The sequence below is a fragment of the Streptomyces sp. f51 genome, from assembly GCF_037940415.1.
In the GTDB taxonomy this organism is placed as follows: Bacteria; Actinomycetota; Actinomycetes; order Streptomycetales; family Streptomycetaceae; genus Streptomyces.
The window spans coordinates 6640695-6698365 of record NZ_CP149798.1 but is presented as its reverse complement, the minus strand read 5'-3'; the positions used below and the strand labels follow the sequence as shown (position 1 = coordinate 6698365).

The 57671-nt window shown below is 72.4% G+C and carries 45 protein-coding genes (2 of these 45 cut by a window edge); 16 read left to right on the top strand and 29 right to left on the bottom strand.

All coding sequences use genetic code 11. The annotated features are described in order from the left end of the window. The 5 genes from WJM95_RS28970 to WJM95_RS28950 form a co-directional block, all read right to left on the bottom strand. Positions 1-269, bottom strand: the start of a protein-coding gene (locus WJM95_RS28970; RefSeq protein ID WP_339135910.1) for a lysophospholipid acyltransferase family protein. It extends 538 nt beyond the left edge of the window; the window shows 269 of its 807 coding nt (coding positions 1-269); its start codon is at positions 267-269; its stop codon lies off the left edge, out of view. Positions 270-595: 326 nt separating this feature from the next. Continuing rightward, positions 596-1366: a GNAT family N-acyltransferase gene (locus WJM95_RS28965; RefSeq protein WP_339133011.1), complete on the bottom strand. Its 771-nt coding sequence runs from the start codon at positions 1364-1366 to the stop codon at positions 596-598. A 262-nt stretch (positions 1367-1628) separates the two neighbouring features. Continuing rightward, positions 1629-2378, bottom strand: a complete 750-nt coding sequence (locus WJM95_RS28960; RefSeq protein ID WP_339133009.1) for a succinate dehydrogenase/fumarate reductase iron-sulfur subunit — start codon at positions 2376-2378, stop codon at positions 1629-1631. Further along, positions 2375-4327, bottom strand: a complete 1953-nt coding sequence (locus tag WJM95_RS28955) for a fumarate reductase/succinate dehydrogenase flavoprotein subunit (RefSeq protein WP_339133007.1) — start codon at positions 4325-4327, stop codon at positions 2375-2377. The genes WJM95_RS28960 and WJM95_RS28955 overlap by 4 nt, the downstream gene beginning before the upstream one ends. A 1-nt stretch (position 4328) precedes the next feature. After that, positions 4329-5000, bottom strand: a complete 672-nt coding sequence (locus WJM95_RS28950) for a succinate dehydrogenase (RefSeq protein WP_339135908.1) — start codon at positions 4998-5000, stop codon at positions 4329-4331. Positions 5001-5120: 120 nt separating this feature from the next. Here WJM95_RS28950 and WJM95_RS28945 point away from each other — a divergent pair, with 120 nt between their 5' ends. Continuing rightward, positions 5121-6005 carry a LysR substrate-binding domain-containing protein gene (locus tag WJM95_RS28945; protein ID WP_339133005.1) on the top strand — a complete coding sequence of 295 codons (885 nt, stop codon included), beginning with the start codon at positions 5121-5123 and terminating at the stop codon, positions 6003-6005. A 40-nt stretch (positions 6006-6045) separates the two neighbouring features. Here the strand turns inward: WJM95_RS28945 and WJM95_RS28940 are convergent, their stop codons facing one another. The 4 genes from WJM95_RS28940 to WJM95_RS28925 all read right to left on the bottom strand — a co-directional run bounded on the left by WJM95_RS28940 (position 6046) and on the right by WJM95_RS28925 (position 11298). Next, positions 6046-6825 (bottom strand): oxidoreductase, encoded by a 780-nt coding sequence (locus WJM95_RS28940; RefSeq protein WP_339133003.1) that lies wholly within the window; start codon positions 6823-6825, stop codon positions 6046-6048. 133 nt (positions 6826-6958) lie between these two features. Beyond that, positions 6959-9094, bottom strand: a complete 2136-nt coding sequence (locus WJM95_RS28935; protein ID WP_339133001.1) for an EAL domain-containing protein — start codon at positions 9092-9094, stop codon at positions 6959-6961. Next, positions 9091-9903, bottom strand: coding sequence for an SAM-dependent methyltransferase (locus WJM95_RS28930; protein ID WP_339132999.1), 813 nt, complete (start codon positions 9901-9903; stop codon positions 9091-9093). The genes WJM95_RS28935 and WJM95_RS28930 overlap by 4 nt, the downstream gene beginning before the upstream one ends. 453 nt (positions 9904-10356) lie before the next feature. Beyond that, on the bottom strand, positions 10357-11298 hold the full coding sequence (locus WJM95_RS28925) for an SCO0930 family lipoprotein (protein ID WP_339132997.1): 942 nt from the start codon (positions 11296-11298) through the stop codon (positions 10357-10359). 694 nt (positions 11299-11992) lie between these two features. Here WJM95_RS28925 and WJM95_RS28920 point away from each other — a divergent pair. The 3 genes from WJM95_RS28920 (at position 11993) to WJM95_RS28910 (ending at position 13742) form a co-directional block, all read left to right on the top strand. Then, a complete protein-coding gene (locus tag WJM95_RS28920) occupies positions 11993-12199 on the top strand; it encodes a hypothetical protein (RefSeq protein ID WP_339132995.1) in 207 nt (68 codons plus the stop codon). 15 nt (positions 12200-12214) lie between these two features. Beyond that, complete coding sequence (locus tag WJM95_RS28915) at positions 12215-12979, top strand: hypothetical protein (RefSeq protein WP_339132993.1); 765 nt, start codon at positions 12215-12217, stop codon at positions 12977-12979. 223 nt (positions 12980-13202) lie between these two features. Further along, on the top strand, positions 13203-13742 hold the full coding sequence (locus WJM95_RS28910; protein ID WP_339132991.1) for a hypothetical protein: 540 nt from the start codon (positions 13203-13205) through the stop codon (positions 13740-13742). Between the two features lie 161 nt (positions 13743-13903). Here WJM95_RS28910 and WJM95_RS28905 read toward each other — a convergent pair whose 3' ends face one another. After that, positions 13904-14395 (bottom strand): hypothetical protein, encoded by a 492-nt coding sequence (locus WJM95_RS28905; protein WP_339132989.1) that lies wholly within the window; start codon positions 14393-14395, stop codon positions 13904-13906. Positions 14396-14726: 331 nt separating this feature from the next. On the opposite strand from WJM95_RS28905, the gene WJM95_RS28900 reads away from it, so the two are divergent. Further along, complete coding sequence (locus WJM95_RS28900; RefSeq protein ID WP_339132987.1) at positions 14727-15389, top strand: class F sortase; 663 nt, start codon at positions 14727-14729, stop codon at positions 15387-15389. A 110-nt stretch (positions 15390-15499) separates the two neighbouring features. On the opposite strand, the gene WJM95_RS28895 is transcribed toward WJM95_RS28900, so the two are convergent. Then, complete coding sequence (locus WJM95_RS28895; RefSeq protein ID WP_339132985.1) at positions 15500-16345, bottom strand: polysaccharide deacetylase family protein; 846 nt, start codon at positions 16343-16345, stop codon at positions 15500-15502. An 80-nt stretch (positions 16346-16425) separates the two neighbouring features. Further along, positions 16426-19704 carry a bifunctional lysylphosphatidylglycerol synthetase/lysine--tRNA ligase LysX gene (gene lysX / locus WJM95_RS28890; RefSeq protein ID WP_339132983.1) on the bottom strand — a complete coding sequence of 1093 codons (3279 nt, stop codon included), beginning with the start codon at positions 19702-19704 and terminating at the stop codon, positions 16426-16428. A gap of 101 nt (positions 19705-19805) precedes the next feature. Between lysX and WJM95_RS28885 the strand changes: the two genes are divergently transcribed. Further along, positions 19806-20270, top strand: a complete 465-nt coding sequence (locus tag WJM95_RS28885; protein ID WP_339132981.1) for a universal stress protein — start codon at positions 19806-19808, stop codon at positions 20268-20270. Between the two features lie 30 nt (positions 20271-20300). On the opposite strand, the gene WJM95_RS28880 is transcribed toward WJM95_RS28885, so the two are convergent. Next, positions 20301-21455 carry a CapA family protein gene (locus WJM95_RS28880; protein WP_339132979.1) on the bottom strand — a complete coding sequence of 385 codons (1155 nt, stop codon included), beginning with the start codon at positions 21453-21455 and terminating at the stop codon, positions 20301-20303. A 361-nt stretch (positions 21456-21816) separates the two neighbouring features. Between WJM95_RS28880 and WJM95_RS28875 the strand changes: the two genes are divergently transcribed. The 3 genes from WJM95_RS28875 to WJM95_RS28865 all read left to right on the top strand — a co-directional run bounded on the left by WJM95_RS28875 (position 21817) and on the right by WJM95_RS28865 (position 23915). Continuing rightward, positions 21817-22365, top strand: coding sequence for a sigma-70 family RNA polymerase sigma factor (locus tag WJM95_RS28875; protein WP_339132977.1), 549 nt, complete (start codon positions 21817-21819; stop codon positions 22363-22365). A 135-nt stretch (positions 22366-22500) separates the two neighbouring features. Next, positions 22501-23016: a hypothetical protein gene (locus WJM95_RS28870; RefSeq protein WP_339132975.1), complete on the top strand. Its 516-nt coding sequence runs from the start codon at positions 22501-22503 to the stop codon at positions 23014-23016. A gap of 218 nt (positions 23017-23234) precedes the next feature. Beyond that, entirely contained in the window at positions 23235-23915 is a 681-nt protein-coding gene (locus tag WJM95_RS28865; protein WP_339132973.1) for a zf-HC2 domain-containing protein, read from the top strand. Between the two features lie 90 nt (positions 23916-24005). Here WJM95_RS28865 and WJM95_RS28860 read toward each other — a convergent pair whose 3' ends face one another. From WJM95_RS28860 to WJM95_RS28850, 3 genes are all read right to left on the bottom strand, one after another. Continuing rightward, positions 24006-24866 carry a DNA-formamidopyrimidine glycosylase family protein gene (locus tag WJM95_RS28860; RefSeq protein ID WP_339132971.1) on the bottom strand — a complete coding sequence of 287 codons (861 nt, stop codon included), beginning with the start codon at positions 24864-24866 and terminating at the stop codon, positions 24006-24008. 38 nt (positions 24867-24904) lie between these two features. After that, on the bottom strand, positions 24905-26980 hold the full coding sequence (locus WJM95_RS28855) for a SpoIIE family protein phosphatase (protein ID WP_339132969.1): 2076 nt from the start codon (positions 26978-26980) through the stop codon (positions 24905-24907). Between the two features lie 75 nt (positions 26981-27055). After that, on the bottom strand, positions 27056-28360 hold the full coding sequence (locus WJM95_RS28850) for a DUF6777 domain-containing protein (RefSeq protein WP_339132967.1): 1305 nt from the start codon (positions 28358-28360) through the stop codon (positions 27056-27058). A 114-nt stretch (positions 28361-28474) separates the two neighbouring features. On the opposite strand from WJM95_RS28850, the gene WJM95_RS28845 reads away from it, so the two are divergent. Further along, positions 28475-29908 carry a lipase maturation factor family protein gene (locus WJM95_RS28845; protein WP_339132965.1) on the top strand — a complete coding sequence of 478 codons (1434 nt, stop codon included), beginning with the start codon at positions 28475-28477 and terminating at the stop codon, positions 29906-29908. A gap of 51 nt (positions 29909-29959) precedes the next feature. On the opposite strand, the gene WJM95_RS28840 is transcribed toward WJM95_RS28845, so the two are convergent. Next, positions 29960-30940, bottom strand: coding sequence for an aldo/keto reductase (locus WJM95_RS28840; RefSeq protein WP_339135906.1), 981 nt, complete (start codon positions 30938-30940; stop codon positions 29960-29962). A 290-nt stretch (positions 30941-31230) separates the two neighbouring features. Between WJM95_RS28840 and WJM95_RS28835 the strand changes: the two genes are divergently transcribed. Next, on the top strand, positions 31231-32571 hold the full coding sequence (locus WJM95_RS28835; RefSeq protein WP_339132963.1) for an amidase family protein: 1341 nt from the start codon (positions 31231-31233) through the stop codon (positions 32569-32571). Between the two features lie 158 nt (positions 32572-32729). On the opposite strand, the gene WJM95_RS28830 is transcribed toward WJM95_RS28835, so the two are convergent. Continuing rightward, complete coding sequence (locus WJM95_RS28830) at positions 32730-32903, bottom strand: hypothetical protein (RefSeq protein ID WP_339132962.1); 174 nt, start codon at positions 32901-32903, stop codon at positions 32730-32732. A 528-nt stretch (positions 32904-33431) separates the two neighbouring features. Between WJM95_RS28830 and WJM95_RS28825 the strand changes: the two genes are divergently transcribed. Both WJM95_RS28825 and WJM95_RS28820 read left to right on the top strand, forming a co-directional pair. Continuing rightward, positions 33432-34019: a metal-dependent phosphohydrolase gene (locus tag WJM95_RS28825; RefSeq protein WP_339132960.1), complete on the top strand. Its 588-nt coding sequence runs from the start codon at positions 33432-33434 to the stop codon at positions 34017-34019. 107 nt (positions 34020-34126) lie between these two features. Further along, positions 34127-34945, top strand: a complete 819-nt coding sequence (locus tag WJM95_RS28820; RefSeq protein ID WP_339132958.1) for an SDR family oxidoreductase — start codon at positions 34127-34129, stop codon at positions 34943-34945. Between the two features lie 12 nt (positions 34946-34957). Here WJM95_RS28820 and WJM95_RS28815 read toward each other — a convergent pair whose 3' ends face one another. The 6 genes from WJM95_RS28815 to WJM95_RS28790 all read right to left on the bottom strand — a co-directional run bounded on the left by WJM95_RS28815 (position 34958) and on the right by WJM95_RS28790 (position 44325). After that, positions 34958-36472 carry an SDR family NAD(P)-dependent oxidoreductase gene (locus WJM95_RS28815; protein WP_339132956.1) on the bottom strand — a complete coding sequence of 505 codons (1515 nt, stop codon included), beginning with the start codon at positions 36470-36472 and terminating at the stop codon, positions 34958-34960. Between the two features lie 100 nt (positions 36473-36572). Next, on the bottom strand, positions 36573-37901 hold the full coding sequence (locus WJM95_RS28810; protein WP_339132954.1) for a wax ester/triacylglycerol synthase family O-acyltransferase: 1329 nt from the start codon (positions 37899-37901) through the stop codon (positions 36573-36575). A gap of 159 nt (positions 37902-38060) precedes the next feature. Next, entirely contained in the window at positions 38061-40391 is a 2331-nt protein-coding gene (locus WJM95_RS28805; protein ID WP_339132952.1) for a GH92 family glycosyl hydrolase, read from the bottom strand. A gap of 308 nt (positions 40392-40699) precedes the next feature. After that, complete coding sequence (gene glgC / locus WJM95_RS28800) at positions 40700-41929, bottom strand: glucose-1-phosphate adenylyltransferase (RefSeq protein ID WP_339132950.1); 1230 nt, start codon at positions 41927-41929, stop codon at positions 40700-40702. Positions 41930-42127: 198 nt separating this feature from the next. Then, a complete protein-coding gene (glgA, locus tag WJM95_RS28795; protein WP_339132948.1) occupies positions 42128-43279 on the bottom strand; it encodes a glycogen synthase in 1152 nt (383 codons plus the stop codon). Between the two features lie 296 nt (positions 43280-43575). After that, entirely contained in the window at positions 43576-44325 is a 750-nt protein-coding gene (locus tag WJM95_RS28790) for a (2Fe-2S)-binding protein (protein WP_339132946.1), read from the bottom strand. A 210-nt stretch (positions 44326-44535) separates the two neighbouring features. On the opposite strand from WJM95_RS28790, the gene WJM95_RS28785 reads away from it, so the two are divergent. Further along, positions 44536-45822 (top strand): DMT family transporter, encoded by a 1287-nt coding sequence (locus WJM95_RS28785; protein ID WP_339132944.1) that lies wholly within the window; start codon positions 44536-44538, stop codon positions 45820-45822. Here the strand turns inward: WJM95_RS28785 and WJM95_RS28780 are convergent. Continuing rightward, entirely contained in the window at positions 45812-46984 is a 1173-nt protein-coding gene (locus WJM95_RS28780; RefSeq protein ID WP_339132942.1) for a transglycosylase family protein, read from the bottom strand. The two genes, WJM95_RS28785 and WJM95_RS28780, sit on opposite strands and share 11 nt — an antisense overlap. Positions 46985-47483: 499 nt before the next feature. Between WJM95_RS28780 and gndA the strand changes: the two genes are divergently transcribed. Continuing rightward, positions 47484-48923, top strand: a complete 1440-nt coding sequence (gene gndA, locus WJM95_RS28775) for an NADP-dependent phosphogluconate dehydrogenase (protein WP_339132940.1) — start codon at positions 47484-47486, stop codon at positions 48921-48923. Positions 48924-49018: 95 nt separating this feature from the next. Here gndA and WJM95_RS28770 read toward each other — a convergent pair whose 3' ends face one another. The 4 genes from WJM95_RS28770 to panD all read right to left on the bottom strand — a co-directional run bounded on the left by WJM95_RS28770 (position 49019) and on the right by panD (position 51488). Next, entirely contained in the window at positions 49019-49210 is a 192-nt protein-coding gene (locus WJM95_RS28770; protein WP_339132938.1) for a hypothetical protein, read from the bottom strand. Positions 49211-49854: 644 nt separating this feature from the next. Continuing rightward, a complete protein-coding gene (locus WJM95_RS28765; RefSeq protein ID WP_339135904.1) occupies positions 49855-50595 on the bottom strand; it encodes an aspartate/glutamate racemase family protein in 741 nt (246 codons plus the stop codon). Positions 50596-50672: 77 nt separating this feature from the next. Then, positions 50673-51017 carry a GNAT family N-acetyltransferase gene (locus WJM95_RS28760; protein WP_339132936.1) on the bottom strand — a complete coding sequence of 115 codons (345 nt, stop codon included), beginning with the start codon at positions 51015-51017 and terminating at the stop codon, positions 50673-50675. Positions 51018-51062: 45 nt separating this feature from the next. Further along, entirely contained in the window at positions 51063-51488 is a 426-nt protein-coding gene (gene panD / locus WJM95_RS28755; protein ID WP_339132934.1) for an aspartate 1-decarboxylase, read from the bottom strand. A gap of 860 nt (positions 51489-52348) precedes the next feature. Here panD and WJM95_RS28750 point away from each other — a divergent pair. After that, positions 52349-57671 carry the 5' portion of an SDR family NAD(P)-dependent oxidoreductase gene (locus WJM95_RS28750; protein WP_339132932.1) on the top strand. 2081 nt of this gene lie beyond the right edge of the window, so only the first 5323 of its 7404 coding nucleotides appear in the window; it begins with the start codon at positions 52349-52351; its stop codon lies beyond the right edge, outside the window.

Below are 57671 nucleotides of genomic sequence, written 5' to 3'. Positions count from 1 at the left end.
TGGTTGGAGACGATCAGGACTCCGCCGCTGGGCCGGGCGGTTCCGGTGATCCGCGTCCGGACGCCGGCGGTGTGCACCACGGCCAGGCACCAGCGGCGGATCCATCGCTGGCGTGGCCGGGTCCGCAGCCGTGCGACGAGCGGGAGCAGGGCGACACCGAGGAGGACCACGGCCAGCAGCGCGGCCAGCCGCAGGACGGCCCGGGGCACGCCCGTCCAGGGCCGCGCGGACTCCACGCAGCCGCGCGGCGAGCAGGGTGCGGTGGGCAGCCAGGCGCTGTCCGTTCGGACCGGCCCGGCGCCGGACCGCCGGGGCGGTACGGGAGCGGCGGCGGGCCGCCGGGGCCGTACGGGGCCGCCGACGGGCCCGCGGGGCGAAGGAACGGCCTCGACCGGGCCGCCGGGCGAGAGAACGGTCTCGGTGAGCCCGCGGCGCGAAGAAGCGGGCTCGGCGGGCCCGGGGGGCGGAGAAACGGCCTCGGCGGGACCGCGGGGCGCGGGGACGGCGTCGGAGGGCACCGCCGTACCCGGTCCTCCGCCGGCCAGGGGACGTCGGAGGACCGGGAGGCGCTCCGCTCCGGTGCGGGGCGTGCTCATCAGGCGGGGACGAGCGAGAGGAAGTGCCGCAGGTAGCGCGGGTTGACCCGGCGCATCGACAGCAGCACGTACAGGTCGGCGACCCCGAAGTCGGTGTCGTGCGCGGGCTCGCCGCAGACCCAGGCGCCGAGGCGGAGGTACCCGCGCAGCAGCGGGGGCAGTTCGGTGCGCGCGGGGCGGGCGACGCCCTCGGGGCTCCACGGCAGCAGCGGGCGGACGCGGAACTCCTCGGGGGCGAGGTGTTTGTCCCGCACCCGGTCCCAGGTGCCCGCGGCGAGGGTGCCGCCGTCGGCGAGCGGTACGGAGCAGCAGCCGGCGAGCCATTCGTGGCCGCCGTCGAGCATGTAGCGGGCTATCCCGGCCCAGATCAGACCGATGACAGCGCCGTCGCGGTGGTCGGGGTGGACGCAGGAGCGGCCCACCTCGACCAGTCCGGGGCGTATTCCGGCCAGCGGCCCGAGGTCGAACTCGCTCTCCGAGTAGAGGCGTCCGGCGATCGCGGCACGGTCGGGCGGCAGCAGCCGGTAGGTGCCGACGACCTGGCCGGTCTCCGTGTCACGGACCAGCAGGTGGTCGCAGTACGCGTCGAAGGCATCGATGTCGAGGCCCGGCTGCGGGGTGTTCAGGAGGGCGCCCATCTCCCCGGCGAAGACGTCGTGGCGCAGTCGCTGCGCGGCCCGGACATCGGCCTCGTCGCGGGCCAGGGTGACGGTGTAGCGGGTGGGGGTGACGGGCTCGGTGGGGGTGTCGAGGGTGGAAACGCCGGTCATGGCACTCTCCTGGTCACGGGCCGGTTCGCCGAAAGGGGTTCCCTTGCTCCAGGGGGCCGGGAGCTCGGGGGAGGCAGGCCGGATCCGAACGGTCTGCGCGTTCCTGTTCTTCCGACGCCGGTTGGCGTGTGCGTGACCAGTGCCAGGAGGCCGGATGTGGGGATGCTGAATGACAGGGGTCCCCCGGAAAAGCGAGACGGGACCGGGGTAGAGCACCACACCCGGTCCCGCCCGTCCGCACCGTACGGCGAACGACTTCTGCCTAACGCCTTCCCGCCTTGCGGGTGGCGCGCAGCCACTCCTTGTTCATGCTCGTGATGGAGACGAGCGGGATTCCCTTGGGGCAGGCGGTCGCGCACTCCCCCGTGAGGGTGCAGCCGCCGAAGCCCTCCTCGTCCATCTGCCCGACCATGTCGAGCACCCGGGTCTCGCGTTCGGGGGCGCCCTGCGGCAGCACGTTCAGGTGGTTGATCTTGGCCGAGGTGAACAGCATGGCGGCACCGTTGGGGCAGGCCGCCACACAGGCGCCGCAGCCGATGCACTCGGCGTGCTCGAAGGCGAAGTCGGCCTCGGGCTTGGGGACGGGGGTGGCGTGCGCCTCGGGCGCGGCGCCGGTCGGGGCGGTGATGTAGCCGCCGGCCTGGATGATCCGGTCGAAGGCGGAGCGGTCGACGACCAGGTCCTTGACGACCGGGAAGGCGGCGGCCCGCCAGGGCTCGACGTCGATCGTGTCGCCGTCGCGGAAGGAGCGCATGTGCAGCTGGCAGGTGGTGGTGCGCTCGGGTCCGTGCGCGTCGCCGTTGATGACGAGGCTGCACGCGCCGCAGATGCCCTCGCGGCAGTCGTGGTCGAAGGCGACGGGGTCGTCGCCGGCGAGGATGAGCTCCTCGTTGAGGGTGTCGAGCATCTCCAGGAAGGACATGTCGGCCGAGATGCCGTCCACCTCGTACGTGGACATCGCTCCGTCGGCGTCGGCGTTCTTCTGCCGCCAGACGCGCAGGGTGAGCTTCATGCGTAGCTCCGCTGGGTGGGGTGGACGTACTCGAAAACCAGGTCTTCCTTGTGCAGGACGGGAGCGGTGCCGGTGCCGGTGAACTCCCAGGCGGCCGCGTACGAGAACTCCTCGTCCCGGCGTGCCGCCTCGCCGTCCGGGGTCTGGGACTCCTCACGGAAGTGGCCGCCGCAGGACTCGGCGCGGTGCAGCGCGTCGAGGCACATCAGCTCGGCGAGTTCGAGGTAGTCGACGATCCGGTTGGCCTTCTCCAGCGACTGGTTGAACTCCTCGCCCGTGCCGGGGACCTTGATGCGCCGCCAGAACTCGTCGCGGATCTGCGGGATGCGCTCCAGGGCCTTGCGCAGCCCGCTCTCCGTCCGGGCCATTCCGCAGAACTCCCACATGACTTCGCCGAGTTCGCGGTGGAAGGAGTCGGGGGTGCGGTCGCCGTCGACGGACAGGAGCAGGTTGACGCGGTCCTCCGTCTCGGCCAGGACCTCCTGCACGGAGGGGTGTTCGGCGGTGACGGGCTGCTGCTTCGGGTTGCGGGCGAGGTAGTCGTTGATCGTCGACGGCAGGACGAAGTAGCCGTCGGCGAGCCCCTGCATGAGGGCGGAGGCGCCGAGCCGGTTCGCGCCGTGGTCGGAGAAGTTGGCCTCGCCGATGGCGAACAGGCCGGGGACGGTGGTCTGGAGGTCGTAGTCGACCCACAGCCCGCCCATCGTGTAGTGCACGGCGGGGTAGATCCGCATGGGCACCGTGTACGGGTCCTCGGCGGTGATCCGGGCGTACATGTCGAAGAGATTGCCGTACTTCTCCTCGACCGCCGCGCGGCCCATGCGCCGGACGGCGTCGGCGAAGTCGAGGTAGACGCCCTGGCCGCCGGGGCCCACGCCCCTGCCCTCGTCGCAGACGTTCTTGGCGGCGCGGGAGGCGATGTCGCGGGGCACGAGGTTGCCGAAGGCGGGGTAGATGCGCTCCAGGTAGTAGTCTCGCTCGTCCTCGGGGATCTCGTTGGGCGGGCGGGTGTCGCCGTGCGCCTTGGGGACCCAGATCCGGCCGTCGTTGCGCAGCGACTCGCTCATCAGCGTGAGCTTGGACTGGTGGTCGCCGGTGCGCGGGATGCAGGTGGGGTGGATCTGGGTGAAGCAGGGGTTGGCGAAGAGGGCGCCGCGCCGGTGGGCCCGCCAGATCGCGGTGGCGTTGGAGTTCATGGCGTTCGTCGACAGGTAGAAGACGTTGCCGTAGCCGCCGCTGGCGAGGACGACGGCGTCCGCGAAGTAGGTGTCGACGCGCCCGGTGATCAGGTCGCGGGCGACGATGCCGCGGGCGCGTCCGTCGACCACGATCAGGTCGAGCATCTCGGTGCGCGGGTGCATCTCGACGTTCCCGGCGGCGATCTGCCGGGACAGGGCCTGGTAGGCGCCGAGCAGGAGTTGCTGGCCGGTCTGGCCGCGGGCGTAGAAGGTGCGGGAGACCTGGACGCCGCCGAAGGAGCGGGTGTCGAGCAGGCCGCCGTACTCGCGGGCGAACGGCACGCCCTGGGCGACGCACTGGTCGATGATCTCGACCGAGATCTGTGCCAGGCGGCGGACGTTGGACTCGCGGGCCCTGAAGTCGCCGCCCTTGACGGTGTCGTAGAAGAGGCGGTGCACGGAGTCGCCGTCGTTGCGGTAGTTCTTGGCCGCGTTGATGCCGCCCTGCGCCGCGATCGAGTGGGCGCGGCGCGGGGAGTCCTGATAGCAGAACTGAACGACGTGGTAGCCCTGTTCGGCGAGGGTGGCGCCCGCGGAGCCGCCCGCGAGTCCGGTGCCGACGACGATCACGGTGTGCTTGCGGCGGTTGGCGGGGTTGACCAGCTTGGCCTCGAACCGGCGCCTGTCCCAGCGCTCCTCGACCGGACCCGCGGGTGCCTTGGTGTCGGCGACCGGCTCCCCGGTCGTGAACTGCGTGTATTCGGTGGTCATTTCAGCTCACCACTCCGGTCATGACGCCCACGGGTACGGCGATGAAGCCGGCCGTGAGCAGCAGCGCGAGGACGTTGGCGACGGTCTTCAGGGCACGGTCGCGGGTGCGGCTGCCGGCCCCGAGGGTCTGGGCGGCACTCCAGAAGCCGTGCCGGATGTGCAGGCCGAGCGCGAGCATCGCGACGATGTAGATGACGTCGCCGTACCAGGTGGAGAAGGTGTCGACGACGTTCTGGTAGGGGTGGCCCTCCTGGAAGCCGCCGGAGTGCACGGTGCCGGTGGTCAGGTCGAGGAGGTGCCAGACGATGAACAGGCCGAGGATGATCCCGCCCCAGCGCATGGTGCGGGTGGCGTAGCTCGCCCCCCGCTTCTTGTGCACGTACTTGCTGGGGCGGGCCTTGATGTCCCGGCGGCTGAGCTGGTAGGCGGACACGGCGTGCGCGACCACGGCGACGACCAGCACCACGCGGATGAGCCACAGCGTCCACTCGTAGTGCATGAAGGGTTCGCCGACGGTGCGCAACCAGTGGGCGTAGTGGTTGAACTCGCCCGCGCCGAAGTAGATCTTCAGGTTCCCGATCATGTGGGCGACCAGGTAGAGCAGCATGATCAGGCCGCTGACGGCCATCACGGTCTTCTTGCCGACGGAGCTGTCCCACACGGTGCGCGCCATGGACGGCCGTCGGTCCGTCCGCGTTGCCAGAGCCATGGGAAGAGACGGTAGGCCGCGGGGAACCGATCAGTCCAAGACATGAAGCAGCTGGTTTCCATAGTCGTGAGCTATCGTCGAGGGGTGCAGTTCCAACAGCTCCAGTACTTCGTGGCCGTCGCGGAGACCCGGCACTTCACCCGGGCCGCCGACCTGGTGCATGTCGCGCAGCCCTCGCTGTCCCAGCAGATCAAGGCGCTGGAGCGGGAGTTGGGGGCCGATCTGTTCCTGCGGGCGCGCGGCAACATCACGCTCACCGACGCGGGCGAGGCACTGCTGCCGCTGGCCCGGCGCATCCTGGCCGACGCGGACACGGCCCGGCACGAGGTGCAGGAGCTGGCCCAGCTGCGCAGCGGCCGGGTACGGCTCGGCGCGACCCCGAGTCTGTGCACCGGTCTGCTGCCGGACGTGCTGCGCGCCTTCCACGACCGCTATCCGGGCATCCGGCTGCTGATCGAGGAGGGCGGCTCGCACGATCTCGTACGGGAACTCGCGCGCGGCGCCCTCGACCTCGCCCTCGTCGTCCTGCCGCTGCCCACCCCGTCCCCCGCGCTGACCACGGTGGAGCTGCTGCGCGAGGACCTGGTGGTGGTGTCGTCACCGGACGCCCCCGCACCCGGCGGCGGCCGGCGCGCGGTGCGGGTCGCCGATCTGGAGGGCGAGCGTCTGGTGATGTTCCGGCACGGCTACGACCTGCGGGAGCTGACGGTGGCCGCCTGTCGCGCCGAGGGCTTCGAACCCGACTTCGCGGTGGAGGGCGGGGAGATGGACGCGGTGCTCGGCTTCGTCCGGGCGGGCCTCGGGGTGGCCGTCGTACCGCGCATGGTGGCCGCCCGCTCCGGGCCCGGCCTGCGGGTGACGCCGCTGGCCAGGCCGGGACTCGAACGGACCATCGCGCTGGCGCACCGCAGCGATGTGGCACCGCCGCGGGCGGCCCGGGAGCTCCAGCGGATGCTGCTGGAACGCTGACGGCGGGCCGCCGGAACGCCGACGGCGGACCCCCCGCGGTTCACCAGGTCGGGATGAGGCCGCCGTCGATGACGAAGTCGCTGCCGGTGATGTTGTGGGCGCGGTCCCCGGCGAGGAAGAGGACCAGGCCGGCCACCTCGGACGGCTGGGAGAAGCGGCCGGTGACGGTCGCGCCCGCGGCCTGGGCGACCACGTCGCCGGAGCTCGTCCCGACGACGGCCGACACCGTCTCGGCCACTCCCCCGCCGCCGAGCCACAGGTCGGTCTCCACCGGACCCGGGCTCACCGTGTTGACGCGGATGCCCTTCGGGCCGACCTCCTTGGACAGTGCCTTGGAGAACGCGACGAGCGCGGCCTTGCCGGCGCTGTAGTCGATGACCAGGGGGTCCGGCAGGGTGGCGTTGACCGAGCCGATGGTCACGATCGAGCCCTCTCCGGCGGCCACCATCGTGGGCAGGGCCGCACGGGTGACCCGTACGGCCGTGAGCAGGTTCAGGTCGAGGGTGCGCCGCCATTCCTCGTCGGTGACGGACAGGAAGCCCCCGGTGCGGGCGGGGGCCACGCCCACGTTGTTGACCAGGACGTCGATCCGGCCGTCCGCCGCTTCGACGAGCCGGGCCGCGGCCTCGGGTTCGGCGAGGTCGGCCGGAACCCAGGTCACGTTCCCCTTCCCCACCAGGGCGTCGAGGCCCTGGGAGGTGCCGCGGGAGCCGGCGATCACGGTCGCCCCGGCCCCGGCGAGTGCCTCCGTGATCGCGAGTCCGATCCCCTTGCTCGCTCCGGTGACGACGGCCGTCCGGCCCTGAAGTTCGGTGCTCATCCGTCTCAGCTCCATGTGTGGGAGGTGCCTCCTGCTCCATGAGACATACGGAAGGCCCAGGGCGCGAGGCGTCCGGTGGGGCGCCGGAACGCGGCGGCACGCCCCGGTGCCGAGGGCGCGCCGCCCGGGCCGTTCAGCCGACCGCGTCGACCAGGGCCAGCTCGTGCAGCCGCTCCGGCGGGCCCGGACGGGCGTAGTACCAGCCCTGCGCGGTGTCGCAGCCCAGGATCCGCAGCTGCTCGGCCTGCGCTCCCGTCTCCACGCCCTCGACCGTGACCGCCAGGTCGAGGCTGTGGGCGAGGGAGACGATGCCCTCGACGATCTTCAGGTCGACCGGGTCGGCCGGGAACTGCTGCATGCCCTGGGTGAAGGACCGGTCCAGCTTGAGGATGCTGACCGGCAGACGGCGGAGATTGGCGAGGTTCGAGTACCCGGTGCCGAAGTCGTCGAGCGCGATGTCGACACCCATCTCGGCGAGCCTGCGCAGCGGTTTGAGCAGGTCGTCGTCCGCGCCGATCAGCGCGGACTCGGTGACCTCCAGGCACAGCGCCTGGGCGTCGAGGCCCTCACGCTCCAGGATGTCGACCGTGTCCTGGACCAGACCCGGATGGGTGAGCTGGCACGGGGAGAGGTTGACGTTGACGCGCAGCGGACCCCCGCCGGCGTTCCGCTCCTGCCAGCTGCGGGCCTGGCGCACCGACTGTTCGAGGACCCAGCGGCCGAGCGGCACGATCAGTCCGGTGTGCTCGGCGAGCGGGATGAAGCGGTCGGGTCCGAGGACGCCGTGCTGGGGGTGCAGCCAGCGCACCAGCGCCTCGGCGCCGCGCACGCTGCCGTCGCCGAGGTGCACGAGCGGCTGGTACTCGATGAAGAACTCGCCCCGGTCCAGGGCGGCGGGGAGCGCGGTGGTGAGGCCGTTGCGGGTGATGGCGCGGGCGTCGGCCTCGGGGTCGGCGAGCTCGAAGCGGTTGCCGCCGGCGGACTTGGCGCGGTACATCGTGATGTCGGCGCTGCGCAGCACCTCGGCGGCGCCGCGCTCCCCCGCCGGGCCCTCGACGATGCCCACGCTGCCGCGGACGGTCAGGTCCCGGCCGTCGATGCTGATGGGGGTGACGAGCGCGTTCATGATCCGCCCGGCCAGCTCGTCGACCTCGCGCTCGGTGTCCGGGCCGGTGGTGAGGGCCACGAACTCGTCGCCGCCGAGCCGGGCGACCATCTCGCCGGGGGCCGTGGCACAGGACTGGAGGCGGTCGGCGACCTCGACGAGCAGGCGGTCGCCCGCCGCGTGCCCGAGGCTGTCGTTGATGGTCTTGAAGCCGTCGAGGTCGAGGTAGCAGAGCCCGAAGCGCTGTCCCTCCCCCGCGGCCAGCGCCTTCTCCAGGCGCTCGAAGAACAGGGTCCGGTTGGGCAGTCCGGTGAGCGCGTCGTGGGTCGCCTCGTAGCGCAGCCGCAGATTGAGCAGCCGCCGCTCGGTGGTGTCCTCCATGAGCGCGAGCTGGTACTGGGGTTCGCCGTCCGCGTCACGCAGCAGGGAGACCGTCAGGTTGGTCCACAGGGCGGTGCCGTCGGGGCGGTAGAACGCCTTCTCCACGTGGTAGTGCTCGCGCTCTCCGCGCACCAACTCCTCGTAGAGCCGCCACACTTGAGGGGCGTCCTCGGCGTGCGTCCATTCGTGCACCGGGCGCAGGCGCATGGTCTGTTCGGAGCCGCCGAACATCCGCAGCAGGGCCCCGTTGACCTGGAGGATGTTGCCGTCCAGGTCGGCGATGCCGATGCCTATGGCCGCGCCCTCGAACACCGCGCGGAAGCGGGCCTCGCTGTCGTGCAGCGCCTCCGCGACGGTACTCCGCGCCGTCAACGCCGCCTGCGAGATGGCCTGTTGTTCGGACAGCGTCCGCTCGCGCAGCGCCTCGGCGTATCCGGCGGCCATGGCGTGCTGGAGCCGCGCCGAGCGGGTCCGCAGCGCCTCCTTGGGGCCGTCCTCGCCGCAGTAGAGCACCAGGTAGGCGTCGACGCAGTCGAGGGCTCGGCTCAGGGCCTCGGGATCGGTGCAGTGCGCGGCGACGAGTGCGGCACCCACACCCCGCCCCTCGGCCGCCTCGAAGGTCCTGGCCCGCAGGGCGTCGCTCAGCCGCCGTGCGAGCGGCAGCAGTTGTTCCTCGAACTCCGGTCGGGTCAGCGAGGTGGAGGTGACGGGAAAGACCGCGCGGCTCCAGATCGTCGCGAACCTGCGGAGTCTGTCCTCCGGCCCGTCCGGCTCGGCGCTCACGCCGTGCGTCCCACGCCGCCGAACCCGGAGAAGGAATAGGGATCCTCGTCCTCGGGTGCCGTGTCGGGCCGCCATTCCGGCATCGGCACCAGTCCGGGTTCCACCATGTCGTACCCCTCGAAGAACCGCGCGATCTCGTCGCGCGTGCGCATGATCAGCGGGTTGCGGATGTCCTTGTAGATGCCGACCGTGCCCTCGGCCTGCTCCCGCAGGAGCGGAATTCCCTCGAACGAGGCATGCGTGACGACGAGCATGCTTCCCAGCGCGAGGGCGTCGCGCAGTTCGGCCACCGCCCGGTACGGGTCGTCCGCGTCTTCCACGAAGTGAAGTATGGCAACGAGAAGCAGCGCGACCGGCCGGTTCAGGTCGATCAGCCGCTGAACCTGGGGACTTCCGAGGATGTCCTGGGGCTTGAGCAGGTCCGCGGCGACGACGTCCGCGTCCTCGTTGTCCCGCAGGACGGCGTGACTGTGTGCGACGGCAACGGGGTCGTGGTCGACGTAGACCACGCGCGCGCCGGGCCGGGCCGCCTGGGCTATCTCGTGGACGTTGCCGAACGTCGGGATGCCGGAGCCGATGTCGAGGAACTGGTCGATGCCCTCGCCGGCCGCGTGGCGCACGGCCCGTCGCATGAACGCCCGGTTCGCCTGCATGACCTTGGGAAGGCCCGGCATGGACTCCATCGCCTTGCGCGCCGCTTCCCGATCCACCTCGAAGTTGTGCGAACCGCCCAGGTAGTAGTCGTATATCCGGGACACGCTCGGCACTGAGATGTCAATGCTGCGAGGGGCCCAGGCGGGACGCTCCATCTATCTCTCCAAGGCGTAGGCGACGGCACGGACGATCCGGTGTTCGAGCAGAGGCTACTGATCGCCCGCCAAAGGGGCGAGTCAAACCGGAAATTGACCGTCCGTTCCCGGTCACTGCCTCGGGCACGTGCCGAATTGGCAACTGCGAACGTATACCGCGCACGCCACTCACCGCCTCCGCGAAATCGTTCCGAAGCATTCCAAAAAGCTCCGTGGAGTCACGAAGCGTGGCCAAGTCCGGCATCACTCAGGGACGTTCTTTCACATCCGGGCAACGGGCCGGATCTTTCACGTTCCGGCGACGGCCGGAATGCTTCGGCCACGCACCGGGCCGAGGAGGCTCCGCCGCATCCCGCCGGGGGTGCACAAGGGTCCGCCCCCTCCGGTGGAGGGGGCGGACCCTTGGTGGCGCTTCGATGCGGGCGAGCGGATCAACCGTGGGGTGTCGATGCCCTACTTGGCCGCGCCGACCGGCTTTCCGTCGGGCGAGACGGCGTACCAGGTGCCGCCCACGCCCTGACCGTTGGTGTCGCCGGGAGCACTGTCACCGGAGAAGGTGTAGATCGGCCAGCAGTTGACCGTCATCTGCTTGAGGCCGTCCGGGCGGGTGAAGCCCATCAGGCCCTTCTTCTGGACGCCCTTGGTGTCGCTCGCGGGGACCGGGGCCACCGCGGGCCACTTCTCCAGGCAGGCGCCCGTGCAGGCCGACTTCGAGACGGGCCAGGCCTGGTCCTTCATGAAGCGGTAGACGGTCATGCCGTTCTTGTCGACGACGATGTCGCCGAGCTTCGGGTCCTTGCGGACCGACAGACCGGGCAGGGCGGCCAGCGTGGCCTTCTTGCCGTTGGGCGCCGAGGCGAACCAAGTGCCGCCCACGTTCTGGCCGTTGGTGTCACCGGCCTTGGTGTCCTTGGCGAAGCGGTACATCGGCCAGCCGCCGATGGTCAGCTGCTTCGTGCCGTCGGAGCGGGTGACCTCGCCGAGCAGCGCCTTGTCGACGCCGGTGGCGGCCTCGGCGCCCGCGGCGGGCACCGGCGGCCAGGCGGTCGCGCAGGCGCCGTCACAACTGGACTTCGGCGGCTCGGCGGTGTCCTTGTCGAAGCGGTAGAGGGTGAACCCGGCGCCGTCGGTCAGCACCTTGCCGAGCTTGACGCTTTCGGTCACGGACAGCTTGCCCGCGGCCTCCGGCTTGGCGGCGGCACTCTGGGAATCGGCTCCGTAGCCGTTGCCCGCCCCCGCGCTGGGGCTGGTCCCGTAGCCGCCCGCGGCAGCGGTGGCTCCGACGTTCTGGGTACCCGTCGAAGGGGTGCCACTTTCCTGACCACACGCCGTCGTGAGCGCCAGCACGGCCGCAGCTGACGCTACGAGTGAGGCGCTCCGCCAGGAGGTCTTCATTGGTAACTCCCGCTGTTCGCATAAGTGTTGCAGCGCCCTGCGGCGCCGCGCATGGCCCTAGGTACGGGCGGGAGGGGCAGGAGTGTTCAAACGGGCTCCAAATTTCTTTCGGAAGACCGCGACGCGTTCGACGTGAATCGCCCACGCGTTCGATACGGACGGCCGCTTCCTGGCCTCGGGCGTCAGCCGCCGGGGGCCGCGGGTACCCAATTCGTGGTCAATCCAGGACAGTTCGACGTGACCCGGCCCCCCGCGCCCCATGATCTCCGTCGTGCACGCACCCCAGCGGACCCGATCCGCCCTCGTCATACGGGTACTGGCGCTGACGGCGCTCACCTGGCTCCTCGTCGGCGCACCGGGCGGAACGGCCGCGGCCGACGCCTGCGCCTACGCCTCGACGGGTCCGGGCGGCGGGATCACCGCGGTGGCCGTGGCGGGCGACGGGGCGGTCGCCGTCGCCGGACACACCATCCAGTGCCCGCCCCCGACCCCGCCCTGTCCGCCGACGCCCACCCCCACACCGACTCCGCCACCACCACCGCCTCCGCCTCCGCCCCCGAAACCGAAGCCCGAACCCAGGCCGACCCCGCCCCCTCCGCCCACCCACACGCCCGAGCCCGCGCCTCCGCCACCCCCGCCGCCTCCGCCACCGCCTCCGAAGCCGAAACCCCTGCCGCCGCGGCCGGCTCCGCTCGTGGCACCGAGGCCCGCGCCGAAGCCGCCACCGCCCCCTCCGCCGCCGAGCCCGCGTCCCGCTCCGGCGCCGGTTCCGGTCAGCTATCCGGCGTACCGCACCCCGCCGCACAAGCACGGGCCCCGCGGCGGCCCTTCGCTGGTCTCGTTCACCCTGCTCATCACCGCGCCCGCGGTGCTCGCCGTCGCGGCCCTGCGCCCGCGCTGACCCTGGAGGCACACTGTGTCGGATTGGCTTGTTCTCGCCCTCGCGATGGCGGCCGCGTGCCTCGTGGTCCTCGCCGTGACCCTCGTACGCCACCGCAGGGCCCGCGAGGACGAGGACCCCAGCGAGACGCCGGACGTCATCGAGTACATGACGATGATGATCGGGGTGGTGTACGCCATCGTCCTCGGTCTGGCCATCGCCGGGGTCTGGGAGGCCCGCGGCGGCGCCCAGGACCAGGTGCAGTCGGAGGCCCAGGCACTGCACGAGATCTACGAACGCGTACGCGTCTACCCGCCCGACGTCCGCGACCGCATTCGCGGTGACGTCGACACGTACGTCCACTACGTGGTCACCACCGAGTGGAAGACCATGGCCGAGCACGGCCGGGTGACCGACGAGGGCGGCCGGCTCCTCGACCGGGTCCGGCACGACGTCACCGATTACCAGCCGAAGTCGGACTTCGAGGCGCAGGCCTACCAGCCGCTCCTCGACCAGGTGACGGCGGCCGACACCGCGCGCAGCGCCCGCGCCGACTCCACCGGGGCCACGATGCCGGGGGTGGTCTGGTTCGGGCTGATCACCGGTGCGGTGGTCACGGTCGGGATGATCTTCGCGCTCCAGATCCGGCGCACCGCCCGGGAACTGATCCTGGCCGGGCTGTTCTCCGCCCTGATCGCCTTCCTGCTCTTCCTGATCTGGGACTTCGACTCGCCCTACAGTCGCGGGATCACGGCGTCGGCGGAACCCTTCACCTCGCTGTTCCCGCAGATTCCCGGCTGAGCCGTCCCGGGTGGGGCCGACGGGCGGGGGACGGGCGCCACGCCGTACGCGTCCCCCGTCCGCACCCCCCGCGTCCCCCGGACGGCCCACACAATTGCCCCGTTCGCGCTACTGGGATCGCGCGCCCGTCGGCCCTTTCCTAGCGTTCCGATCATCGAGGTGCATTTCTGGCGCAAGCGGAAAAGTTCCGCAGCAAGGCGCCTCGGGGACCTGGAGGCTCACCATGCGCGCGATACGCGTCGCTTCGGCCGCACTGCTGGGCGTAGCCGCCCTGACCTTCGCCGCACCCGCCGCCGTCGCAGGCGACGGGGACCACGGCCTCACCCCGATCACCCCGTTCGCCTTCAGCGTGCAGCCGTCGACGATCGCCGCGGGCGGTCAGGTGTCGCTGCTCCTGAAGCGGGACGGCGGGTGCAGGGGGACCGCGACGGTCACCTCCGGGGTCTTCGACACCGTCACCATCCCGCCGGGGCAGTCCTCGGCCACCGCCATGGTCGACTGGGACGCCAGACCCGGGGCCGTGTACGACGTGACGTTCTCGTGCGGCGGAGCGAGCGGCAGCACCGGTCTGACCATCGCCGGTGGCCGGGGGCCGGTCACCCCGACCCCGGTGCCCCTCCAGCGGGGCGTGCGGGCGGGAGTCGGCGGCAGCGTCGGCGGCTTCGACCTCAAGGAGATCGGGATGGGAACGGCGCTCATCGCCGGTTCCGTGGGCGCGGCCTGGTACCTGTCGCGCCGGCGCACCTCGTCCGACGAGACCTGACGGACCGGCAGCACGCTCCGGCCCGGACCTGACGGAGCGGCACAGCCCTTCACCCCGGACCCGGTCGGGCGGGTCCGGAGCGAAGGGCTGTCCTGTGCGCCCGCGCGGCGGACGGCCGGCCTCCGAAGGGGGCGGGACCGGCCGCTCACCGGCGGAGGCGGTCAGATGTGCCGTTCAGACCTGCGCCGCATCCAGAACACCCCGCCACCGACGGCCGCGGCGGCCACCAGACCGCCGCCGATCGCCATGTCGGTGGGCGTGGCGCCCGTGGTGCTGCTGCCGCCGAGACCACCGCGCACACCGCCGATGACGGTGAAGGCGGCCGGGCGGGTCAGCGGGCCCGTCCCGTCGCAGTTGACGGTGATGTCGTACGAGCCGGGACGGGCGTCCTGGTTGATGGTGGCCGTACCGCTGGACGCCTCGGTGCGGCTGCCCAGGAGCGGCGAGAGTCTCGCCTGACGGAACGCGGGAGAGGTCATCGTGCCTCCCCTCGGGCACCCGTCGACGGTCACGGCCAGCTGACCGCCGCGGGCGATGACGCTGGGCTGGGCGACGATGTTGCTCGGCGTGTTCCACGCCGCGGCCATCGGGGCGGCGAGCCCCACGGCGGCGACCGCGGCGGCGGACACCGCCAGGGCACGAGTAGTACGCATGTGTTCCTCCGCGGGGGCGCCCCGGGAACCGTCCCCGGTGGATCGGCGAGAAAGCGCCTCCCAGTCAGACCCTCAGATGCCGTGCACGGGGCCGCATTTCGGGAATGGTCCGTCCTGGTGAGAGGACACGCCGAGAGAATTCCACACAATCGGATATTGCCGCAGGTCACGGACTGTCAGAAAATTCCTGGTCACGGCAACTCGGATGGCTCACGGGGCTTTCCTCCCGCCACCCGTTCGCCCGCGCCCCGTCGCCGGGCGGCCTTGCTGCCATTAGCGTGCTCATATGCGCGGATGACGAGGCGACGGCCGCGTCGAGAGGGGAATGCGAATGTCTGCGTCCGAGCTGGCCGAAGAGGAGGAGCGGCAGAGGAAGCGCGCTCCTTGGGGCGTGATAGCGCTTGTCCTGCTGACCGGCCTCGCACTCATCCGGAACGGCTCCGGCGAATTCGACGTGGGTCCCCCGCAGCCGGCCTCGGCGGCCGCCGCCGACAGCCGCACGCCCGGGCAGACGTTCTCGAAGACCCCGGACGCACTGCCGTACTCCGTGGTCGACCGGGTGCGGATCCCGGCGATCCGCGTCGACGCCCCGGTGATGCCGGTGGGTCTGGACCTGGACGGATGGGTCGACGCGCCGCCGCCCGACAACCCCAATCTCGCGGGCTGGTTCACCGGCGCGGTCTCGCCGGGCGAGAAGGGCACGGCCGTGATCGTGGGCCATGTCGACAACATGCAGGGCCCCGCCGTCTTCTACGGGCTCGGGGCGCTGAAGAAGGGGAACAAGGTCGAGGTCCTGCGCAAGGACGGAAAGACCGCGGTGTTCGAGATCTACGGCATCGAGGTCTTCGCGAAGGCCGATTTCCCCGGCGACCGTGTGTACAACAGCAAGGGAACTCCCGAATTGCGTGTCATCACGTGCGGCGGCGGTTTCTCCAAGCAGCACGGCTACGACGGGAACGTGGTCGTCTTCGCACGCCTTTCCGAGGTCCGCTGAGCGTTCCCGGGCCGGACACGCGAAAAGCCGGTCGGTGAGGCGTCGTGCCTCCCGCCGGCGGCTCCGGCCGAAAGCCCCGCGACACGTCGTGCGCGGGGCCCTTCCCGGTTCTAGACGTTCTTCCGGTGCGGCACCGTGATGTGGTACCCGGCGTCCAGCAGGCGCGGGAGATAGGTGCGCAGCGCCTGGACGCTCTGCGAGCGTTCGCCGCCCGCGTCGTGCTGGAGGACGACGACGCCCGGGGCCGCCTCCTTCTGGACCGTGCCGACGATGGAGCGGGTGCCGGGCCTCGACCAGTCGAGCGTGTCGATCGTCCAGGCCATCGGTTCCATGCCGAGTTCGGCGCCGATCTGGTAGGTGGCGCGGTTCCACTCCCCGTAGGGCGCGCGGAACCAGGCGGGCGGCTCGCCGTACGCGTCCGCGATCACGTCGCTGGTGCGCTCCATCTCGGAGCGGATCGCGGAGCGCGAGAGCTTGGTGAGCAGCGGGTGGCTCCAGGTGTGGTTGCCGACGATGTGTCCGTCGTCGGCCATCACGCCCAGCAGGTCCTTGTTGTCGGCGGCCATCTCCCCGCACACGAAGAACATGGCGTGGACGTCGTACTCCCGCAGGGTGCGCAGGATCTCGGGGGTGTAGTGCGGGTCGGGGCCGTCGTCGAAGCTCAGCACCATCGTGCGGCCGCGGCCGGAGACCCGCATGAAGGGCTCGTTGCGGACGAGGGTGTGCAGCTGGGTGCCGCGGGGCGGCGGGCCGTATCCGGCGAGCGGCTGGAGACGGTAGGCGGAGGGCTTCAGCGCCCGCGAGGCCGGCGGGCCGGCGAGCGGGAGGCTCCGCGCCGGCTCCACGGCCTGACCGGCGGTCAGGAGACGGGCGGTGCCCGCGGCTCCGGCCGCCCCCAGGACAGCGGCGCCGGCGATCAACGCCCGGCGTCGGGTAATCAGCTGATCCTTTTTCATGACTAATCAGTCACCCGGCCGAGAGGCCACCACGCCGAGCACCACCGGTAGGGCGTCATGAATGCACCCGCGTGGACCATTCAGCGGCGGCGCACCAGCGGGAACGGCAGCGTCTCGCGGATCGTCAGGCCGGTGAGGAACATGACGAGCCGGTCGACGCCGATCCCCAGTCCGCCGGTGGGCGGCATGGCGTACTCCAGCGCGTCGAGGAAGTCCTCGTCCAGTTCCATCGCCTCGGGGTCTCCCCCGGCGGCCAGCAGCGACTGCTCGGTGAGCCGGCGACGCTGCTCCACCGGGTCGGTCAACTCCGAATAGGCGGTGCCCAGTTCCGTACCGAACGCGACGAGGTCCCAGCGTTCCGCGAGCCGCGGGTCCCTGCGGTGCTGCCGGGTGAGCGGGGAGACGTCGGTCGGGAAGTCCTTGTAGAACGTCGGGAGCCCGGTCTTCTCCTCGACCAGACGTTCGTACATCTCCAGGACGACGTCACCGCGTCCGTCGTCCGCCGTGTACGGCACGCCCGCGCGGTCGCACAGCCGCAGCAGCCTCTCCAGGCTCGTGTCGGCGTCGATCTCGTCGCCCAGCGCCTCGGAGAGCGCGCCGTACACCGTCTTGACGGGCCACTCCCCGGAGATGTCGTGCTCGACACCGTCCTTGCGGGCGATCGGTGAGCCGAACGCGGCGGTCGCGGCGCCCTGGATCAGCTCGCGGACGAGGTCGAGCATCACGTCGTAGTCCGCGAAGGCCTGGTAGGCCTCCAGCATCGTGAACTCGGGGTTGTGCTTGTAGGAGACCCCTTCGTTGCGGAAGGTGCGGCCCAGCTCGAACACCTTCTCCATGCCGCCGACGCACAGCCGTTTGAGGTAGAGCTCGGGGGCGATGCGCAGATAGAGGTTCAGGTCGTAGGCGTTGATGTGGGTGGTGAAGGGCCGGGCGTTGGCCCCGCCGTGGATCTGCTGGAGCATCGGGGTCTCGACCTCCAGATAGCCGCGGTCCAGCAGCCCCTGGCGCAGCGCCTGGACGGCCGTGGAGCGGGCGCGCACGACGTCGCGGGCGGCGGGGCTCGACACCAGGTCGAGATAGCGGCGGCGGACCTTCGCCTCGGGGTCGGCGAGGCCCTTGCGCTTGTCGGGCAGCGGGTGCAGGCACTTGGCGGTGAGCAGCCAGGCGGTGACGAACACCGTGGGCTCGCCGGAGTCGCTCGCGCCCGCCAGACCGTCGGCGCTGATGTGGTCGCCGATGTCGACGACCTGCCGGAAACGGTCGAGCGCGGCGCCGGACTCCTTGCGGGTGAGCGCGATCTGGAGGTCGCCCGACCAGTCGCGCAGCACGGCGAAGAGGATGCCGCCGAAGTCGCGTACGAGCATCACGCGGCCGGCGACGGTCACGTCCTCGCCGCCGCGCACCTCGGCCAGGACGTGGGTGCGCTTCGGGATGCCGACCGGATAGGGGTCGGTGCCCTCGTCGCGCAGCCGGTCGAGCTTGCGGTGGCGCACCCGGACCTGGTCGGGCAGGCCGGTGGTGGGATCGTCCGCACGGGCCGCGCCCTCGGCGTCGAGGCCGAGGGCCGCGAGCGAGGGCAGGCCCGCGGTCGTGGCGGGTGCGGGGGCGCCCTTGGTGTGTCCCTTGCCCCACAGGCTGCGCAGCGAGGGCACGGACACGAAGCCCTCGGCGATGGCGGAGGCCATGCCGATCCGGGCGAGGGCGCCGGTGTCGCCGTAGCAGATGAACCGCGGGTACCACTCCGGGTGGTACTTGGCGTTGGAGCGGTAGAGGGCCTCCAGCTGCCACCACCGGGAGAAGAACAGCAACAGCCGGCGCCAGAGTCTGAGCACCGGTCCCGCTCCGATGCGGGCACCCTCCTCGAAGACCGAGCGGAACACCGCGAAGTTGAGGGAGATGCGCCGGACCCCGAACTTGCCGGCGACCGCGCAGACCTCCGCGACCATGAACTCCATGACGCCGTTGGGGGCGCTGCGGTCGCGGCGCATGAGGTCGAGGGAGATGCCGTCGCGGCCCCAGGGCACGAAGGAGAGCAGCGCGAGGAGCTTGCCGTCGGACCCCATCGCCTCGACGAGCAGGCAGTCGCCGTCCTCGGGGTCGCCGAGCCGGTCCAGGGCCATCGAGAAGCCGCGCTCGGTCTCGGTGTCGCGCCAGGCGTCCGCCCGGCCGACGATCTCCTCCATCTCGCTGTCGGAGAGGGTGGAGTGCCGGCGGACCCGGCAGGTGGCGCCGGAGCGTTTGACGCGGTTGACGGCCTGCCGGGTGACGCGCATGTCGCGTCCGGACAGATCGAACCCGGCGACGTTCAGGATCGCCTCGTCGCCGAGCTGGAGGGCGCCGAGCCCGGAGCGGGCGAACGCCTTGGCACCCTCCTCGGAGGCGCCCATGGCGGCGGGTGCCCAGGCGTAGCGGCGGGCGATGTCGAGCCAGGCGGCGATCGCGTGCGGCCAGGCCTCCCGGTCGCCGACCGGGTCGCCGCTGGCGAGGCACACCCCGGCCTCGACGCGATAGGTGACGGCCGCCTTGCCGCTGGGCGAGAAGACGACGGCCTTGTCGCGGCGGGTGGCGAAGTAACCGAGGGAGTCCTCGCCGCCGTACACCTGGAGCAGGGCGCGGATCCGGGACTCCTCGTCGCCGTGCAGGGCCGCGACCAGACGCTGGGAACGGAACAGCGTGGCGGCCGCGTTGAGCAGGGCGAGAGCACCGAAGAGTCCGAGGACGAAGAACAGCCAGTGCGGCGGCCGGCCGTCGAAGGAGCGGCCGGAGACGAGTCCGCCGCAGACCCGGTTGGCGGCCCACAGCAGCCGCTGGCCCTCCACCAGGGTGCCCGGGAACAGAGCGACCAGGCCCCATCCGAGGAGGATCGCGACGACGAGCCCGGCGACCAGGACCAGCAGGGCACGTCGTACGGCGGCACGGCGCGAGTCGGCGTAGAACTCGCGGCGCGCCACGATCAGCAGCGCGAGCAGGAGCCCGCAGACGATCAGCGAGGGGATGGAGGCGGCGTACAGGCCGACGGCGACCCCGAGGGCGTCGGTCAGGACGAGCAGGCCCAGGTAGACGACCACGAGCCACCAGGCGATCTTCTTGCGGGCGGCCGTCGCGGCGGCGAGCAGGAAGAGGAACACGGCGTACGCGAGGTTGGCGCTGACCGGGATGATCAGCAGGTCGAGGAAGCGCACCACCGGACGCAGCACCGCGCGGACCGGCGGGATGAACGCGAGCAGGGTGCAGAGCAGGCCGATGGCGGCGAAGAAGGTCGCGAAGCCCTCGGGCACCTTGCTGAGGAAGCCGGTCCTTGGCGGCCCTGGCGGGCCGCTGGCGGTCTTCGGCGGGCGGGCCTCCACAGTGGCACTCATGGTTCCGACTGTAGGAAGAGCGGCGGTGGCGCGCCCGTCGAGCGGATCTCCACCGCTCCCCCGCAGCGGTGGGACCTGGGCGTTCCGATAGCCTCGCAGCCGTGACGGAAGAGCAGCACGCGCATCGGTTCGAACGCGGGACGGACGGTCCCAAGGTCATCGTCGTCGGGGTGGACGGCTCCGACTCCTCGCTGCGCGCGGCGGCGTACGCCGGTGGTCTGGCGCGGAGGCAGCGGGCGCTGCTGGCGGTGGTCTACGTCCAGCCGGTGATGGCCGCGGGAGCCGCGCTCGGGGTGCCGGTCGCGGAGACGACCGACGAGATCGCCGAGGATCTGATCCAGTACATCCGCGACGCCGCCGAGCGGGTGAAGGACATATTCGATGTGCGCTGGGAGTTCCACACCTTCCGCGGTGACCCCTACAACGGTCTGGTCACCGCCGCGGACGAACTGAAGGCCGACGCCGTGGTGGTGGGGGCCTCCGAGCAGGCCGGGCACCGGATCGTCGGTTCGGTGGCGATCCGGCTGGTGAAGGCGGGCCGCTGGCCCGTCACGGCCGTGCCGTAGGAACGCTCAGGGACCGGTTCCCTTCGCCGGTCACTCGGTCATGACGAGTCCGGCCCGGCCCGCGCCCCGGCCGAGGACGACGTCGCGGATCCGGTCGCGCACGGCGCCGACGGAGGCGCCCTGCTTCAGGGCCGCGTCGAGGTCGACGACCCGTCCCGCGTCGAGGTCGAAGGCGAGCGGGATGAACTCGGCCTTCGTCACCTCCCAGCGCCGCGAGGGCCGCGCGGGCGGGGAGAAGGTGAAGCGGCCGAGGGTGCCCTGGTCGCCGCGCGGGTCCTGGACCCCCTGGTCGTTGAACATCTCCCCCGCGATCTGGTCGCCGGTGCCGTAGACCACCCAGGTGCCGTTGACCTTCTCGTACGCCTGCGGGACATGGGAGCGGGTCCCGACGATCAGGTCGATGTCGGGGCGCCCGCCGGTGCGGGAGGCGGTCAGCCGCCTGGCCAGGCTCAGCTGGTTCTCGTCCGGCTGGTCCTGCCACTCGGTGCCCCAGTCCAGGGAGACGACGACCACGTCGGCGCCGGCCGCGCGAGCGGCCCGGGCGTCCGCGACGATCTTGTCGGGGTCGGCCAGGGCGACCGCCCAGGGCTGTCCCGGCGGGAGCGGGAGCCCGCCGGTGCCGTCGGTGTACGCGAGGTGGGCGACGCGGGCGCTGCCGGCCCGCAGCAGGGTGACCGTGCCCGATTCCTGCGCGCTGCGGGCCGATCCGGCGTGCCGCACTCCGGCGCGGTCCAAGGCGTCCAGGGTGCGACGGACCCCGTCGGCGCCGTCGTCCAGGGTGTGTCCCGAGGCGGTGGAGCAGGAGTCGTAGCCCGTGGCGGCGAGGCCGTCGGCCACCTGGGGCGGGGACTTGAAGACGTACGTTCCGGTCCGGTCCTCGCCCGGGTCGTACACGGTCCGCAGGTGACAGAGCGCCAGGCCGGCGCCGGAGACGGCGGGGCGGACACCCGCGAGCATGGGCCCGAAGTCGTATCCGGCGCCTCCCGCGTCGGAGCCGGCCCGCTCCAGGACCGAGCTGTCCGGCAGGATGTCGCCGCCCGCGACGAGGGTGAAGCCGCGGGCGGCGGCGGGTCCGGGCTGCCCTTGGCGGTGCCGCACGGTCGAGTGGTGGGTCTGGGTGACCAACGCGGCCCCGATGACGGCGGCCGCGAGGGCCAGTTGGATCTGTCGCGCGCGTCTGATCATGCCAGGCCCCATGCGGTCGCATTTAATTACCAATGAATACGAATCCACAGGTACGGACCGGCGGCAGTCAAGGAGACACCCTCGCGGCTCACCCGTTCGGCGCGCACGGACGGGAAAACGGGGCGACGGGAAAACGGGGCGACGGGGCGACGGGGCGACGGGGCGACGGGGCGACGGGGCGACGGGGCGACGGGGCGACGGGGCGACGGGGCGAACGGCCGTACGAGCGCCGGGTTCCGGAACGCGGGGCTCCCCCTCGGCCGACCGTTCGGCGCACCGTTCGCCGAGCGCTTCGACCGCCCGGCGCACGACCCTGTTCCCGGCCTGTCCGCGCGGGGTGAGGGGCGCTGACATACACGCCATGACGGCCGGAACCACCACCATCACCCCCAGGACGACCGCCGAGCACGAGCTGGCCGCGCTGCAACGCGAGCACGGCCGCCCTCTCTTCGCCCTGCTGCTGCGCCTGTCCGACGGCGACCGCCAGCGCGCCGAGGACCTGGTGCAGGAGACGTTCGTACGGGCCTGGCAGCATCCCGAGGCCCTGCGCGCCGACGCCTTCGACTCCGTACGGCCCTGGCTGCTGACCGTGGGACGGCGGCTGGCCATCGACGCGCGCAGGGCACGGCAGGCGCGGCCCCCCGAGGTCCCCGACGCGGTCCTCGACAACGCGCGGGTCTGCGCCGATCACGCCGAACGGTCGGCGGCGACGCTGGACGTGCGGGAGGCTGTGAAGACACTCACCCCCGAACACCGTGAAGTCCTGGTGCTGGTGTACTTCCAGGGGGCGAGTGTGGCGGAGGCCGCGGCGGCACTGGGGATTCCACCCGGTACGGTGAAGTCGCGCGCGTACTACGCGCTGCGCGCCCTGCGCCGGGTCCTTCCCGGATACGCGGCCGACCTGGGTTGAAACCGACGACTTGGTCAAGCCTCCGTAAAGCGCCTTGCTGAGGACCATGGTTGAGCAATCAGCTTGCCTCATCCGTTTTCCGGACTGGGGCCCGGGGTCGGGCGACGCGCACGCACCGGAGGAAGGCAGGAAGGGATGCTGCACAGAGGGCAAGAGAGCACGGACGGCACCGGTGGGGGCGAACTCACCGTCCCCATGGCCTGGTTGTACGCCGAGTACATCGCCGACGAACTGCTGCGGACGGGCGACCTGATGCCGCCCACGTCCTTCGAGTTCCGCGCCGGGCGCGACGCCCTCGCGCTGACGATCTTCCTGTCCGACAGCGGCGGCGAACTCTCCGGCATCCGGGTCATCACCCAGCTGGAGACCTGGCTCTCGCTGACGGCCTACGACCAGCCCTGGCACACCTGGGTGCGCGAACACCTGGAGCTGCGCGCGGCCGAGGCCACCGGACGCGCCGCGCCCGATCCCGATCTGGAACTGGCGTCCGCGGCCTGGCGGTGGCTGGAGGAGACGGAACTGCTCGCCCCGGACCTGGACGCGGTCCCCGGCGGCGGATCCGTGCCCGGCGAGGACGACGGCCCCAAGGTGTGGACGGCGGCCTGGAGACTGGGCCTGCCCCTCGGGCATCTGGCCATCCATCTCTTCTGACGGGCCGTGACCCGGCCGGAACCGACGCCGGCGGCGGCCACGACCATGCCGGGAACAGATTTTCCGGGCTCGCACCAATCCGCGAGCGCCCCCGCTCCGAATGTCCTCTCCCCGATTCCTGACGAGTCTTGAGTGATTCGACGGTCTGATGCGTACCCGTGGGCAACAGCAACACCACTCACAGTCCGCACCAACGCCACGAGGATTCGGTATTCGGTATGAGGTCCCTTGAACGGCATGGCGACGTCGGCGCCTATGCGCTCGGCGTGCTCGGCGAGGCGGAAGCCTTCCGCTTCGAGGACCACCTCGTGGAATGCGCTCAGTGCACGGCGTTCGTCAGCGAGTACCGGCCCGCCACACGGCAGTTGATGCTGTACCGGCAGTCGACACCGCGCAGCGTCCACCCCTTCGCCGCCCCCGGGCCGCGCCTGCTCGACCGGTTGCTCGGCGAGGTCACCACCCGCAACCGGGCCGGGCGCAGGCGCCTCCTGTTCGCCCTGGCCGCCTCCGTGGTGCTGGCCGCGGGCGGGTCCGCGACGGCGCTCGTCGTCGGCCACGACTCCCCCGCGGGCACGGTCGTCGCGGCGGACCCCCCGTCGAGCCAGATGGCCAGGACCGACGCGCAGACCGGGGTCTGGGCCCAGGTGACGACCCGGGAACGGCTGTGGGGCAGCGAGATCGAGGTCGCGGTCAAGGACGCCAAGGGTCCCCGCTCCTGCGAACTCGTCGCCATCGGCAAGGACGGCTCGGAGCAGTCGGTGACCAGCTGGATGGAGCCCGCGCACAACGAGGACGCCATCACCATGCAGGGCGGCTCGTCGATGCGGACCGACGAGATCCGGCGGTTCGAGGTGCGCACGGCGGACGGCGAACACCTCGTGACGCTCAACTCGCCCTGACCGGAACGCGCTTCACCACGCGGGTCACCGAACCGGCCTGCCCCGCAAGCCACTTCGGTCCGCCACCCGGGTGGCAGCGACACGGCCCGCCTACTTGAGCAGCCGGGACATCCGCCGGTCCGCCAGCGGCTTGCCGCCCGTCTGGCAGGTCGGGCAGTACTGCAACGAGGAATCGCTGAAGGAGACTTCACGGATGACGTCGCCGCACACCGGGCACGCCTCCCCCGTTCTCCCGTGGACCCGCAGACCGCTCTTCTTCTCCGCCTTGAGCCGTCCGGCGGCCAGCCCGTGGGAGCGCTCCACCGCCTCGGCGAGCGTGCCGCGCAGCGCCTCGTACAGCCGCCGGGTCTCCTCGGGGGTCAGCGAGGAGGCGATCTTGAAGGGGGACATCCGGGCGGCGTGCAGGATCTCGTCGCTGTAGGCGTTGCCCACGCCCGCGATCAGGCTCTGGTCGCGGAGCGCGCCCTTGAGCCGGCGCCGCTCGCCCTGGAGCAGCCCGGCGAACCGCTCCTCGTCGAAGTCGTCGGCGAGCGGGTCGGGGCCGAGCCGGGCCACGCCGGGCACGAGCTCCGGGTCCTCGACGACGTACACGGCGAGCCGCTTCTGGGTGCCGGCCTCGGTGAGGTCGAAGCCCTCCCCCGTCTCCAGCGCGACCCGCAGCGCGAGCGGTCCCTTGCCGGGCCGGGGCGGGCCGTCGGGGAGCGTGTCCCTCCAGTGCAGCCAGCCCGCCCGGGCCAGATGCGTGACGAGGTGGGGGCCGTCCGTCCCGAGGTCGAGGAACTTGCCGAACCGGCGCACGACCGTGATCTCGCGTCCCTCCAGGGCGGAGACGGGAGGGTCGTACGTCTTCAGGACGCTGACGGCGACGGGCAGCACGCGCACGATCCGGCGGCCGACGAGACGGCCGGCCAGGAATTCCTTGAGCGCTTCGACCTCGGGCAGTTCCGGCATACGTCCAGGGTGCCATCCGGCACGGGCAGCGCCCGGGATCAGCTCGTCTCGCCGACCATGAACTCGCACCACACGACCTTGCCGCCGCCGCGTGCCTCGACGCCCCACACGTCGGTGAGCCGGTCGACCAGCAGCAGGCCGCGGCCCGAGACCCCGGACTCGCCGGCCTCGCGGCGGCGCGGCAGCGCGCTTGAGGAGTCCTCGACCTCGACGCGCAGCCGGCGGTCCGATCCGGCCAGGACCCGCAGGGTGACGATCGCCGATCCCTCGGTGTGCATGAGGGCGTTGGTGATCAGCTCGTCGGCGACCAGCTCGATCTCGTCGGCCCGGTCACGGGCTCCCCAGGCGCGGACGGCGGCCCGGATCATGTGACGGGCCTCGCTGAGCCCCTCGGGGTCACCGGGGGCCACGTGCTGCTGGAGGCGCCCGCCCGAGCGCTGGTCGATGAGGCCGTGGCGGCGCAGGAGCAGCAGGGCCACGTCGTCGTCGCCGCCGCGGGCCTCGGCCATGTCGATGAGGACGTCGGCGAGATCGCTCACGTCGTCCGGGCCGACGCGGATGCGTTCGCGGAGCGTGTGCATGCCCTCGTCGAGGTCGACTCCCGGCTCCTCGACGAGTCCGTCGGTGCACAGAAGCAGGGTCTCGCCGGGGTCGAGTTCGACGGTGGCGACCGGGTATTCGAGGCGCCCGAACTCGGCGGACAGCCCGAGCGGCAGGCCGCCTTCGAGGGGCAGCCGCCGGCAGGTCCGGTCGGCGTACCGCACGAGCGGGTCGATGTGGCCGGCCCTGACCATCTGGGTGACCCCGGTGGACAGGTCGATCTCCGCGTACAGGCAGGTCGCGAAGCGGTCGGTGTCGAGTTCGTGCAGGAAGACCGAGGCGCGGGCCATCACGGTGGCCGGGGTGTGCCCCTCGGCCGCGTAGGCGCGCAGCACGATGCGCAGCTGGCCCATGACGGCCGCCGCGTGGGTGTCGTGGCCCTGGACGTCGCCGATGACGGCGCCGACGCGTCCGCCGGGCAGCGGGATCAGGTCGTACCAGTCGCCGCCGATGTCGCGGCCGAGCGAGGCGGAGCGGTAGCGGACGGCGATGTCGGCGCCGCTCACGCTGGGGATGGAGCGCGGCAGCATGGCCTGCTGGAGGCCCTGGGCGAGGTCCTTCTCCTGTTCGAAGAACATGGCCCGCTGAAGGCTCTGGGCGATGCTGCTGCCGAGCGCGACGAGGACGTTGCGCTCGTCCTCCGAGAAGCCGTGCCGGTCGTTGTAGAGCAGGCCGATCGCGCCGATGGGGCGGGCCTGCACGATGAGCGGCAGATACGCGGCCGAGGTGATCTTCAGACCGGTGATGTTCGGCCACAGCAGCGGGTACGACTCGGCGAACTCCTCGGGCGACTCGATGAAGTGCGGTACGAGGGTCCGTACGACCTCGTTCATCGGGTACTGGGCGTCCAGGCGGGTGACCCGGGTGCCGGGGACGTAGCTGGCCTCGGGGCCCGTGGCGACCATGCGGATGCGGCCGGCCTCCACCAGGCCCATGACGAGGCTGGCCGCCCCGAGGTGGGTGAGGCCGTGGGTGTCCTGGAGCACGTCGATGACGTCCTGCACGGTGACGGCGTGGGCCAGCGCGGCCGTGGTCAGCTGGACGACGCTGGTCTGCTGGCGCCGTACCTCGTGCTGGGCGGCCTGTTCGCGGCGCGCCGTGCTCTCGTCGAGCTCCGCCGTGGCGTCGCGGACGATGCCGATGATGCGGCGGGGTCTGCCGTTCTCGTCGCGGCGGATGTAGCCCTGGGTGTGGGTCCAGCGCAGGGCGCCGTCGCGGCGGCGGATGCGGAAGTAGGCGCCGTAGTTCTCGCTGCCGTCCTTGAGGGCGTGGGAGACCATCGTGTCGAGCCGGCGCGACTCGGCCGGCGGGACCCGCATGGACAGGGTCGCCGGGTGCCCGTCGTATTCGTCCGGGCGCACGTCGAAGACCTCGTGGGCCTGGGCGTCCATCTGCATCAGACCGGTGTCCAGGTCCCAGTCGAAGCTGCCCATGCGGTTGAGCGCCAGGATCGGATCCGGGTGGGCGGGCCAGTCGTCCGGGAGTGACAGGGCGCTCGCTCCCCGATCAACCATGGGGCCACCATGCCAGCATTTGCCCGATTGTTCGACTTCTGGGAAGCCCGCTCGGGGCCCCGGACGAGCGGGCGTTCACGTGCCCGGAGGGTCGGCCGAGACGTCGAAGACGCTGTCCGGACCGCTCGGGTCGTCCGGGATCAGTCCGCCGTCGGGAGCGTCCGGGCTGTCCGGGGCGGGGTCTTCGGTCGGCGTGCCCGGCTCGTCCGAGGGGACCTGCCGGTCCGGGGAGCCGGAGCGGTCGGGGGAGGCCGGGCCGGTGGGCGGGGCCGTGGTGCCGCCCGAGGGGGCCGGGCCGGTCCCGGGTCCGGTCTTCGGCGACGCCGTGACGGTGGCCCCGGGGCAGTGCGAGGGCTCGGCGCTCGGCCGCGCCGGCGCGGCCACGTCCATGGCGGCCCCGTCCGTCGGACCGGCCGTGGGTTCCGTGCCGGGCCCCGCGCTCTCGCCCGGGGTGGCGTTCCCGTCGCCCGGCGTCGGCGTCACCGTCGCGGTCGGCGTGAGGCAGTCGGAGGCGGACGGGGACGGGCTCCGGCCGCCCGGCGAGGTGCCGGCGGAGGGCCGCTCGGACGGAGCCGGGTCCTGCGGCCCCTGGCTCGCGCCCTCGGGCGGCGGTACGGCGTGGTCGTGGCGGTGGCCCTCGTAGCCGACCGGCCGCTCGATCCAGGTGCTGTCGTGGACGTCGACGATCGTGATGTCGGTGATGACGTCGGGCGCCGGTGTCACGATGACGACCCGGGCGGCCCGGTATCCGCTCCACGGCCTGCCCCGGGTGTCCGGGTTGCCGTCGATGACGGTGGGCCTGCCCAGCGGGTTGCCGCAGGCGCAGCGCACCCGGGGGACGCCGCGGTCGTCCACGAGGACGGCCGTCCCGGCCTGGAGCACGGCCTGGAAGCCGGTCGCCTGTCCGGCGGCGAACCCGTGGTCCGTGACCCCGGTGTCGGCGCGCAGGACGACCGGGGTCAGCTGCCGCAGATAGTCCGGGACGGACGCCGGGGAGATACCGGTGAGTTCGGCGAAGACGCGGGTCTTCCCCCGGTCTGCGGCGAGGTAGCGGATCTGCTTCCCGACGTCGCAGCTGCCGGTGTTCCGGGTGCCGCCGTACAGGCCCGGTGTACCGCCCGGGACGGAGCGCACGCCCTGGGTGCCGGTGGCCGAGGGTTGCGGCGTTCGGGTGACGGGCGGCCGGGTCGCGGGGGTGGTGTCGGTGGGCCCCGTGAAGGGATCGGGCCCCTGCTCCTCGAGGGGCTGGAGGAGCACCTCGCCGCCGCTGGATCCGTTGGGCGCCGTGTCCCCGCCGCGGCTGTCACAGCCCGCGACGACGAGGAGCGCGGCCGCGAGCGCGCAGGCCGCGGAAAGGGTCCTGGTGGGTATGTGCACCACGTCTCTCCCGTCGTGCCGGGGGGTTGGTGCCTCATTCTCTGCGTCACCCTCTTGGCGCACGCAAACCGAAATCGGTCACCCAGCGTCACAATGGAAGGGAGAGGAGCCCGTTCCATGGAGTGGTTCGTCGCACCCGGCTACTGGCTGAGCCGACTGGTGTTCCAGCGGGGGCTCGCCGTGCTCTATCTGGTCGCGTTCCTGGGCGCGGCCCTCCAGTTCCGCGCCCTGACCGGGGAACGCGGGATGCTGCCCGTGTCCCGCTTCGTTCGCCGGGTCACGTTCCGGGAGGCGCCGAGCGTGTTCCACTGGCACTACTCGGACCGCTTCTTCGCCGCCTGGTGCTGGACGGGCTGCGCGGTGTCGGCGGCACTGGCCGGCGGGCTCGACGGGCTGCTGCCGCTGTGGGGCGCGATGCTGCTCTGGCTCCTGCCGTGGGCCCTGTATCTGTCGGTCGTCAACGTCGGCCAGACCTGGTACGCGTTCGGCTGGGAGTCGCTGCTGCTCGAAGTGGGCTTCCTCGCGGTGTTCCTCGGCAACGACGAGGTGGCGCCACCGGTCGTCGTCCTGTTCCTCCTGCGCTGGGTGCTGTTCCGCGTGGAGTTCGGGGCGGGGATGATCAAGATGCGGGGCGACGCCTGCTGGCGGAAGCTGACGTGTCTCTACTACCACCACGAGACCCAGCCGATGCCGGGCCCGCTGAGCTGGTTCTTCCACCATCTGCCGGGGCCCTTGCACCGCGTCGAGGCGGCCGCGAACCACTTCACCCAACTCGTGCTTCCCGTGCTGCTGTTCACCCCGCAGCCGATCGCGACGGCCGCGGCCTGTCTGATGATCCTGACCCAGCTGTGGCTGGTGCTCTCGGGCAACTTCGCCTGGCTGAACTGGACGACGATCGTGCTCGCCCTGAGCGTGACCGAACTCCCCGGCACCGCCCCGCGGACCTCGCCCGCGCCACTCTGGTACGAGGTGGTCGTGCTGGTGGTGGCCGCGGGGCTGCTGGCGCTCGGCTACCGTCCGGCGCGCAATCTGGTCTCCCGGCGGCAGATCATGAACCGCTCCTTCGACCCGCTCCATCTGGTCAACACCTACGGGGCGTTCGGCAGCGTCAGCAGGGTGCGGCACGAGGTGGTCGTCGAGGGCACGGCGGACGAGGTGCCGCGCGAGGACGCCGACTGGCGGGAGTACGAGTTCCGGGGCAAGCCGGGCGATCCACGGCGCTGGCCGCGCCAGTTCGCGCCGTACCATCTGCGGCTCGACTGGCTGATGTGGTTCGTGGCGCTGTCTCCCGGATACGCCGGCACCTGGTTCTCCGGGTTCGTGGAGCGGCTCCTGGAGAACGACCGTGACACGCTGCGGCTGCTGCGCCGCTGTCCGTTCCCCGCCGACTCACCGCCCCGCTACATCCGCGTCCGTCTCTTCCGCTACCGGTACACGACCTGGCGTGAGCTGCGCGAGACGGGCGCGTGCTGGCACCGGACCCCTGTGCGCGACTTCCTTCCGCCGACCCGTCTGGAGGGCCCGGCCGGGCAGCGGGTTCAGCACCGGTAGCGGCACGCGCCACGGGGACGGAGAGAGGTGCCGGGCCCGGGCGGGCGGCTCTCACCGCCGCTGCGGGACGGGCGCGGTGGCGGGGAGCAGGCCCTCGGCTCGCAGTTCCCGCCAGAGGTCCGGGGGGACCGGCTCCGCGAACCGCTCGGCGCAGTCGCGGACTTCGGCCGCCGAGCGGGCCCCGGCCAGCACGCTGACGACGGCCGGATGGGCGGCGGGGAAGGCCAGGGCGGCGGCGCGCAGGGTGGTGCCGTGGCGTCCCGCGATCTCCTTGAGCCGCAGGGCACGCTCCAGCAGCCCGTCCGGCGCGACGGCGTAGTCGTACGTCGCCCCGGGCCTCGGGTCGGCCAGCAGGCCGGAGTTGAAGGCGCCGCCGATGACGACCGGGACACCCCGCTCCCGGGCGGCGGGCAGCAGTTCGGTCAGAGCGCCGTGGTCCAGGAGGGTGTAGCGGCCCGCGCACAGCACCACGTCGACATCGGTCTCGCGGACGAACCTGGTCAGCATCGGTGCCTGGTTCATGCCCACGCCGATCGCGCCGACCACTCCCTGCGAGCGCAGCTCCGCCAGTGCCGGAAAGCCCTCGCGGAACGCCTGTTCGGCGTGGTCGTCGGGGTCGTGGAGGTAGACGACGTCCACCCGGTCGAGGCCGAGCCGCTCCAGGCTGGCGTCCAGGCTGCGCCGTACGCCGTCGGCGCTGAAGTCCCAGACGCGGCGGTGTGTTGCGGGCACGGCGAAGCCGTCGGCCAGGTCGTCCCCGCCCGTGTCCACGGGTTCCAGGAGGCGGCCCACCTTGGTCGACACGGTGTACCGCTCGCGGGGCAGGTCGCGCAGGGCCGCGCCCAGGCGCCGTTCGGACAGGCCGAGGCCGTAGTGCGGGGCGGTGTCGAAGTAGCGGACGCCGCTCGCCCAGGCGGCGGTGACCGCCTCGTACGCCTGCTCGTCGGTGACCTCGGCGTACAGGTTCCCGATCCCGGCGGCGCCGAAGGACAGCGCGCTGACGGGGATGCCCCGGGCTCCGAGGCGGTTCACCGGACCGCCGGTCCCGGAAGCGTCCCCGGTCGCCGGCACCTCACGTCCCTCGCGTTCCCGCTCGTCGGTCATACGGAGTCTCCTTCGGATCATGGCGTCGGCGTCGGTCCCGAGGATCTCTCTCCCCCGCGGCCCGCGTACAGCGTCGGACACGGGCCGGTCCAGGTCCGCGCGCCCCGGACACGTGCCGGCCGAAGGTCCCGGGTCGTGGACCCTCGACGTGGTGCCCCGGCTGCGGGCAGAGTGCTCCCCGTAACTACTCGCCAGTACGACACGAGTGAGGAGCGCCCGTGACCACCTGGGCCGGCCGGACCGCCACCGAGATCGCCGCAGCCGTACGCGAGAAGAAGGTCACCCCCCGCGAGGTGGTGGCCGAACACCTCGCGCGGATCGAACACCTCGACGGCCGCGTCGGAGCGTTCCGCACGGTCCGCGCCCGGGCCGCCCTCGCGGAGGCCGACGAACTGGCCGGCCGGGACCTCGACCACCTTCCCCTCGCGGGTGTGCCGGTGGCGGTGAAGGACAACCTCGCCGTACGCGGCGAGTCGACCCGCAACGGGTCCGCCGCGACCGCCGACACCCCCGCCGCCGAGGACCACGTCACCGTGGCGCGGCTGCGCGCGGCGGGCGCCGTCGTGGTCGGCCTGACGAACGTGCCCGAGCTCTGTGTCTTCGGCACCACGGAGGGCGTGTACGGCAGCGCCCGCAACCCCTGGGACCTGTCCCGCACCGCGGGCGGCTCCTCGGGCGGCAGCGCGGCGGCGGTCGCCGCCGCGATGGTGCCGGTGGCGCTCGGCAACGACGGCATGGGCTCGCTGCGCATCCCGGCCGCCAACTGCGGTCTGGTCACGCTGAAGCCCGGCCACGGGGTGATCCCCGCCGGGATCGGTCACGGCGACTGGTTCGGCATGTCGGAGAACGGCCCGCTGGCCACGACGGTCGAGGACGCCCGGCTGCTGTACGCCCTGCTCGCGGACATCGAGCCGGCCCCTCCCGCGGAGCCCGCCACCCTCAGGATCGCCGTCTCGGTACGCAGTCCGCTGGCCGGAATCCGCGTCACGCGACCGTATACGGACGCGGCCCGGCAGGCCGCCGCCCTGCTGGCCGAGGCGGGCCACCGGGTGCGGACCGCGAACCCGCCGTACCCGCTCTGGCTGAGCACGACCTCGCTCGCTCACTGGACGGCGGGCACGGCGGTCGACGCCGAGGATCTCGACCCGCGACGGCTGGCCCGGCGCACCCGTGTGCACGCGGCGATCGGGCGCCGCTTCGTCCCCGGCGTGCGCAAGGGGGAGCGCCGCGAGCAGCTGCGCGGACGGCTGGCGGCCTTCTTCGCCGAGCACGACGTGCTGCTCACACCGGCGCTGGCCCGGCGCAGTCCCGCCTCCGTCGACTGGCACAGGCGCGGCTGGCTGCGCAATGTGCTGGCCAACACCAACTACTCCCCGATGACCCCGCCGTGGAACCTCACCGGCTGGCCCGCGATGTCTGTTCCGTTCGGGCGGCTGCCGGGCGGCGCACCCTGCGCCGTGCAGCTCGTCGGCCTGCCCGGCTCCGAGGCGGCCCTCCTCGACGTGGCGGGGCAGCTGGAAGTGCTCCACCCGTGGCGGCGCACGGCTCCGCTCGACTGACCGGGACCGCGTCCTCCGGGCGATAGGGCGCCCGCACACGCCGAAGCCGCGGCCGGTCGTCGGCCGCGGCTTCTCCGCTCGGCTTGAGCACGTGGTCCGGCGGAATCCGGGTCCGGCACGCGCGTGCCGTCCTCGGTTCCGCCGGCTCCCGGCGTCGGTCAGTCGACGCTGGGCAGGATGTGGGGCTCGGCGAGGTCGTCCTCGTAGCCCGCGAGGCGGATGGGGGCGGACCTGGCCCACACGTCCAGGCTTCCGAGTTTGGTGTCGGACCCACCCCGGCGCTCCAAGCGTTCCTTGGGGCCGTGATCGCGATTCGTCTTCTCTGGTGTCACCGCGCACTCCTTATGTGTCGGGTCACCCTCGGGACGTTAGGGCCCGGTGCTCTCGGGCCGCCTGACGCCCGCTCGGGTCTGAGTCGAAGCAGTTAAGGACGCGGTGGCGCCGGTAACTCGGGTGAGAGCAGGCCGTGGTGATGGGCTTGTCCCGGGACGGACCGTGGGTGTGGGTGGACCCCAGTAAGTCTGTCCGTCGGGCTACAGCCTAACCAAATGAGCGGCCCCCTGCTCTATGGGGCTGAAAACGTGAGGTTACTGTCACACGTCATCCAGGACCCATCAGGCCACGATCTGCGGCGATTTGAAACATGATGCCCCCTTCACGACCACCCATTCGGCTCAATATCGCCCCTGGGCGGGGGCGTCGTGACCGGTCACGGGCAGGACTGGGTCACCATCGGCCGACGGCCGTCGGTGCGTCCGGCTCCGAAGCCGCCACGCAGTTCAGGTCCCGTTGGCCGGTTCGCAAGGAGTCCATGCTCTGCTGTCGCACGGCAACGGCTTTTCTCGCGGGAGGACTGGCGCATGGAGCTGCGCAGCGTCGGGGAGCTGATGGATCTGCTGCACGCCTGCCGGGGCGTCCGGGACACCCCGGAGCTCACCCGCTCCCGGATTCGCCCGATCGGGGGAAAACCCGCGGGCGGCCCGGTCGATCTGCACGACCACGCCCTCCAGACCGCCGCGCTGCTGCGCCGGGGCCATCCCAGCGACAAGGAGCTCCAGGTCGCGGGCCTGGTGCACGACCTCGGGCATCTGCTCAGGCCGGGTGACGACGCCGGGCACGCCGGGCACGCCGCCGACGCGGTGCGGCCGCTCCTCGGCGAGCGGGTCTCCGGTCTCGTACGCCTGCACGTCACGGCGGAGCGCTATCTGGCGGCCACCTCGCCGGGCCACGGGCCGTCCCCTCTGGACCCGTCCGCGGCGGGCGGTCCGATGACCCCGCACGAGGCGGCGGCGTTCGAGAACGACCCGCTGGCGGAGGACGCGGTGATCCTGCGGCAGGCGGACGACGCCGGGAGGGTCCCCGGACTGTACGCCGGGGACATCGAGGACTGGCGCACCCTGCTGGAACTGGTGGCGCGACGTTCCGCGCGCCTCGGGGCCTCGGACTGACGGCTCCGCCTCAGTGCCTCGGACTGACGGCTCCGCCTCGGGGCCCGGGCGGGAGCGGTGGGCGCCGAGGCCTGTCGGCTGACGGTCCGTCATGAGACGGTACGCGGATGACACCGCCGTACGGTCTCCAGGGCCGGGCCGCCCTCGTCACCGGCGCCTCGCGCGGAATCGGTCTCGCCGTCGCCGAGGCGCTCGCCGGAGCGGGGGCAGGGGTGTGCGTGAGCGCGCGGGACCCGGACGCGGTGCGGCGCGCCGCCGAACAGGTCGGCGGCGTCGGTCTCGCGGGCTCCGTCGCCGACGCGACGCACCTGTCGGAGCTGACCGGGCTGGCGCTGAGCACGTTCGGGCGGCTGGACATCGTGGTCAACAACGCGGCGACCAACCAGCCCTACGGCCCGCTCATGGACGCCGACCCGGAGCGCTGGCGCGAGGCGTTCGCGGTGAACGTCGAGGCGCCGCTGCGCCTGGTGCAGTGCGCCTGGCGGGCCTGGATGGGCGAGCACGGCGGGGCCGTGGTCAACGTGTGCACGGAGGGCGCCGAGCACGTCGGGCCCCATGTCGGCGCGTACGGCACCAGCAAGGCCGCCCTGCTCCATCTGACCCGGCAGCTGGCCGGTGAGCTGGCCCCGAGGGTGCGGGTCAACTCGGTCTCCCCCGGCCTCGTCCGCACCGAGATGGCCCGCTTCGTGTGGGAGGACTCCGAGGAGGAACTGGGCGCCTCGCTCCCGCTCGGCCGGATCGGACGGCCCGAGGACGTCGCCCGCGCCGTGGCCTGGCTGGTCTCCGACGCGGCCTGCTGGATCACCGGCGCCGACCTGCTGGTCGACGGCGGGACGCGGGTGAGGGCGGCCCTGCCGGGCGCCCCCGACCACGCCGTCCAGCAACGGCTGCGGCGAGCGGCCCCCGACGCGCGGGGGCCCGCCTGACAGCCGGCGCGCCTACCACTTGCCGGGCGCGTAGTCCTTCATGAAGACGCCGTACAGGTCCTCGCCGAGCTCGCCGCGGACGATCGGGTCGTACACACGGGCCGCGCCGTCGACGAGGTCGAGCGGGGCGTGGAAGCCCTCGTCGGCCAGGCGCAGCTTGTCGTAGTGCGGGCGCTCGTCGGTGATCCAGCCGGTGTCGACCGAGGTCATCAGGATGCCGTCGGTCTGGAACATCTCCTGGGCGCTGGTGCGGGTCACCATGTTCATGGCGGCCTTCGCGGCGTTGGTGTTCGGGTGGCCCGCGCCCTTGTAGCCGCGGCCGAACACGCCCTCCATCGCGGAGACGTTGACGACGTACGCGCGTCCCGTGGACGCCGTGCGGGCGGCCTCGGCCATCTGCGGCCGCAGCTTGCTGATCAGGATGAAGGGTGCCGTGTAGTTGCACAGCTGGGTCTCGAGGAGCTCGACCGGGGAGATCTGCTCGATCGTCTGCACCCAGGTGTTGCTCTCGACGACGTCGGGGAGCAGGCCGCCCGCGTCGATGGCGGTGCCCTCGCGGTGGCGGACCACGCTGGCGTTGCCGGCGACCAGGGCGAGATCGGCCACCTTCTGCGCCTCCAGACCGGAGACACCCACGGGCAGCGCCGTCAGTCCGTCGACCGCGCCGGAGTTGAAGGCGCCGATGACGTGCTGGGCGGGCAGTTCACCGGCCGGCAGCGGGGCGCTCTCGCTCTCGACGAGCGCGGCGTACGCGGAGGGCAGCCGGCGCACGGTCTGCGTGGCGTTGTTGATCAGGATGTCGAGCGGGCCCTGCTCCGCGACGCGGTCGGCCAGCGCCACGGCCTGGGCCGGGTCGCGCAGGTCGATGCCGACGACCTCCAGGCGGTGGATCCAGTCCGCCGAGTCGTCCATCGCCTTGAAGCGGCGGATCGCGTCGTTCGGGAAGCGCGTGGTGATCGTGGTGTGCGCGCCGTCACGCAGCAGGCGCAGCGCGATGTACATGCCGATCTTGGCGCGGCCGCCGGTGAGCAGCGCCCGCTTGCCGGTGAGGTCGGTGCGGGCGTCGCGGCGGGAGCGGTTCAGGGCCGCGCAGTCCTGGCAGAGCTGGTGGTAGAAGTAGTCGACCTCGACGTACCGCGTCTTGCAGGTGTAGCAGGAGCGCGGGCGCTGGAGTATCCCCGCGATCTTGCCCTCCTCCGTCACCGACGACGGCAGGATGCCCTCGGTCTCGTCGTCGATGCGCTGGGCGGAGCCGGTCGCGGTGGACTCGGTGACCAGCTTGTCGTGGGCGGTCTTGGCGGCGCGGCGCTCCTGGCGGCGGCGCTGCTTCACGGTCCGGTAGACACCGGCGGTGGCGCGGCGCACGGCGATGGCGTCGGGGTGGTCGACCTCGATCTTCTCGAGTTCGTCGAGCACGCCGAGGCAGACCGCCAGCCGCTCCGGATCGATGCCGGGACCGAACGCGACGTCCGCCACATCTGTCGTGTCCACGGCGGGGGTCGCCCGGCCGTCCTCTGTCACCGTCATCGCTGCCGTTCCTCGGGTTGTGCGCCGCGTTCGAAACCGCGCTCGCTTTCGAAGGCGGAATTTTACGGACCAATCGCGCGCGGCACCAAACCCGTTGTGATCATGGCGTGCAGGCGGTGATCAGTACGCGCACCTCCTCGGCCAGCGAACGGGCCAGCAGATCGAGGTCGGGAACGGCCTCGGCGTCGGCCACGAGCCCGTAGTGGACCCGCCCCCGGTAGGTGGAGACGGCCACCGCGAGGGCCTGGCCGCGGGCCAGCGGGGCGAACGGGTAGACCTCGGTGAGCGGGCAGCCGCCGAGCTTCAGGCCGAGGCTGGGCAGCGGCACGCTGGTGACGAGGATGTCGAACAGCAGCCGGGCGGCCTGGCCCACGACGGGCCCGCCGAGCCGGTGTCCGAGCGGCGGTACGTGGTCGGCGAGCAGCGCGACGGCGCCGGCGCCCCGGTTGGGTCCGGCGTCCTTGTTCCGGTCCATCGCCGTGCGTACGGCACGCAGCCGCCCGAGCGGGTCCGGGTCGTCGACGGGAAGCCGTATCAGATAGCCGGAGAGCCGGTTGCCCTGTGGCTGCGCGGTGCGCGGCCGGCGCCGGGAGACGGGGATCAGGGCACGCGGGGAGACTCCCTCGCTGCCGTCGCCCCGTTCGTCGAGCCAGCGGCGCAGGGCGCCCGCGACGACGGCGATCAGGACGTCGTTGACGGTGCCGCCGACGGTCTTGCGGACGGTGTGCACCTCGTCCAGGTCGATGACGACGCCGGCGGTGCGCCGGGTGCCGGTGGCCGAGGAGGTGAGGGCGGGCGAGGACTGCGCGCCGAGTGTGGCGCGCGCCACCGAGGTGCCGATGTCGAGGGCGCGGCCCACGTCGGAGAGGGTGCCGCGGACCAGGCCCGGCAGCTTGCGGACGTCCGGGAAGAGCCCCCGGGGCGGTTCCGCGGGGCGCGGCCGGGGTTCGGGCAGGTCCATCGGGTCCATGATGGCGGCGGCGAGCATCAGGGCCCTGAGCCCGTCGGCGAGCGCGTGGTGGAACTTGAAGAGCACCGCGAAGGACGTGCCGTCCTCGCCGGGCAGCACGTGCGCCTCCCACGGCGGCCGGCCGCGCTCCAGCGGGCGTTCCATGAGCCGCCCGGCCTCGGCGTGGAAGTCGGCGGTCGGCTTGTGCAGCAGGACGTGGTCCAGCGGCTCGAAGTCGGGCGCGGGCTCGCGGGCCGCGCTGCCGAAGGCGAGCGGCGAGGTCGGCTGCCACACGTCGCGGATCCGCATGCGCAGCCCGGGGACGGCCGCCGCGCGGGCCGCCAGCAGGTCGGCGGCGTGGGCGCCCGCGGCGGGCGAGTGCGCGGCGAAGACACCGAGGGCTCCGAGGTGCATCGGGTGCCGCTCGGACTCGATGTTCCAGAACGCCAGGTCGAGTGGTGCGAGGAGGTCGGAGATCAAAGGCTTGCTCTCGCGTCGACGACGGGTTGGACGTGCAGTCAAACCCGGACAGGTGATTACGGTCAAGTACGCTCAAGTTACGCACAGTTAACAGCGGATTAAGTCCCGCCCCTCGGAGGAGGGACGGGACGTGTGGCCCGCCTCGGGGCGGGCCGGGTGTCACTTCAGGACGGGAGGCGCCGCGGAGGCCGCCGTTCCCCACTCGGACGGCTCAGGACCGACGGTGAAGCCGAGCGACCTGGTGCCCTTCAGGGTGCCGGTCGTCAGGTACGTACGGCCGTACGGCGCACCGTCGAGGCGGGCCGACTGGACGTACCGGTCGGTGTCCGAGGTGCCCGGCGCCGTGACCGTCAGGGCACCGCGCGGGTAGTAGCGCCGGTCGAGGGTGAGGTCGACCCGCTCGAACACGGGGGTGGACAGCCCCCAGGTGTCGTAGCCGGGCTGCACCGGGAAGATCCCGATGGAGGACAGGACGTTCCAGGCGGACATCGTGCCGAGGTCGTCGTTGCCGGTCATGCCGGTCGGCGCGTCGGTGAACAGGGTCAGCGCCGCGTGCACGACGTCGGTCGTCTTCCACGGCTGCCCGGTGGACAGGTAGGTGTACGGGGCGATCAGGTCGGGCTCGTTCTGCGGGTTGTACTTGTCCGCGTTGTAGTACGCGTACGGGCCGTTGACCCAGACCTCTCGGGCGGTCTTGGCCGGGTCCTTCAGCAACTGCCCGTAGGCGAAGAAGGAGTCGAGCCGGTCGTTCGCCGCCTGCTTGCCGCCGATCATGCCGATCATGCCCGGCAGGTCCTGCGGCACGAGCCACTGGTACTGCCAGGCCGTGCCCTCGTGGAAGCCGACGCTCTGGGCCGGGTCGACGGGTCCGGTGAAGGCCCCGGCGGCGTCCCGGGCGCGGAAGAACCCGGTCGAGGGGTCGTGGATCGCGCGGTAGCTCTGGGACCGCGCCAGATAGCGTGCCGCGTCCGCGTCGTGGCCCAGCTCCCGCGCCATCTCGCCGAGCACAGCGTCCGACAGGGCGTACTCCAGTGTCACGGAGGCGCCGTGGTCGTAGTCCGAGTCTCCGTTCTTCGTGTGCGGGCGGCCCTGGAGGTAGGGGGCGAACCCGTTCGCGATGTACTCCCGGTTGGCCTCCCGGCCCACCGCGGGCGAGTCGGCGGACGGCACGCCGTCCGCGTTCTTCTTCAGCGCGCGGTACGCCCGCTCCTCGTACCCCTTGAGCAGGCCCTGCTGGAAGGCGTTGGTGAGGAAGGGGGTGACCGGATCGCCGGTCATGATGTTCGTCTCGACCGTGCCGTAGCCCCACTTGGGCAGCCAGCCGCTCTCCTCGTCGATCTTGATGACGGAGATCGCCATGTCCCGCGCCTCACGCGGCGCGAGCAGGGCGAGCAGCTGCGACTGGGTGCGATAGGTGTCCCACAGCGACCAGTTCTGGTAGTACGTGAATCCCTTGGCCCGGTGGATCCGCTGGTCCCAGCCGGTGTAGCGGCCGTCGGCGTCGCTGCCGATGTTGGGCGCGAGGAAGGAACGGTAGAGCGAGGAGTAGAAGGTGCGGCGCAGCGCGTCGGTGCCGCCTTGCGCGCGTACGTCGCCGAGCCGGTCCTCCCAGGCGCGGCGGGCGGCCTCGCGGACCTGGTCGAAGGAACGGCCGCCCTCGGAGCGGAGGTTGACGGCCGCGCCGCGGGCGTCCACGTACGAGAGCGCGGTGGTCGCCTCGACCGTGCGGTCCTCGGTGGTGTCGAAGCGCACGAAGGCCCCGGTGCGCCCGGTGGTGCCGGCCGCCTTCCTGGCGCCGGTGACGGTGTCGCCGTTCCAGGTGCCCGCGGTGGTGAACGGCCGGTCGAAACGGGTGATCGTGTAGACCGTGTACGGCTTGGTGGACCGGCAGAAGCCGCTGCCGGTGATCTCCGTGCGGACGGTCCGGTCGTCCAGGACCTCGACCTTCGTCGAGACCGTCTTGTGCAGCGACTGCCCGGCGTTCAGCAGCACGTTGGCCTTGTCGGTGGCCGGGAAGGTGTAACGCTGCACGCCGGTGCGGGCGGTGGCCGTCAGCTCGGCCTCGATCCCGCTCTTGAGGTCGGCCCGGTAGAAGCCGGGGTGGGCCTCCTCGGTGTCGTGGTCGAACTCCGCCGCGTACTGCGCGTCGTCCGTCCGGGTGATGTCCCCCGTCGTGGGCAGGACGGGCAGGTCACCGCCGAGGCCGCAGCCGACGCCCGAGAGGTGGACGAGGGAGAAGCCGCGGACGTGGTTCTGGGAGTGGTCGTAGCCGGTGTTGTGGCCGGTGTCCGGCGAGAACTGGACCATGCCGAAGGGCACGGCGGCGCCGGGATAGGTGTTGCCCTCGTTCTGGGTGCCGATGAACGGGTTGACCAGATCGGTGAGTTGGCCGTCGCGCGGCTCGGCGGCCTGTGCGGTGGGCAGGGCGAACAGCGCGGACGCTGTCACCAGCCCCGCCGTGCACAGACGCAGGCGCCGGGTCCATCTCATGCGGGAGCCTCCGGTGGGTGATCGACATCGTTGTCCTCATGCATGGTCGGGGCGGGGGACCGGCTTTCCGGGCAACCGGAGGGGATCACGCGGGACGCGTCGCGTCCGGGCACGGCGCACACGGGACCGCCCCAGGGGATGACATCGTTGTCAGCGCTCAACGGCGATGTCGTCCCGGATCACCCGCAGGACAACACGCGTCACGACCCCCTGTCCAGGGACATGACAAACGCGGGCCGACAACGGCCTGGAGTCGCCGTCCCTCACGGGCCGGGTGTCCGGGGACCGCTGTCCGCCCGCGGGGCCCGTCAGGGGACGCGCTGGCCCTTGCCCAGGGCGATCACGCCACCCTTGGAGACCGTGTAGAGGTCGGAGTCGCGCTCCGGATTGACGCCGATCGTCGCGCCCGGCGGGACCTCGACGTTCTTGTCGAGCACCGCCCCGCGCACCACCGCGCCCCGCCCGATCTTGACGTTGTCGTGCAGGATCGAACCCTGGACCACCGCTCCGGGATCGACGACCACGCCCGGCGACAGCACCGAGCGCGTCACCTGCCCGCGGATCAGGCACCCCGCGCTGATGATGGACTCGCTCGCGATGCCCCCGGCGTTGAAGCGCGCCGGCGAGAGCTGCCCCGAGCTGGTGTAGACGGGCCAGCTGCGGTTGAACAGGTTGAACGCGGGACGCTCGGCGATCAGGTCCATGTGGGCGTCGTAGTAGGCGTCGAGGGTGCCCACGTCGCGCCAGTAGCCCTGGTCCCGCGTGGTCTCGCCGGGCACGTGGTTGTCGCTGAAGTCGTACAGCTGCGCCTCGCCCCTCTCAGTGAGCGCGGGCAGGATCGAACCGCCCATGTCGTGAACGGAGTTGTCGTCCTCGGCGTCCCGGTGCAGCGCCTCGATCAGCGCCTTGGTGGTGAAGATGTAGTTGCCCATCGAGGCGAAGACGCACTCGGGGTCGTCCGCGAGCCCCGGCGGGTCGGCGGGCTTCTCCAGGAAGCCCCGCACGCTCTGGCCGTCGGAGCCGGGGCTGATGACACCGAAGGACGACGACTCGGCGCGCGGCACCCGTATGCCGGCCACCGTCACCCCCGCCCCGCTCTCGATGTGCTGGGCGAGCATCTGCCGGGGGTCCATCCGGTAGACGTGGTCGGCGCCGAACACCGCGACGTACTCCGGCTGTTCGTCGTGGATGAGGTTGAGCGACTGGAGGATGGCGTCCGCGCTGCCGAGGTACCAGCGGGGCCCGAGCCGCTGCTGGGCCGGAACCGGGGTCACGTAGTTGCCGAGCAGGCTCGACATCCGCCAGGTGGTGGTGATGTGCCGGTCGAGCGAGTGCGACTTGTACTGCGTGAGCACGCAGATGCGCAGGATGTCCGCGTTGACGAGATTGGAGAGGACGAAGTCCACGAGGCGGTACGTGCCGCCGAAGGTCACCGCCGGTTTCGCCCGGTCCGCGGTGAGCGGCATCAGCCGCTTGCCCTCGCCTCCCGCCAGTACGATTCCCAGCACCGAAGGTCCACCGCGCCCACCACGCCGCATGCTGCCGCCCCTTCCACGCCCGGTCGGGCCGCGCCCGGCTGCCCGGACCCGCCCCGCGTTCCGAAGTACATCTGCCCGAAGCAGGGCCGTCCCAAGTCGGCCGACCGGATTCGGCCTCAGTGAAGTCCGTCCGACGTCCGGGCAGTTGATGCCCGGCCGACCGAAGTCCGCTCGTCCGGTGACCGCCTGTCCGAACGGTTACCCCGCTTTGAGGACTTCCTCGTACAGCCGGACCGTCCGCCGGGCCACCGCGTCCCAGCCGAACTCCCCCACCGCGCGCAGCCGTCCGGCCTCGCCCATGCGCCGGGCCGTGGCGGGGTCGGCGAGCACGGAGTCCAGAGCCGTCGCGAGCTCCGTCTCGAAGTCGTCGCCCAGCGGCACGAGGAGGCCCGTCTCACCGTGCTCGACCACCTCGGGAATGCCGCCGACCCGCGAGGCCACCACCGCCGTACCGCAGGCCATCGCCTCCAGATTGACGATGCCGAGCGGCTCGTACACCGAGGGACAGACGAACACGGCCGCGTGCGTGAGGAGTTGGATGACATCGGGCCGTGGCAGCATCTGCGGGATCCAGTGCACGCCGTCCCGTACGGCACTCAACTCCTGGTACAGCTGACGGAATTCACGGTCGATCTCCGGAGTGTCGGGGGCGCCCGCGCACAGCACCACCTGCGCGGCCGGGTCGATGTCCCGCACGGCACGCAGCAGATGGGGCACCCCCTTCTGCCGGGTGATGCGACCGACGAACAGGATGTAGGGGCGCCCGGTGTCCAGGCCGATCCGCTCCAGGACGTCGGTGCCCGGGTCGGGCCGGTAGAGGGAGGTGTCGATGCCGTTGTGCACGACGCGCACCCTGGCCGGGTCCAGGTCCGGATAGCAGCCGAGGATGTCGTCGCGCATGGCGCCCGAGACGGCGATCACGGCGTCGGCGGCCTCGATCGCGGTGCGCTCGGCCCAGCAGGAGAGGGCGTAGCCACCGCCCAGCTGCTCGGCCTTCCAGGGGCGCAGCGGTTCGAGGGAGTGGGCGGTCATCACATGCGGAATGCCGTGCAGGAGCTTTCCGAAGTGTCCCGCGAGATTGGCGTACCAGGTGTGGGAGTGGACGAGTTCACGGCCTTCGAGCGCGGCGGCGATCGACAGGTCCACGGAGAAGGTGCGCAAAGCGTCGTTGGCGCCGTCGAGGGCGGGCCAGGGCCGATGGCGGACGACTCCGCCGGAGGCGCCCTCGCCCCAGCAGTGCACGTCGAGTTCGGTGAGATCCCTCAACTCCCTGGCGAGGAACTCCACATGGACGCCCGCGCCGCCGTAGACGTCCGGCGGATACTCCCGGGTCAGCAGTCCCACGCGCACACAGAACCCCCGTCCTAACCGGCTGGTGCCCATCATGGTCACTCAGTTGAAGCCGATACGGAAGACCGCGACGGGCGGCGCGGCACACGCCGGGCGACGCGGCCCGAGCCGGGCAGGGCAGCACACGCCGGGCGGAGCGGCGCGGGCGGGGCGGGGCGGCGCGGGCGGGACGGCGCGGCGCGGGCGGGACGGCGCGGCGCGGGCGGCGCGGCGCGGGCGGGACGGCGCGGGCGGGACGGCGCGGCGCGGGCGGCGCGGCGCGGGCGGGACGGCGCGGGCGGCGCGGAACCTTTTCGTCAGGGCCGCTCGGGTGCCTGGCGCGGTGGGTGCTCGAAGCAGCAGTCGCCGCAGACTCCGCCGCCCGGTACCCGGTAGTAGAGACAGCAGCTGCGGCGGCGCAGCGTCCCGGGGGCGAGCGTGCCGGACAGATCGGGGTGCGCGAGGAGCCCGGCGGCCAGTGCCCTGCCCCGCTCCCCCACGTCCGGGCGTCCGTGGACCAGCGCCCAGCGGTCCAGCTGGCGGACGGTCCCGGCCAGCGCCGAGCCCGCGTTGCCCCACAGCAGGGCCGGTGAGACGCGGTGGCGTGCGCGCAGGGCCGCGCTCAGCGGCACGAGGAGCCCGGCACGCACCACCGTGTCGAGATCGGCCGCGGGGCGCGAGCGGACCTCGCCGAGCCAGAGATCGTCGGGAGCACCGGCGTCCGGGTCCCAGAGGAGCAGCTCCGGATCGAGGTCGGGCAGCCGGCCGCAGAGCGCGGCGGAGCCGAGGGCGATGGACCAGAAACGGGCCGCGAGCCCCTGCTGCGCCACCGAGGCCGCGACCCGCGGTTCCCGCGTGCCGATACTCCTCGCGACCTTGCGGACGCGAAAAGTTGTCGGATCTGCGTAAACATCCGAAATGGGCGCGGATCGAGGGCTCGCGAAGGCGCTCGCGAGGGTCGGCAGGGGGCCGCGCGGCGGTACGCCGGTGCGTAGTACGAAGAAGCCGCCGAGTGCTTCGAGCGCCTTGAGTTCGGGGTCGAGGTCCACGAAGAGCAGTAGTACCAAGCCCCCTAGGGGTGACCACCAGTGGATCGGGCCGTGGTGTCGCCCACCCTGGGGAGGACAGGGGGCGATTCGTACTCCATCGGCAGTAGGACCCAATGACTGCTCAGGGACGACGACGAGAACTAAATCGCACGGCATCGTTGTTTGCATGGAAGCCGACCGTTCGTCGCGCCGGGCCGCCGCTCCGCGCCGTACGCAGAGGAGGGACTCATGAGTGCCCTCGCTCTGTCCGTGGTGCTCTCGTTCGTCTCAGCCGTGGCGTACGCGGGCGGCGCGATCATCCAGGAGCAGGTCGCGGTGACCTCTCCCGGCCAGACCTACGCACCGCTGCGCAGGCCGGGCTGGTGGGCGGCCGTGGCCCTGACCGGCCTCGGCGGTCTGCTGCACGTGGTCGCCCTCGCCTTCGGCCCGCTGAGCCTCGTCCAGCCGCTCGGCGCGCTCACGATCGTCTTCGCGCTTCCGATGGCGGCCCTCTTCGTCGGCCGCAGGGCCGGAGCGACCGCCTGGCGCGGCGCGATCATGGCCACCGTGGGTCTCGCGGGTCTGCTGGCCCTGGTCGGCGCGTCCGACGCCCAGTCCCTGAGCGATGCCCAGCGCCTGGCGCTCGGTGTGGTGTCGGGCGGCGCGGTCGCGGCCCTGATGGCGGCGGGACGCGCGGCGCACCGGCATCCGGCCGTGCGCAGTGTGCTGCTCGCGGTCGCGGCGGGTGTCGCCTTCAGCATGTCCTCCGTGTTCACCAAGACCGTCGCGGTCGACTGGTCCGAGCACGTCTCGCTCGCCGACCTGTCGAGCCTCGCGGCCATCGGTGCCTTCGCGACGGCCGGCATGCTGATCTCGCAGGCCTCCTACCGCGGTGCAGGACTGGAGGCCCCGCTGGCCACGCTGACGGTCGTGAACCCCGTCGTCGCGGCCGCCGTCGGCCTCACGATGTTCGGCGAGACCTTCCGCTACGGCGCAACCGGGACCGCGCTCGCCCTGGCCTGCGGTGTGGTCGCCGCGGGCGGTCTGATCCTGCTCACCATCGAGCGGATCGCCACCGAGCGAACCGGCAGCGGCGACCGAACCGCGGCCGCCGGCCCGGAGGCCGCGGCCGAACCGACCACCCAGCCGCGCCCCGCGGAACCCGCCGCCCCGGCCCTCGCCGGCCTCGGGGCGCTCGCGGACACCGAGACCGCCGTGGCCGAACTGCTGGCCGGGCTGCCCAGGCCCGCCGAGGGCGCGGACGACCCCGTACCGGCTTCGCGGCCGGGTGCCGGAAGCGTGCCGCAGGCTCTCCGGGCGGGCGGCGACAGCGTGTTCCTCCCGGCTCCGCAGCCGGCGGTCGCGGGCGTGTTCGCCGCGATCGCGCCCACGGCCGCGGTGGCGCCGCCGATGGAGACCCTCGCCGCGCAGGACCCGGCGGACGAGGACGAGCTGCCCCACCTGGCGGTCATGTTCGGCATGCCCTACGTGCCGATGCCGTTCGTCGACCACCACCGCACCCGAGTCAAATCCTGACGCCCCCGGCCCGGAGGTACGCCACCGGGTCGATGTCGGAACCGAAGCCGGGCCCGGTCCGCACCTCGAAGTGCAGATGCGGGCCCGTGCTGTTGCCGGTGGACCCCGAACGCCCTATGCGCTGGCCCGCCACCACGCTCTGCCCGTCCTTCACCGCGATCGCGGAGAGATGGCCGTACTGCGTGTAGCGGCCGTCGGCGTGCCGGATCACCACCTGGTAGCCGAACGAACCGCCCCAGCCCGCGCTGACCACATGACCCGCGGCGACCGCCGCGACGGAGGTTCCGGTGGGCACGGGGAAGTCGACGCCCGTGTGGTAGCCCTTCGACCAGTGGGCACCGGTGGCGTGGTACGGCGTGCCGGTCGCCGCGTGCACCGGGGCCACGAGTTCGTGCGTCCCCGCCCCGACCCGGGTGGTCGTGTGCGAGGAGGGCCGCCCGGCCGGGGTCTTCTTGGCCGGTGCCTTGGGGTGGGTCTTCGACGGGGTGTGCCGGGTGTGCGCGGGTGCCTCGGTCCCACCGCCGAGGGCGAGCCGCTGGCCCGGCAGGATCAGGTCCGGGTCGGAGCCGACGGTCGTGCGGTTCGCCGCGTACAGCCCCTGCCAGCCGCCCTGGACGTTCCGCGAGTCGGCGATCCCGGAGAGCGTGTCGCCGCGTACGACGGTGTACATCTCGGCGGTCCCGGCCCGCGACTGCGGTGTGGTCTGCGGCTTCACGTCCCGCACCGATTGCCGGCTCGCGGTCCGCTGCTCGTGCTCCGCCGGGCTGATGTCGGGTGCCGCGCCTCCTCGGGTCAGTCCGCCGCGCACCGAACACACGGGCCAGGCGCCGGGCCCCTGACCCTTCAGGACCTTCTCGGCCACGGCTATCTGCTGGTCCTTCGTGGCCAGGTCCGCGCGCCCCGCGTAGGCCTTGCCGCCGTACGCCTCCCAGGTGGACCGGGTGAACTGGAGCCCGCCGTAGTAGCCGTTGCCGGTGTTGATGCTCCAGTTGCCGCTGGACTCGCAGGCGGCGACCTTGTTCCACGTCCCGACGTCGGCCGCGTGGGCGACTCCGGCCCCCACGAGCGGGAGCGCGATCCCGGCACCGCCCGCCGTGACGGTGAGTGAGGCACGGTTGATCCTGTTCGGCTGATACCGGCGGTGCCGACCGCGTACGGCCATGAGGGAGCCCCCCTAGACATGCGTCAGGAGCGGCAAAAGTAAGCGTTGGGAACAGGCCGGGACAAGGCGGCAACCGGTCGCTCCGAAAAGACGGTCGGCCGACTTTCGGACCGTCGTCCGCAGGGGCGTTCCCGGCACGGTGGGTGACCGCGCCGCGGCGGGACCCGGACGCGCCGCCGACGGCTCCGCAGCCCGCCGACGTCGGGTTCCCGTCTCCGGCGACCGGCGCCGGATCCGTCCGGCCGGCCCGGCCACGGCAGGGAGGCGATCGTGAGCGGACCGCCCGAGACACCGGACACCTGCCCCCGGCCCCGCGCGGTCTGTCCGAAATCCGCCCTCCCGACGCCGGGACGTCCCCCTGCGTGGACACCCGGGACACGTCAGGATGGCCTGGGGCAATACTGGCGAGCGGAACGGACGGGCACGACCGGCGGCACCGGTACCGGGCTGTCTCCCGTATCCGCCAACGGACTTACCGCACTTCTTAGGAGCCAACCGAATGAGCACTTCAGCCCAGATCGGCGTCACGGGTCTCGCGGTCATGGGGCGCAATCTCGCCCGCAACTTCGCCCGCAACGGCTACGCGGTCGCCGTGCACAACCGCACCGTGGCGAAGACGAACGCGCTGGTGGAGGAGTTCGGCCACGAGGGCACGTTCGTCGCGGCCGAGACGGCGAAGGAGTTCGTGGCGGCCCTGGAGCGGCCCCGGCGTTTGGTGATCATGGTGAAGGCGGGCGAGCCGACCGACGCGGTCATCCAGGAGTTCGCCCCGCTCCTTGAGCCCGGCGACATGATCATCGACGGTGGCAACGCGCACTTCGCGGACACCCGGCGCCGTGAGCGCGCGCTGCGCGAGCAGGGCATCCACTTCGTCGGCACGGGCGTGTCCGGCGGCGAGGAGGGCGCGCTGAACGGGCCGAGCATCATGCCGGGCGGCTCGATGGAGTCGTACGCCTCGCTGGGGCCGATGCTGGAGAAGATCTCCGCGAAGGCGGCCGACGGGGCACCGTGCGTCACCCACGTGGGTCCCGACGGCGCCGGGCACTTCGTGAAGATGGTCCACAACGGCATCGAGTACGCCGACATGCAGCTCATCGGCGAGGCCTACCAGCTGCTTCGGGACGTCGCCGGGTACTCCCCCGCGCAGATCGCGGACATCTTCCGCACCTGGAACACCGGCCGGCTCGACTCGTATCTGATCGAGATCACCGCCGAGGTGCTGTCGCACGTGGACGCGGCGACCGGCAAGCCGTTCGTGGACGTGGTCCAGGACCGGGCCGAGCAGAAGGGCACCGGCCGCTGGACCGTGCAGATCGCGCTGGACCTCGGCGTACCCGTGTCGGGCATCGCGGAGGCGGTCTTCGCCCGCTCGCTCTCGGGGCACGCGGACCTGCGCGCCGCCTCGCGCGACCTCGCCGGTCCGACGGCCCGGAAGCTCGACGAGTCCGAGGCCGGCGCCTTCGCGGACCGGGTCGAGCAGGCGCTGTACGCGTCGAAGATCGTCTCGTACACGCAGGGATTCCACGAGATCACCGCGGGCAGCGACGAGTACGACTGGAACATCGACCTCGGTTCCGTCGCCTCGATCTGGCGCGGCGGCTGCATCATCCGGGCGGCCTTCCTGGACCGTATCCGCTCCGCGTACGACGCCCGGCCGGACCTGCCGAGCCTGCTGTCGGACAAGACGTTCGCCCAGGAGATCGCGGCGGCCCAGGACGACTGGCGCGAGGTCGTCGTCGCCGCGACCCGCCAGGGCGTGCCCACGCCCGGCTTCTCGGCGGCCCTCGCCTACTACGACGCCCTGCGCGCGGAGCGCCTGCCGGCCGCGCTCACCCAGGGTCAGCGGGACTTCTTCGGGGCGCACACGTACCGCAGGACGGACCGCGAGGGGTCGTTCCACACGCTGTGGGGCGGAGACCGGTCGGAGGTCGAGGCGTAGGCGGGTCGCCGCACGAGTGCGCCGAAGCCGTCACGTTCCCGGAGCGGGGCGCGTGACGGCTTCGGCGCATTCATGGTGACGCGTGCCCGGCGGGGCTAGCTGCGCTGGGCGGCGAACAGTTCCAGGTGTGCGCAGTTGGGGCAGCGGAAGGCCTCGATCTGCCAGCGTGGGCGGCCCATCAGCCGGGCACCGCCGAGCGGGCCCAGCTGGAGCACGCCCTCGACCCATCGTGAGAACCCGCGAGCACCCTGCCCGGAGTCTTCGACGAAACCGGGTTCAAGCCCCACAACACCGCACTGAGTGCACCGTATGTTGTTCACCCGCGGAGTGTATTGAACGGCCTCCGGCTCCCCTGCCCGGGGCCGGTGGGGTCCTCCGCGCCGGTCAGCTCAACGGCTGCGGCCGGGGCTGGGGTTCGGGCACCGGGTCGGGGCCCGGGGGCTTGGGGATCGGGGACGGGGAGGGTACGGGCTCGGGGCCGGGTACGGGATCGGGCCCGCCCGGGTTCGGCACCGGGGTGGGTCCGGGCGTGGGACCCGGCGCGGGGTCGGGGCCGCCCGGATGCGGCACCGGGTCGGGGAAGGGTGACGGCCCCGGGGGTTCGGGGCTCGGCCCGGGGGTGGGTCCCGGCGGCACGGGGTCGGGATACGGCTGTGTCATGGCGTCCTCCAGCCAGTCGGTACGTCGGCCCTCTGGACTTGTCTCCCGCGTACCCAGCGCCCGAGCCCCCACTCACTCCGTCGCGCGGGGACGCCGCCCGGACGGCTCAGTGGGGGGGCAGGTCGGGGGGAACGGCGGACCGCGGCCGATCTGGCTCGGCGGCCGGTCACCCCGCTTCGACCACCAGGTCGCCGGCCGGGGCACGGTGACGACCGACGACAGCCGGCGGCCGGCAGCGCTGCGTGACGCCACGCACTACCTGCCGGCAGCCCTACTCGGCGTGCACCGCGCGGGTTGCGGCCGCCGGGCGGGTCGCGTCCGCACTGTGGGCCACGCCCGTCGCCCGGACCGCGTCCGCCGCGGCGGCGAGGCCGGGGCGTGGACTCGACAGCACCGGCACCGGGGTCGTGACGAGGCTCCCGGCCGGGGTCATGGACGCCTGGGCGAGGACGATCACGTCGACATCGGCGACCGCGTCGGCGGCAGCGGCGACCGCGCGGGCGCAGCCGTCCGTGTCACCGGCCTCGAACAGGGCCCAGCCGTCCTCGACCAGGACCGTACGAACGTCGACGGGACGTCCGGCCCGACGGGCCTCCTCTTCCACCAGGGCGACGGTGGGTTCCAGCGTGCTCGCCACGGTCGCGAGGACGACGATCCGGGGACCCGTGGCCACCGCTGCGGCGGCCATCGGCCGGTCCACGCGGAGCACGGGCACCCCGGCGTCGGTGCGCTCGGCGACGGCGCCGATGGTCGAGCAGGTGCACAGCACGGCCCGGGCGCCGTCGGCCGCGGCGCGGGCCAGCAGCTCCCGGACCTCGCCGGCCACCGCTTCGCGCCCTTCGCGCCGGGCCCGCGCGAGCAGTTCCTCGTCGACCAGGTGCCGAAGTTCCAGGCCGGGGTGGTCGGCGTCGCGCAGGGCGTCGAAGACGGGGACGTGCACCGGTGAGGTGTGCAGCAGGGCGAGCGGTCCGAGCGGCGTGGGGAGCGACGCAGGCGCGGAGGCCGGGCCCAGGGTAGAGGCCGGGCCCAGGGTAGAGGCCGGGCGCGGGGTAGAGGGCGGACCCTGGGTGAAGGGCGGACCCTGGGGCATCAGAACCGTCCCGGATGCGCCTTGAGCCACTGCATCGCGGCATCGAGCAGCTCCGGGTCGGCCGCCGGAGCCTCCTCGGGGTGCCGCTCCGCCCACCTCACGACGTACGGGCAGAGCGGCGCCACCACGATGCCCTCGCGCGCGGCGATGCCGTACAGCTCGCGGGCCAGGGAGCCGGCGATGCCCTTGCCCTCGTGCTCCGGCTCCACGATGGTGTGCACCGGGACGAGGGCTCGCGCGGGCTCCTCCAGGACGAAGTACTCGATGTGTCCGACCACTTGACCGTCGGCCAGGGCCTCCAGGCGACCGGCCGGCCGGTCGTCGCGGATCTCGATGTCGCTCACGGGCACTCCTCGGTCCGGGGTCCTGGGATACCGCCGCGCCGTCGCTCAGACGTTGACGGGCACGGCCTGCGGGCTGCGCTCCTGGTCCGAGCCCGGTACCGGCTCGGACGGGTCGTCACCGAGCGAGACGATCCGGTTGTCACGGTCCACGTGGACGACCCGCGGCCGCAGCGCCCGCGCCTCGGCGTCGGCCACCTGAGCGTAACTGATGATGATCACCAGGTCACCGGGGTGCACGAGATGGGCCGCGGCTCCGTTGATCCCGACGACACCGGATCCGCGCTCCCCCTCGATGACGTACGTCTCCAGGCGGGAGCCGTTGGTGATGTCGACGATGTGGACGAGCTCACCGGGCAGCAGATCAGCGGCATCGAGCAGATCGGCATCGATGGTGACGGACCCGACGTAGTGCAGGTCGGCCTGGGTGACCGTGGCACGGTGGATCTTGGACTTGAACATGGTTCGCAGCATTCAGCACTCCCGAAACTCGCTCCCTGCCCGCTTTGTGCAGGTCAAGGGCTGTTTTTTTAGCCTACAACAGCGCTTTCCCCGACGAACTCCCCCACCCGTCGAGGGATTTGGCTGACTGCGTGCCGCACTTCATGACGGGGCGCCAGTGGGACACCGGAGACTCCTCATGGGCCCCGCCTCACCCATCGGCCGGGAAGCGTGACCAGGGTACGGACCGGCTCCCGGAACCGCATCGAGATCCCGGTCACGTCACGTCGAGGCGCTTCCCGGGTGAGGCCCGATCCTGCCCCAGGGCCTCACCGTCGGCCGACTGGAGGACGGCTTCGACTCCGACCAAAGGCATCGACGCGTCCTCGCACGGCACCTTGTCGTGGTGTCCCTGCCGGGGCGGCGCCAAAGGACCCGGCGGGGTCTCGGCCGGGCGATGGGCGCCCGCCAAACCCTGCACGCACCCTTCCCGGTCACTTCAAGATCGATACATGGAATTTTCCCGTGCCCGGCGCCCGCGGGGAAATGCGACCCGATTCGGACATGCCGTACCAGAGAAAGTTACTCATTCACCTATCGGCGTTTCGGTGATGTGTGAGGGGAGTGAACGAGGCCCCACCATCAGGGAATTGCCCTGAATACCGGAACCTCCCCCGGCGTTCATGATTGACCGAATCAATGCGCCCGCGCACCGTCCCACTGGTTCAACATTGACCAGCCAGTAACAACAGGGCTACCTTTCAACGCGTTTCGAGCAGGCTTTATGAAACGGTCTTCCCCGGGTTGTCGCAGGTCCCGCCGGAATCCGACGCGCCGCCATCGTTGTCGTACCGCATCCCCCACCATGCAGTCTCAGCTTGATTCGGAGAATCATGACGTCTGCTGTGCGTTCCGAGGACATGATCATCGGCATCACCCCGTTCGGCGAACCCGACGTCCGGCTCGCCGCTGCCGTGTGCCGGGCCGGTGGGCTCGGCGTTCTCGACCTGGGCGACGGGGACCGAAGATCCCGTGACGCCCTGGAACGCCTGCTCCGCCTCGCACCGGGCCCGTTCGGGGTGCGGATCGGCGCCCGTTGCCGGCTGGACCCCTCCGACCTCGCGCCGGTGAGTGGTGACGCCGGTCGGCCGGACACGGTGGTCCTCGCGGTCGACGCGCCGTGGCAGGCCCGCGAACTGGCCGCCGACCACCGTGTACTGGTGGAGGTCACGGACCTCGACGAGGCGCGGGCCGCGGTGCTCGCCGGGGCGTACGGGCTGATCGCCCGCGGCAGCGAATGCGGTGGCCGCGTCGGGGAGTTGAGCACCTTCGTCCTGCTCCAGCGGCTGCTCGCCGCGCCCGACCTGCCCCTCCCGGTCTGGGCCTGCGGCGGAATCGGACCCCGGACGGCGGCGGCCGCGATCGCCGGCGGGGCGGCCGGGGTGGTGCTGGACACCCAGCTCGCGCTGCTGGCCGAATCCTCCCTGCCCGAGGCGGCCGCGGCCCAACTCCGTCCTCTGGACGGTTCGGAGACGACGGTGCTCGCCGGTCACCGCGTGCTGCTGCGGCGCGGCCCGGACGTACCGCGTGTCGCCGGGGACGACCCGGAGACCGTGGCGGCGGCACTGGGCGCGCAGGATCCTCGTACCCAGTTGCTGCCGGTGGGTCAGGACGGCTTTCTCGCCGCCCAGTTCGCCCGGCGATGGGGAGACCTCCGGCGGACCGTACACGCTCTGACGGACGCGGTGCGCGATGTCGTACGCGACGACACGGCCGCCCGCGCACTGGGCGCGGACTCCCCGATGAGCCTGGCGCTCGGCACCCGGCTGCCCGTCGCGCAGGGACCCATGACCCGGGTCAGCGACCGCGCCGCGTTCGCCGCGGCGGTCGCCGAGGACGGCGCGCTGCCCTTTCTGGCCCTGGCTCTGGCCGACGGGGAGCGCACCCGGGCGATGCTCACCGAGACCCGGGCCGCCATGGCCGGGCGGTCCTGGGGCGTGGGCGTGCTCGGCTTCGCGCCGGAGGAGGTGCGTGCCGCCCAGCTGGAGGCGGTACGGGAGCTGCGGCCCACGCACGCCGTCATCGCGGGCGGGCGGCCCTCCCAGGCGCGGGCGTTGGAGCGGGACGGGATCCGTACCTTCCTGCACGTGCCGTCGCCGGGGCTGCTGCGGCAGTTCCTGGAAGCCGGGGCCCGCCGGTTCGTGTTCGAGGGTTCGGAGTGCGGCGGCCACGTCGGTCCGCGCGGCAGCTTCCCGCTCTGGGAGGCTCAACTCGCTGTCTTGGAGGACTACTTACTCGAAGGCCGGGGCGCGGCGGAAGCCCTTGAGGTGTTCTTCGCCGGTGGTGTCCACGACGAGCGCTCCGCGGCGATGGTCGCCGCGCTCGCGGCCCCGCTGACCTCGCGCGGAGCCGCCGTCGGCGTCCTCATGGGCACCGCGTACCTGTTCACCGAGGAGGTCGTCGCGCGCGGCGCGATCCAGCCGCTCTTCCAGCGCCAGGTGCGCGCCGCCGAGCGGACCACGCTCCTGGAGACCGCCCCCGGCCACGCCACCCGCTGCGTTCCGAGCTCGTTCACCGAGGGGTACCGCGAGCACGAGGGCCGGCTGCGGTCCGAGGGAGTGGCCGACCGGCGGATCTGGGAGGAACTGGAGCGGCTCAACATCGGGCGGCTGCGCCTCGCGAGCAAGGGTGTCGAACGGGACGGCGGCGGGGCGCTCACGCCGGTCGACGAGAAACGCCAGCTCACCGACGGCATGTTCATGGCCGGGGAGGTGGCCGTGCTGCGCTCGGCCACCACCACCGTCGCGGCGCTGCACGAATCGGTGACCTCCGGGGCCGCCGACTTCCTCACGGGGCGGGCGGCGGAGCTGCGCGACCGTCTTGGCGAGCGGCCGGGCGCGTCCGGGACCCGGGAGCCGGTGGCGCCCCCTCCATTGGACATCGCGATCGTCGGGATGGCCTGCATGTTCCCGCAGGCGCCCGATCTGGCCTCCTTCTGGGCGAACGTCGTCGGCGGCCGGGACGCGGTCGGTGAGGTCCCGCCCGAGCGGTGGGACCCGGCCGTGCACTACGGGCGGGGCGATGATGGGGCCACCGCGCCCGCCAACGGCGCATCCCGCTCGGGCAGCACTTCCTCCTCCGGCGGGACCGCCCTTTCCGGAAGTGCCGTCCCCTCCAGCGGTGCCGTCCTCTCCAGCGGTACCGTCCCCTCCAAGTGGGGCGGCTTCCTGCCCCGTATCCCCTTCGACCCGCTGCGCTACGGCATCCCGCCGACGTCGCTCGGCAGCATCGAGCCGGTCCAGCTGCTGTCCCTGGAGGCCGCCCGACGCGCCTTGGACGACGCCGGATACGGCGACGGGGGAAGGGAGTTCGACCGTTCCCGTACGTCGGTGGTGTTCGGCGCGGAGGCGGGCAGCGACCTGTCCAACGCGGCCACGCTGCGCGCCGTGCTCCCGTCGTACCACGGGCGCGTTCCCGAGGGCCTGGACGGCCAGTTGCCCCGGCTGACCGAGGACTCCTTCCCCGGCATGCTCGCCAACGTGATCTCCGGCCGGATCGCCAACCGGCTGGACCTCGGCGGCGCCAACTTCACCGTCGACGCCGCCTGCGCCTCCTCGTTGGCCGCGGTGGACGTCGCGTGCAAGGAACTCACCGGCGGCACCAGCGATGTGGTGCTGTGCGGCGGCGCCGACCTGCACAACGGCATCAACGACTACGTCCTGTTCTCGTCGGTGCACGCGCTCTCCCCCACCGGGCGCTCCCGCTCCTTCGACGGCTCGGCGGACGGCATCGCGCTCGGCGAGGGCGTCGCCTGCGTCGTCCTGAAGCGGCTCGCGGACGCCGAACGGGACGGCGACCGGATCTACGGCGTGATCAAGGGCCTCGGCAGTTCCAGCGACGGCCGCTCCCTGGGCCTGACCGCGCCCCGCCCCGAGGGTCAGCGCTCGGCGCTGGAGCGGGCCTACCGCAACGCGGGTGTCTCACCGGCGGACGTCGGGCTCGTCGAGGCGCACGGAACCGGGACCGTGGTCGGCGACCGCACCGAACTGACCGTGCTGGGAGCGGTGTTCGACAAGGCCGGTGCTGAACCGGGGAGTTGCGTGCTCGGTTCGGTCAAGTCGCAGATAGGACACACCAAGTGTGCCGCCGGGCTGGCCGGGCTGATCAAGACGACCCTGGCGCTGTACACCGGCGTCCGGCCACCCACCCTGCATCTGGAGCACCCCAACGCCGCCTGGGACGAGGAGAGCAGCCCGTTCGTCTTCCACACCCGGGCCCGGCCCTGGGCGGCTCCTGCCTCGCAACGGCTGGCCGGTGTCAGCGCGTTCGGCTTCGGCGGCACCAATTTCCATGTGGTGCTCGGCGCGTACGCGGGCGGGGCGACACCGACGCAGGCGCTGGACGAATGGCCCGCCGAGCTGTTCGTGTTCCGGGGCCGTGACACGGCGGCGGCGCACCGGGCCGTCGAGGAACTGCTCGGGGCCGCCGAGGCCGACGGCCGTCCGTGGCGACTGCGCGACCTGGCGCTGAGCGCGGCCCGCCGGGCCGACGTCTGCCCGGATCCGGCGCGGGTGGCAATCGTGGCCGCGAGCGTGGAGGAACTGACCGGGCGGCTGCGGCGCGCGTTGGCCGGGGAGCACGATCCAGCGCACGGCGTCCATCTGGTGCCGCGAGGCGACGGGCGGACGTCAGCTGCCGCCGGACCCGACCATGGCCTGGCCGAGGGCGCCGGATCTGAACAGGGACCAGCCGAGGGCACCGGATCTGAACAGCGACCGGCCGAGGGCGCAGGATCCGACCAGGGGCCGCCTGCCAAGGGCACGGGCCCCCACCAGGCCCCGGCCGAGGGCAAGGTCGCCTTCCTCTTTCCCGGTCAGGGCAGCCAGCGCCCCGGAATGCTCGCCGACCTGTTCGTCGCCTTCCCCGAACTGCGCCACTACCTCGAACTCGGCGCCGATCACGCCGCCCGGTTGTACCCGCCCGCCGCCTTCGACGACGGCGCACGCGACCGGCAGCGGGCGGCACTCACCGACACCCGGGCCGCGCAGCCCGCGCTCGGCATCACCGGACTCGCCGCCCACGCCCTGCTCACCACCGCCGGGGTGCGGCCCGACATGGCCGCCGGGCACAGTTACGGCGAACTGGTCGCCCTGAGCGCGGCGGGCGCCCTGAGCCCCGAGACGCTGCTCGCGCTCAGCTCCGAACGGGCGGCGGCCATCCTCGCGGCCGCCGGGGCGGACCGCGGAGCGGACCCGGGGACCATGGCCGCGGTCTCGGCCGGCGCGACGGAGGTCGAAGAGGCCCTTCGGGCCGTGGAGGCCCCGGTCGCCGTGGTCGTCGCCAACCGCAACGCGCCCCGTCAGACGGTGATATCCGGCCCCGCCGACGACGTGACGGAGACCGTACGTCTGCTGCGCGAGGCCGGGCACGACGCCCGGCGTATCCCCGTGGCCTGCGCCTTCCACAGCCCGCTGGTCGCCGGTGCGGGCGCCCGGTTCGCCGAGGCGCTCGCGGCCCGTCCGGTGCGTGCGCCGGAGTTCCCGGTGTGGGCCAACCGCACCGCGACGCCGTACGCCGCCGACCCGGACGCGGTACGGGCCGAGCTCGCCGCGCAGATCGGTGCCCCGGTCGGGTTCGTCGAGCAGATCGAGGCGATGTACGAGGCGGGCGCGCGGATCTTCGTCGAGGCCGGGCCCGGATCCGTGCTGACCGGGCTGGTCGGACAGATCCTCGGCGACCGGCCGCACCGGACGGTCGCCTGTGAGCCACGCCCGGACAGCGGCCTGCGCGGCTGGCTCGACGCCCTGGCCCGACTGGCCGTCGCCGGGCTGCCGGTGCGCACCGGCTGGCTGCTACGGGGCCGCGACGCCGTCGACGCGGTGCGCACGCCGGTGCCGAAGCGGCCCGGCTGGACGGTCGACGGGCAGTTGGTGCGCACCGCCGCCGGAGACCTCCTTCCCGGTGCGCTCGCACCGCCACGACGAGTCCTGGAGACGACCGTGTCGACGAACTCCCCGTACGCGGTGCCGTCCGGCCGGGACGGCCACCAGGACCCGCGCGGCGCCAACGGCAGCGACGGCGTGCGCCACCAGGACCGCCAGGACGCCCAGGACGCGCTGATCTCCGAATTCCTGCGCACCAGCCGCGAGATGGTCGCGGCCCAGCGTGACGTGCTGATGACCTACCTGGGAGCGGTGGCCGGGGAACGGACGGCCG

Bases quoted from the DNA above. Each gene is read 5' to 3' on its own strand.
- WJM95_RS28820 (WP_339132958.1), top strand. From the start codon at position 34,127: ATGACACCGCCGTACGGTCTCCAGGGCCGGGCCGCCCTCGTCACCGGC.
- WJM95_RS28950 (WP_339135908.1), bottom strand. From the start codon at position 5,000: ATGGCGCGCACCGTGTGGGACAGCTCCGTCGGCAAGAAGACCGTGATG.
- WJM95_RS28845 (WP_339132965.1), top strand. From the start codon at position 28,475: ATGGAGTGGTTCGTCGCACCCGGCTACTGGCTGAGCCGACTGGTGTTC.
- lysX (WP_339132983.1), bottom strand. From the start codon at position 19,704: ATGAGTGCCACTGTGGAGGCCCGCCCGCCGAAGACCGCCAGCGGCCCG.
- WJM95_RS28825 (WP_339132960.1), top strand. From the start codon at position 33,432: ATGGAGCTGCGCAGCGTCGGGGAGCTGATGGATCTGCTGCACGCCTGC.
- panD (WP_339132934.1), bottom strand. From the start codon at position 51,488: ATGCTGCGAACCATGTTCAAGTCCAAGATCCACCGTGCCACGGTCACC.
- WJM95_RS28955 (WP_339133007.1), bottom strand. From the start codon at position 4,327: ATGACCACCGAATACACGCAGTTCACGACCGGGGAGCCGGTCGCCGAC.
- WJM95_RS28925 (WP_339132997.1), bottom strand. From the start codon at position 11,298: ATGAAGACCTCCTGGCGGAGCGCCTCACTCGTAGCGTCAGCTGCGGCC.
- WJM95_RS28805 (WP_339132952.1), bottom strand. From the start codon at position 40,391: ATGAGATGGACCCGGCGCCTGCGTCTGTGCACGGCGGGGCTGGTGACA.
- WJM95_RS28780 (WP_339132942.1), bottom strand. From the start codon at position 46,984: ATGGCCGTACGCGGTCGGCACCGCCGGTATCAGCCGAACAGGATCAAC.
- WJM95_RS28910 (WP_339132991.1), top strand. From the start codon at position 13,203: ATGCGCGCGATACGCGTCGCTTCGGCCGCACTGCTGGGCGTAGCCGCC.
- WJM95_RS28880 (WP_339132979.1), bottom strand. From the start codon at position 21,455: ATGATCAGACGCGCGCGACAGATCCAACTGGCCCTCGCGGCCGCCGTC.
- WJM95_RS28860 (WP_339132971.1), bottom strand. From the start codon at position 24,866: ATGCCGGAACTGCCCGAGGTCGAAGCGCTCAAGGAATTCCTGGCCGGC.
- WJM95_RS28855 (WP_339132969.1), bottom strand. From the start codon at position 26,980: ATGGTTGATCGGGGAGCGAGCGCCCTGTCACTCCCGGACGACTGGCCC.
- WJM95_RS28940 (WP_339133003.1), bottom strand. From the start codon at position 6,825: ATGAGCACCGAACTTCAGGGCCGGACGGCCGTCGTCACCGGAGCGAGC.
- WJM95_RS28965 (WP_339133011.1), bottom strand. From the start codon at position 1,366: ATGACCGGCGTTTCCACCCTCGACACCCCCACCGAGCCCGTCACCCCC.
- glgC (WP_339132950.1), bottom strand. From the start codon at position 41,929: ATGCGGCGTGGTGGGCGCGGTGGACCTTCGGTGCTGGGAATCGTACTG.
- gndA (WP_339132940.1), top strand. From the start codon at position 47,484: ATGAGCACTTCAGCCCAGATCGGCGTCACGGGTCTCGCGGTCATGGGG.
- WJM95_RS28865 (WP_339132973.1), top strand. From the start codon at position 23,235: ATGAGGTCCCTTGAACGGCATGGCGACGTCGGCGCCTATGCGCTCGGC.
- WJM95_RS28875 (WP_339132977.1), top strand. From the start codon at position 21,817: ATGACGGCCGGAACCACCACCATCACCCCCAGGACGACCGCCGAGCAC.
- WJM95_RS28785 (WP_339132944.1), top strand. From the start codon at position 44,536: ATGAGTGCCCTCGCTCTGTCCGTGGTGCTCTCGTTCGTCTCAGCCGTG.
- WJM95_RS28905 (WP_339132989.1), bottom strand. From the start codon at position 14,395: ATGCGTACTACTCGTGCCCTGGCGGTGTCCGCCGCCGCGGTCGCCGCC.
- WJM95_RS28895 (WP_339132985.1), bottom strand. From the start codon at position 16,345: ATGAAAAAGGATCAGCTGATTACCCGACGCCGGGCGTTGATCGCCGGC.
- WJM95_RS28870 (WP_339132975.1), top strand. From the start codon at position 22,501: ATGCTGCACAGAGGGCAAGAGAGCACGGACGGCACCGGTGGGGGCGAA.
- WJM95_RS28930 (WP_339132999.1), bottom strand. From the start codon at position 9,903: ATGGAGCGTCCCGCCTGGGCCCCTCGCAGCATTGACATCTCAGTGCCG.
- WJM95_RS28815 (WP_339132956.1), bottom strand. From the start codon at position 36,472: ATGACGGTGACAGAGGACGGCCGGGCGACCCCCGCCGTGGACACGACA.
- WJM95_RS28960 (WP_339133009.1), bottom strand. From the start codon at position 2,378: ATGAAGCTCACCCTGCGCGTCTGGCGGCAGAAGAACGCCGACGCCGAC.
- WJM95_RS28900 (WP_339132987.1), top strand. From the start codon at position 14,727: ATGTCTGCGTCCGAGCTGGCCGAAGAGGAGGAGCGGCAGAGGAAGCGC.